Source organism: Treponema sp. C6A8, assembly GCF_000619925.1.
GTDB lineage: Bacteria > Spirochaetota > Spirochaetia > Treponematales > Treponemataceae > Treponema_D.
The window spans coordinates 170,265-215,500 of the sequence record NZ_JHVB01000005.1; the positions used below are offsets into that span (position 1 = coordinate 170,265).

The 45,236-nt window shown below is 42.4% G+C and carries 40 protein-coding genes (1 of these 40 only partly in view); 22 read left to right on the forward strand and 18 right to left on the reverse strand.

The features are described from left to right. Positions 1-697, reverse strand: partial view of a hypothetical protein gene (locus tag T530_RS0105745; RefSeq protein ID WP_156011550.1) — the 5' portion only. 407 nt of this gene lie to the left of the window's left edge; 697 of the gene's 1,104 nt are visible here — the first part of the coding sequence; its start codon is at positions 695-697; the stop codon falls past the left edge of the window. A 234-nt stretch (positions 698-931) separates the two neighbouring features. Here T530_RS0105745 and dnaX point away from each other — a divergent pair, with 234 nt between their 5' ends. From dnaX to mmsB, 7 genes are all read left to right on the forward strand, one after another. Further along, a complete protein-coding gene (gene dnaX, locus T530_RS13650) occupies positions 932-3,106 on the forward strand; it encodes a DNA polymerase III subunit gamma/tau (protein WP_038073821.1) in 2,175 nt (724 codons plus the stop codon). Positions 3,107-3,123: 17 nt separating this feature from the next. Continuing rightward, positions 3,124-3,435 carry a YbaB/EbfC family nucleoid-associated protein gene (locus T530_RS0105755; RefSeq protein WP_009102359.1) on the forward strand — a complete coding sequence of 104 codons (312 nt, stop codon included), beginning with the start codon at positions 3,124-3,126 and terminating at the stop codon, positions 3,433-3,435. A gap of 27 nt (positions 3,436-3,462) precedes the next feature. Further along, entirely contained in the window at positions 3,463-4,080 is a 618-nt protein-coding gene (gene recR / locus T530_RS0105760; protein WP_027728190.1) for a recombination mediator RecR, read from the forward strand. A gap of 66 nt (positions 4,081-4,146) precedes the next feature. Next, positions 4,147-4,704, forward strand: a complete 558-nt coding sequence (locus T530_RS0105765; protein WP_027728191.1) for an STAS domain-containing protein — start codon at positions 4,147-4,149, stop codon at positions 4,702-4,704. Between the two features lie 210 nt (positions 4,705-4,914). Next, entirely contained in the window at positions 4,915-5,997 is a 1,083-nt protein-coding gene (locus tag T530_RS0105770) for a sugar-binding protein (RefSeq protein ID WP_027728192.1), read from the forward strand. Positions 5,998-6,109: 112 nt separating this feature from the next. Further along, positions 6,110-7,654, forward strand: coding sequence for a multiple monosaccharide ABC transporter ATP-binding protein (mmsA, locus tag T530_RS0105775; RefSeq protein ID WP_027728193.1), 1,545 nt, complete (start codon positions 6,110-6,112; stop codon positions 7,652-7,654). Positions 7,655-7,675: 21 nt separating this feature from the next. Continuing rightward, positions 7,676-8,842 (forward strand): multiple monosaccharide ABC transporter permease, encoded by a 1,167-nt coding sequence (gene mmsB, locus T530_RS0105780; protein ID WP_027728194.1) that lies wholly within the window; start codon positions 7,676-7,678, stop codon positions 8,840-8,842. A 337-nt stretch (positions 8,843-9,179) separates the two neighbouring features. Here mmsB and thyX read toward each other — a convergent pair whose 3' ends face one another. From thyX to T530_RS0105805, 5 genes are all read right to left on the reverse strand, one after another. Further along, a complete protein-coding gene (gene thyX, locus T530_RS0105785) occupies positions 9,180-9,890 on the reverse strand; it encodes an FAD-dependent thymidylate synthase (RefSeq protein ID WP_027728195.1) in 711 nt (236 codons plus the stop codon). 98 nt (positions 9,891-9,988) lie between these two features. Continuing rightward, positions 9,989-10,651, reverse strand: a complete 663-nt coding sequence (locus tag T530_RS0105790) for a hypothetical protein (RefSeq protein ID WP_027728196.1) — start codon at positions 10,649-10,651, stop codon at positions 9,989-9,991. A gap of 122 nt (positions 10,652-10,773) precedes the next feature. Continuing rightward, a complete protein-coding gene (locus T530_RS0105795; RefSeq protein WP_027728197.1) occupies positions 10,774-11,748 on the reverse strand; it encodes an SAM-dependent methyltransferase in 975 nt (324 codons plus the stop codon). A 5-nt stretch (positions 11,749-11,753) separates the two neighbouring features. Further along, entirely contained in the window at positions 11,754-12,110 is a 357-nt protein-coding gene (locus tag T530_RS0105800) for a PilZ domain-containing protein (RefSeq protein WP_038073825.1), read from the reverse strand. Positions 12,111-12,141: 31 nt separating this feature from the next. After that, positions 12,142-16,137 carry a FlgD immunoglobulin-like domain containing protein gene (locus T530_RS0105805; RefSeq protein WP_027728199.1) on the reverse strand — a complete coding sequence of 1,332 codons (3,996 nt, stop codon included), beginning with the start codon at positions 16,135-16,137 and terminating at the stop codon, positions 12,142-12,144. Between the two features lie 413 nt (positions 16,138-16,550). Between T530_RS0105805 and T530_RS0105810 the strand changes: the two genes are divergently transcribed. From T530_RS0105810 to yhbY, 11 genes are all read left to right on the forward strand, one after another. After that, on the forward strand, positions 16,551-18,179 hold the full coding sequence (locus tag T530_RS0105810) for a family 43 glycosylhydrolase (protein ID WP_081773671.1): 1,629 nt from the start codon (positions 16,551-16,553) through the stop codon (positions 18,177-18,179). 136 nt (positions 18,180-18,315) lie between these two features. Further along, entirely contained in the window at positions 18,316-18,945 is a 630-nt protein-coding gene (locus tag T530_RS0105815) for an ATP-dependent Clp protease proteolytic subunit (RefSeq protein ID WP_038073829.1), read from the forward strand. Positions 18,946-18,947: 2 nt separating this feature from the next. Then, positions 18,948-19,844, forward strand: a complete 897-nt coding sequence (locus tag T530_RS0105820) for a GNAT family N-acetyltransferase (protein WP_027728202.1) — start codon at positions 18,948-18,950, stop codon at positions 19,842-19,844. Positions 19,845-19,887: 43 nt separating this feature from the next. Further along, complete coding sequence (locus T530_RS13655; protein ID WP_051537849.1) at positions 19,888-20,709, forward strand: DbpA RNA binding domain-containing protein; 822 nt, start codon at positions 19,888-19,890, stop codon at positions 20,707-20,709. A gap of 133 nt (positions 20,710-20,842) precedes the next feature. Next, entirely contained in the window at positions 20,843-21,523 is a 681-nt protein-coding gene (locus tag T530_RS13660; protein WP_051537850.1) for an MBL fold metallo-hydrolase, read from the forward strand. A gap of 93 nt (positions 21,524-21,616) precedes the next feature. Further along, entirely contained in the window at positions 21,617-22,573 is a 957-nt protein-coding gene (locus T530_RS0105835; protein ID WP_027728203.1) for an ABC transporter ATP-binding protein, read from the forward strand. A 15-nt stretch (positions 22,574-22,588) separates the two neighbouring features. After that, positions 22,589-23,311, forward strand: a complete 723-nt coding sequence (locus T530_RS0105840; RefSeq protein WP_027728204.1) for an ABC transporter permease — start codon at positions 22,589-22,591, stop codon at positions 23,309-23,311. Position 23,312: 1 nt separating this feature from the next. Continuing rightward, positions 23,313-25,421, forward strand: coding sequence for a GldG family protein (locus T530_RS0105845; protein ID WP_027728205.1), 2,109 nt, complete (start codon positions 23,313-23,315; stop codon positions 25,419-25,421). Between the two features lie 20 nt (positions 25,422-25,441). Continuing rightward, positions 25,442-26,368, forward strand: coding sequence for a DUF4340 domain-containing protein (locus T530_RS0105850; RefSeq protein WP_027728206.1), 927 nt, complete (start codon positions 25,442-25,444; stop codon positions 26,366-26,368). Further along, complete coding sequence (gene pth, locus T530_RS0105855; protein ID WP_027728207.1) at positions 26,365-27,021, forward strand: aminoacyl-tRNA hydrolase; 657 nt, start codon at positions 26,365-26,367, stop codon at positions 27,019-27,021. Before T530_RS0105850 ends, pth begins: the two co-directional genes overlap by 4 nt. 54 nt (positions 27,022-27,075) lie before the next feature. Beyond that, complete coding sequence (yhbY, locus tag T530_RS0105860) at positions 27,076-27,357, forward strand: ribosome assembly RNA-binding protein YhbY (RefSeq protein WP_027728208.1); 282 nt, start codon at positions 27,076-27,078, stop codon at positions 27,355-27,357. Positions 27,358-27,474: 117 nt separating this feature from the next. On the opposite strand, the gene pyrE is transcribed toward yhbY, so the two are convergent. Next, positions 27,475-28,161 (reverse strand): orotate phosphoribosyltransferase, encoded by a 687-nt coding sequence (gene pyrE / locus T530_RS0105865; protein ID WP_027728209.1) that lies wholly within the window; start codon positions 28,159-28,161, stop codon positions 27,475-27,477. Positions 28,162-28,254: 93 nt separating this feature from the next. Here pyrE and ptsP point away from each other — a divergent pair, with 93 nt between their 5' ends. Continuing rightward, positions 28,255-29,988, forward strand: coding sequence for a phosphoenolpyruvate--protein phosphotransferase (ptsP, locus tag T530_RS13665; RefSeq protein ID WP_038073831.1), 1,734 nt, complete (start codon positions 28,255-28,257; stop codon positions 29,986-29,988). A 91-nt stretch (positions 29,989-30,079) separates the two neighbouring features. Here the strand turns inward: ptsP and T530_RS0105875 are convergent, their stop codons facing one another. The 10 genes from T530_RS0105875 to T530_RS0105920 all read right to left on the reverse strand — a co-directional run bounded on the left by T530_RS0105875 (position 30,080) and on the right by T530_RS0105920 (position 40,498). Next, complete coding sequence (locus T530_RS0105875) at positions 30,080-30,664, reverse strand: AAA family ATPase (protein ID WP_027728210.1); 585 nt, start codon at positions 30,662-30,664, stop codon at positions 30,080-30,082. Positions 30,665-30,700: 36 nt separating this feature from the next. Beyond that, on the reverse strand, positions 30,701-31,435 hold the full coding sequence (locus T530_RS0105880; RefSeq protein ID WP_009103928.1) for an amino acid ABC transporter ATP-binding protein: 735 nt from the start codon (positions 31,433-31,435) through the stop codon (positions 30,701-30,703). Beyond that, a complete protein-coding gene (locus T530_RS0105885) occupies positions 31,422-32,096 on the reverse strand; it encodes an amino acid ABC transporter permease (RefSeq protein WP_009103930.1) in 675 nt (224 codons plus the stop codon). The genes T530_RS0105880 and T530_RS0105885 overlap by 14 nt, the downstream gene beginning before the upstream one ends. Positions 32,097-32,239: 143 nt before the next feature. Further along, complete coding sequence (locus T530_RS0105890) at positions 32,240-33,001, reverse strand: transporter substrate-binding domain-containing protein (protein ID WP_027728211.1); 762 nt, start codon at positions 32,999-33,001, stop codon at positions 32,240-32,242. Positions 33,002-33,120: 119 nt separating this feature from the next. Next, a complete protein-coding gene (locus T530_RS0105895; protein ID WP_252507352.1) occupies positions 33,121-33,678 on the reverse strand; it encodes a Smr/MutS family protein in 558 nt (185 codons plus the stop codon). Between the two features lie 29 nt (positions 33,679-33,707). Continuing rightward, positions 33,708-35,165 carry a hypothetical protein gene (locus T530_RS0105900; protein WP_027728213.1) on the reverse strand — a complete coding sequence of 486 codons (1,458 nt, stop codon included), beginning with the start codon at positions 35,163-35,165 and terminating at the stop codon, positions 33,708-33,710. Further along, positions 35,114-37,660, reverse strand: a complete 2,547-nt coding sequence (locus tag T530_RS14965) for a VWA domain-containing protein (RefSeq protein WP_081773674.1) — start codon at positions 37,658-37,660, stop codon at positions 35,114-35,116. The genes T530_RS0105900 and T530_RS14965 overlap by 52 nt, the downstream gene beginning before the upstream one ends. Next, positions 37,653-38,621 (reverse strand): hypothetical protein, encoded by a 969-nt coding sequence (locus T530_RS0105910; protein ID WP_027728214.1) that lies wholly within the window; start codon positions 38,619-38,621, stop codon positions 37,653-37,655. Before T530_RS0105910 ends, T530_RS14965 begins: the two co-directional genes overlap by 8 nt. Next, positions 38,618-39,496: a DUF58 domain-containing protein gene (locus T530_RS0105915; protein ID WP_027728215.1), complete on the reverse strand. Its 879-nt coding sequence runs from the start codon at positions 39,494-39,496 to the stop codon at positions 38,618-38,620. The genes T530_RS0105910 and T530_RS0105915 overlap by 4 nt, the downstream gene beginning before the upstream one ends. 6 nt (positions 39,497-39,502) lie before the next feature. Continuing rightward, complete coding sequence (locus T530_RS0105920; protein WP_027728216.1) at positions 39,503-40,498, reverse strand: MoxR family ATPase; 996 nt, start codon at positions 40,496-40,498, stop codon at positions 39,503-39,505. Positions 40,499-40,952: 454 nt separating this feature from the next. On the opposite strand from T530_RS0105920, the gene T530_RS0105925 reads away from it, so the two are divergent. The 3 genes from T530_RS0105925 (at position 40,953) to T530_RS0105935 (ending at position 44,376) form a co-directional block, all read left to right on the forward strand. After that, positions 40,953-41,609, forward strand: coding sequence for a M15 family metallopeptidase (locus tag T530_RS0105925; RefSeq protein WP_027728217.1), 657 nt, complete (start codon positions 40,953-40,955; stop codon positions 41,607-41,609). Between the two features lie 129 nt (positions 41,610-41,738). Continuing rightward, the gene (locus tag T530_RS0105930) at positions 41,739-43,025 is read left to right on the forward strand and encodes an aminotransferase class I/II-fold pyridoxal phosphate-dependent enzyme (RefSeq protein WP_038073834.1); all 1,287 of its coding nucleotides are present in this window, start codon (positions 41,739-41,741) and stop codon (positions 43,023-43,025) included. Between the two features lie 28 nt (positions 43,026-43,053). Next, positions 43,054-44,376, forward strand: coding sequence for an extracellular solute-binding protein (locus tag T530_RS0105935; protein WP_051537851.1), 1,323 nt, complete (start codon positions 43,054-43,056; stop codon positions 44,374-44,376). A gap of 7 nt (positions 44,377-44,383) precedes the next feature. Here the strand turns inward: T530_RS0105935 and ybaK are convergent, their stop codons facing one another. Then, the gene (gene ybaK / locus T530_RS0105940) at positions 44,384-44,866 is read right to left on the reverse strand and encodes a Cys-tRNA(Pro) deacylase (protein WP_027728220.1); all 483 of its coding nucleotides are present in this window, start codon (positions 44,864-44,866) and stop codon (positions 44,384-44,386) included. Positions 44,867-45,236: the final 370 nt, after the last annotated feature.

Sequence of the window (45,236 nt, forward strand, 5' to 3'; positions counted from 1 at the left end):
ATCTTCTGTCAAAGAAATTGTGGAGCCAGAGACTGTCGGCGGTGTTTATGTCCGAGCTGATAACTGTATAGCCAAGCTCTGCCAGCTGAAGGAAGTAAGGCACGTAATGGTAGGTTTCCGCTCTTTTATCCGGAAAGAATAGAATGACCGGCGATTGTGTTTGATTTTGCGAGTTAATGACTGCATAATCCCCCGGCGCCGAAGGCGATTTCTCCTCTTTTTTAAATGTATAAAGGGTAAGGTTAGTTTTCTGTAAGGCAGTTGCCTCAATAAATCCGCCTCTGAAATCTCCGTTGTATCGCTCGGTTGTTATTTTTATGTCCGGGGCATTTTTATTTACGTGGCGGTTTGTAAGCGGTGTCGAAGGGGCAAAATAAAGCAGAAAGGCAAGGCTTGCAATGCTTACCAGGGTTGTGGAAATTGCCCAGATGTACATACGGACGGTGTAGTGGTCAACGTAGAGGCGCTCGAAATATCGGTAGAGGGCGTGGAAGTTTGAAAGCAGAACCAGAAGGGCGAGCACGAACCCCAGGCCTGTAAAAATATCAAAGCCCCAGGAAACAATCTGAAAAATGGAAAGGATAAAGGCGACTGGTGAAAGCAGTACAATGGAATCTTTGCGCTGTTCTACAAAAAAAACGCGGCCGTTGGTTATAAGCAATAGTAAGAAGATTAGGAATTCACCGGAAGTTTTCATAAGTACATAATATAGTAAATGATTAAAAGCGACTACTAAAAATGCTTCCGGTCGCAGAGCCTGCTTCAAAACCGCGCAATAATGCGCTACACGTTGTTTGTGGTTTAGAAACTATTTGACTGGCCGCTTTCGCGACCGCCACAAACAAAGTGTTTTTGAATCACGCTCTGCTCCCTTGCGCATTTTTTAAATACTTCTCTTTGCACCTTTTAGAAATTACTCTATAATGAATTCATGTCTTACGAAGTAACAGCTACAAGAAGGAGGCCGCAGAGACTTGGCGATTTGGTTGGTCAGGAATTTGTTGCCGAAACTTTAAGAAACTCAATACTGTCCGGAAAGATTGCTCATGCATATCTTTTTTCCGGCCCGCGCGGATGTGGAAAAACTTCTACTGCGCGAATTCTTGCAAAGGCACTCAACTGTCAGAACGGACCAACTCCTGATCCTTGCTGCCAGTGTTCGGCTTGTCAGGAAATTACAAAAGGCTCAAGCCTTGATGTTATAGAAATCGATGGTGCGTCAAACACCAGTGTAGAAAATATCCGTCAGATTAAGGATGAAGTTCTCTTCCCTCCAAGCAACTGCCGTTATAAGATTTACATTATCGACGAAGTCCACATGCTTTCGACTTCGGCTTTTAACGCATTGCTTAAAACTATTGAAGAGCCGCCTCCATACGTAATTTTTATTTTTGCTACTACTGAACTTCAGAAGGTTCCTGCAACAATTAAGTCCCGCTGTCAGCAGTTCAATTTCCGCCTTGTTGCAATCGACAAGGTAAAGGAATGTCTTGCCCAGGCAGCTGCGGAACTCAATATTCAGGCTGATGACGAAGCTCTCTTCTGGATTGCACGAGAATCAACCGGTTCTATGCGCGACGCCTATACTCTCTTCGACCAGGTTGTTGCCTTCAGTGACGGTCACATTACTTACGAAAAAATCCGCGATAAGCTTGGTCTTGTCGGCATTGAACGCCTGAACACCGTTTTTGAAGCCTGTGCTAAAAATCAGACAGATGCCGTTATTAATCTTCTGGATGAGTTCTTGCAGGGCGGTATTTCTATCGAACAGCTTATTTCTAACTGTGCCGACTACCTGCGCTCGCTTCTTTTAATTAAGAGCGGCGTTACTAAAGAGTCGCTCTTGGGAAACTCTCCTGAACGTTACAGCCGCGACGTGCTTAATGCCTGGAACAATATTCAGGTTGAGCGCGCCCTCTGCATTTTCCTTCAGCTTTACCGCGACATCCGTTATTCACTTTCTCCTCGTTACGAACTTGAACTGGCCTTCAGCCGACTCTGCTGGATTGGCCAGTATGTTTCTAACGTGGAAGTTAAAAAGGCAGTTGATGCGGCACAGCAGCTTTTGCTGGGCTCTGGGGGAAATGCTCCAGTACAGCAGGAAAAGATGATGTTTGCACAGCCGCAAGTGCCTTCCCAGGCGCCGGTTGCGGCACAAACTCAGGCAGCTCCTGCCCAGGCTCAAACTCAAGCGGCTGTACAAAATCCCTTGAACGCGCAGGGCAGCCAGCCTGAAAGCAGCAGTGCCTCTTCAATTCCGCACGGACTTCCGCGTCTTTCCATGCTTGATAATGCCCCGGAGAATTACCCGGATGAGGGTGAGCCCGGCGGGGATGGGGCTCCAGAAGGAGAAGAAAACCCTTTTTCTAATGGCGGTTTCAGTTCATTGCCGCCTGAACAAACAATGGACAAGGCAGATGAACAGCCAAAAGAGCTTGATGAGCGCTTAAAAATTAACGTTTCTACTCAGACAATTCAGATTCAACCGGATCAGGTTATTACTGCGGCAGAGTCTGAGGGCAATTTTGGCTATTCTTTTAATCCTGATGACCCTAACGACGCTCAGAGCGCCGCAGAGGCAGAACTTGACGACGATAACTGGTCAAATATAGATGAGCCGCCGCCAGAACCTTTTTATGGCGACGAGTTTGATGAAGACGGCTCGGGATTTGCAGCCGGAAATCTTGCGCCTATGCCGCCAGCCGGGGCAGGGGAAGCTGCCGTTAAAGAAATTCTTACGTCTTCCGGCCCGGTTTCTCTTTCACAATTCCGCGAGAACGTGATTCAGAGCCTTTCGACCAAGGACGGTTTTGCTGCATCTACCTTGCAGAAGACCTCGGACTGGAAATCAGGAAACAGTCAGGGTAACGGCGACCGCAGCGTAATCATCATTCAGGCTGATTTGTACTCTGAATATGATATTTCCATTTTTAAGCAGAAAGAAGCCGTTATTAATGCGGAGTTGAGCTCAGTTGCAGGAAGCCCTGTTACGCTGCAGGTGGCGCTGAAAAAAATGCAGGCAGCCGCCGGTGATGTAAAAAAGGAAATTCCGCCTCAGGTAAAACTTTTAGCAGATATTTTTAAGGGAACATTAATAGGGCGCTAGCCGCTCAGGAGAAAACTATGAATCCATTTGATATTTTGAAAAACGCAGGCCAGATTAAGCAGCAGGGCGAAAAGCTTCAGCAGGAGCTGGCTCAGATTACAGCCGAAGGTTCATCTGGCGGAAGAATGGTAACCATTACCTTGAACGGAAAATTTGAAATGAAGGGCATTAAGCTTGACCCTATTTGTGTTGATAACCGCGATGTTGGTATGCTGGAAGATTTGATTGTTGCGGCTCACAAAAACGCAATGGATAATATTCAGGAACAGATAAAAGAAAGAACTTCTTCTCTGCTTGGCGGCCTTGATTTGGGCGCTTTGGGACTCTAGGGCGCTCTTTGGGGTGGGGACTTTTTAATGAGCACTTTTGACGACTTAACAAATAATTTTTCACGTCTTCCGGGAATCGGAAAAAAATCTGCCGTGCGCATTGTAAACTGGCTTTTAAAGCAGGATGGCGCCTATGTGCAGAAGTTTGCGCAGAATCTGGGGGTACTGCAGGAGAGGGTAAGGCCCTGCAAGGTTTGCGGAACCTGGACTGAATCTGATACCTGCCCGATTTGTTCGGATCCTTTGCGAGATTCTTCTATTATTTGTGTAGTCGAACAGCCTCAGGATGTTTCTACGATTGAAGCTTACGGCGAGTTTAAGGGACTCTATCACGTGCTGGGCGGTTTGATTAAACCGCTGGAAGGTGTGGGGCCTGCTCAGCTTGCGATTGCCCCTCTGCTGGACAGGATTCGCGGCGGGACTGTGCATGAAGTTATTGTGGCGACGAACCCGACGGTGGAAGGAGACACGACTGCCCTCTACCTGAACAAGCTGATTATGGAACTTGGCGTTTTGCCGGCTGATGGCGGACGCGATAAAATTAAGGTGACCCGTCTTGCAACCGGAATTCCTGTCGGCGGAGACCTGGAATATATAGACAAAAGAACCCTTTCTTTAAGTTTCCGGGGCCGCTCAGAATTTTAACAAAATGTTTGCTTTTACTTGCGTTTCTTATTATAATTTTAAGTACTATATTCGGAAGGATAATTTATGGATACAAATGACTCATTAGTCCCAGGCTTTGATACAGAAAAAGATGATTCGATTCAGTTTTCTCTGCAGAAGATTGACGCTGTAGATAATGGTTGTCTTATCTCACTTTATGGTTTTGTTGATACCTATAATTCAACTTTCTTTCAGAATCAGATTACAAAGATTATAACAGCAGGCTATATCAATTTGATTATTGACTGTTCTATGGTTACAACTATTGCTTCAACTGGTCTTGGTGTTTTGACAAATCTTTTGAAGATGGTTCGCGCTATGGGCGGAAATATCATTCTGGCAGAAGTTCAGGAAAATATTTACGACACCTTTGAACTTTTAGGTTTTGTTCAGTTCTTTAATATAAAAGCTACTGTTGATGAAGCTTTTGCATATTTGACAGGCCGTACAAAGAGTGAAACGGTAGTTTCATTCCCTAAGATTGTAACCTGTCCAAGCTGCGGAAAAAATCTTAAGGCACCGCACGCAGGACGCTTCCGCTGTCTTGAATGCCGTTCCGTTCTTGTTGTTACAGATACCGGTCTGGTTACAAAAGAAGATTAGAAATTACAGGGATTAAGGAATACGTAAAAAAGTTAACTTTTTTACGTATTTTTTTTAACTTTTTCAATTTCTAACAATTCTTTCAGGAAATCGGTTTCAGTTAAACAAAAAGAAAACGTAAGTAATTCCGAAAAATATGTATTTATTTCTTTGAATTGAAGGTTATAATTACCTTTAGAATATTTTCAATTGTTCGATTAGGAGGAAACAATGAAAAAAATGTTAAAAGTTGTTGCCGCTTTGGCTTTGGCTTCTACAGTGCTCTTCACATCATGCGGTGGAAGTAAAGGAAGTGGAAAAAAGACTGTTGGTGTTGCAATGCCTACTCAGTCATCTGAGCGCTGGATTAACGACGGTGCCAACATGAAAAAACAGCTCGAAGCTGCAGGTTATGCTGTTGAATTACAGTATGCAGAAGACGATGTTCAGATGCAGGTTTCTCAGCTTGAGAACTTGATTGCTAAACAGGTAAACTGCCTTGTTGTTGCAGCTATTGACTCAACAGCTTTGGTAAACGTACTTGCTACAGCTAAACAGAACAATATCCCTGTAATTGCTTATGACCGCTTGTTGATGGATACAGACGCAGTTTCATACTACGCTACATTCGATAACAAGGGTGTTGGTACAGCAATTGCTAAATACATCGAAACAGCTAAGTCTCTTAAGACTGCTAAAGATGAAGGCCGTTCATACACAATCGAATTCTTCATGGGATCTCCAGATGATAACAACGCTTTGTTCCTTTACAACGGTGTTATGGAAGTTCTTAAACAGTACCTTGATAACGGTGTTCTTAAATGTAAGACAGGCCGTACATCATTCGAAAAAACATGTATTCTCCGCTGGTCTCAGGAAACTGCTCAGCAGTGGTGTGAAAACTACCTTTCAGGTTTCTATGCTAACGAAAAACTCGACATTGCTTGTACAGCATTCGACGGATTCGCTTATGGTGTAAAAGCTGCTTGTGAAGGTGCTGGATACAAAGTTGGTGTTGACTGGCCTCTTATCACTGGTCAGGATGCTGAACTTATGGCTACAAAGAACATCATCGCTGGTTCACAGACATGTTCTATCTACAAAGACACACGTCTCTTGGCTTCAAAATGTGTAACAATGGTTGAAGCTGTGCTTAAGGGTTCACAGCCAGAAATCAACGACCGCACACAGTACAACAACGGTAAATTGGTTGTTCCATCTTACCTCTGTACTCCAGTTGCAGTTGATAAGTTCAACGTTGATGAAGTTATCGTTGGCGGTGGATATTATACAAAAGAGCAGCTTGGTCTCTAATTAAATACCAGGTCTGGGGCTTTCGGGCTCCAGGAATCGGATAAAAGCCAGCTTTAGAGCAAAAGCTTTAAACTGGCTTTTTTTTTGGATAATCTAAAAAAAAGGTAAAAAAATGGCATCAGAATACATTCTGGAAATGAACAACATTACAAAAGAGTTTCCTGGAGTAAAAGCACTTGATGACGTTAATCTTAAAGTAAAGCAGGGAGAAATCCATGCACTTTGTGGTGAAAACGGAGCCGGTAAATCTACTCTTATGAATCTCTTGTCTGGAAACTATCCATACGGTTCATATTCAGGCGACATTATTTACAAGGGTGAACTTTGTAAGTTTCATGATATTAAAGCCGGCGAAAAGAAAGGTATTGTAATTATTCACCAGGAATTGGCGCTCAGCCCGTATCTTTCGGTTGCTGAAAATATTTTTATGGGCAACGAACAGCTTAGTTGCCGTGGTGTAATCGACTGGGATAAAACCCGCGTAAATGCCAAAAAAATGCTGGAAAAAGTAGGACTTGGTGATGAAAATATCAACGTTCCTGTTGGTACTCTTGGTGTTGGAAAACAGCAGCTTATCGAAATTGCTAAGGCTCTTAGTAAGAACGTTGAGCTTCTGATTCTGGACGAACCTACAGCCTCTTTAAATGATGAAGAAAGTGCTCACTTGCTGGACATCCTGCGTGGGCTTAAACAGCAGGGAATCACAAGTATTATGATTTCCCATAAATTAAACGAAATTAATGCGATTGCCGATTCAATCACAATTATCCGTGATGGAAAGACAATTGAAACTCTTATTAAAGGCGAAGATGATATGTCGGAAGACCGTATCATCAAGGGAATGGTTGGTCGTGAAATGTCTAACCGTTATCCTCCTCGCGAAAATATTAAAAAAGGCGAAGTAATTCTTGAAGTTAAGAACTGGAACGTATTCCATCCTGAAGATGAAACACGCCAGATGATTACTAACGTAAACTTCAATGTTCGCGCCGGTGAAGTTGTAGGTTTTGCAGGACTTATGGGTGCCGGTCGTACAGAGCTTGCCATGAGTATTTTTGGTAAGAGTTATGGTCAGAAGATTTCCGGTGAAATCTACATGCACGGCAAAAAAGTTACTATTAATAACGTAAAGGATGCCGTAAATGCGGGAATTGCCTATACTTCGGAAGACCGCAAGAATTACGGTTTGAACCTGATTGCCGATGTTAAGACTAACATGACTATGGCGGCATTGCGAAACTACTACGCACGCAAAGGTGTTGTAGACAGTAATAAGGAAATCCTTGATTCAGAAGACTTCAGAAAGAAAATCAATGTAAAGACTCCGTCTGTAAACCAGGTTGTGGGAACTCTTTCTGGTGGTAACCAGCAGAAGGTTGTACTTGCAAAATGGATGATGACTTTGCCTGATGTTCTTATTCTTGATGAACCTACCCGCGGTATCGACGTTGGTGCTAAGTACGAAATCTACTGTGTAATCAACGAACTTGCCAGAGCAGGAAAAGCCGTAATCGTAATTTCATCAGAAATGCCTGAAGTAATTGGTACCTGTGACCGTGTTTATGTAATCAGCGAAGGTGAAATTGCCGGAGAATTGCAGAAAGACCAGCTTTCACAGGAAAACATTATGAAGTGCATTGTGAACCATAATTCTTAAAAAAAAGAGAGGAAAAATAAAATGAGTGATGTAAAACAGTTTAAACATTATGAAAACATCAACATAAAACAATACGGAATGGTTATTGCTCTTGTTGCAATCTTCCTTTTGTTCAACCTTTTCACTGGCGGAAAGAATGCTTCGCCAATGAACATTAACAACCTGGTAATGCAGAACGGTTACGTTGTTATCATGGCAACTGGTATGCTTCTTTGTGTACTTACCGGAAACGTTGACCTTGGTGTAGGTTCTATTGTAGCTCTTACTGGTGCTATTTCTGCTATCTGTGTTGTAGACTTGCACTTCCCGATTTTGCTTGCCTTCCTTACAGCTCTTTTGGTCGGTATTGCTTGTGGTGCTTTTGCAGGTTTCTTTATTGCTAAACTGGGTATTCCGCCTTTCGTTGTAACTCTTGCTACAATGCTTATGGGACGCGGTCTTACTTATACAATGCTTAAGGCTCAGACAAAAGGTCCAACTCCACAAGCATATAACTGGATTGGTGCCGGCTTCCTTCCTACAATCAAGATGGGAAAGATTGACCTTGTTACTATTGTGATTGCCGCTGTTGCTACAGTATTCATCATTCTTGGTGATATTAAGGCTAACCGCACAAAGCTTAAGTATAACTTCAACGTAAACCCACTCTGGCAGCGCGTTGTAAAGCTTATCGTAATCATCTTCATCTTGTGGTTCCTCTTCCTTAAACTCGCTCAGAACAATGGTGTACCTATCGTTCTTGTTTTGTGTGGAATTATCGTAGCAATCTACAACTTCATTACAAGCCGCACAGTTGCCGGTCGTCAGATTTACGCTCTTGGTGGTAACGAAAAGGCTGCCCGCCTTTCTGGTATCAACACACGCAGCGTATTCTTCTGGGTTTATACAAACATGGGATTCTTAGCCGCTGTAGCTGGTATCGTTCTTTCTGCCCGCAACGGTTCTGCAACTCCAAAAGCTGGTGATGGTTTTGAAATGGATGCCATCGCTTCATGTTACATTGGTGGTGCTGCAACTGCCGGTGGTATCGGTACAATCATTGGTGCCGTAGTCGGAGCTTTCGTAATGGGAGTTTTGAACAATGGTATGTCTTTGATTGGTTGGTCTACTGATATTCAGAAGATTGTTAAGGGTGCGGTATTGCTGGGTGCAGTAGTATTTGACCTGGTATCAAAGAAACGAAAATAATACGTGCGGTTAAAAATGAGGTTTTACAACTTCCGAATGCATGTAACCGCACTAACACCTTTTTGCTTAGCAAAAAGGTGAAATTGGATGAAGTGAGATAAAAAAATGCTCCCGGTCGCATAGCGTGGTGCAAAACCGCGCAATAATGCGCTACACGCTGATTGTGGTAAAGAAACTATAAAAATGGCCGCTCTCGCGGCCGTCACAATCAGAGTGTTTTTGCCCCGCGCTACACTCCCTCGCGCATTTTTTTCCTTCCAAATTATAGTATTTCTTACTAAGTTTCAGATTTCAGTTATTTCTGGCTTTCTAATTTCTTCCTAAGTTTCAGTTTCTATTAATTAGCTGCAGTTTCTTTTTTGTATTCTTCTATGATACTAGCCTTTAGTCCGTCCAGGCCTTTTGGCATGAGGCCGCAGCATTTTTCTTCGGTGCAGTAGCCGATGGTTTTGCAGGATGGGACAAAGTAGTTGTCGCAGATCCATTTCCATTCGTCTGAGTAAGTGGAAAGTTTACTTTTGATTTCGCCGGCAAGGGTGCGGATTTCTTTCAGGGCGCGGTTACAGAGGCGCATATTCATAAAGTGCATAAGGCCACGCAGGTTGATTTTCCATACGATTTTTGTGTGCATGCCTAGTGGCAGGATGTTGGCACAGTCTTCCTTTTTCATTCCGAGTTCAAGAAGTTTTCCGTAATTTTCAGAAATATCGCCCATGGTTTTTGCAATCTGTTCTTTCTGTTCTTCTGTGCTGCCTGGGTTGTAGTAGGCAAAATCTTCAAAATTGATGTAGCGGGTTGAATCCTGAAGGCGGGTAACGCCGATGATATGTGTGTAAAGTTCGCGGATACAGCGGGCAGAGTAGCCTTCGATAATCATTTCTACGGTCGGATATTCTGCAGTACGTAAATGTCCGCTCTGAATGCAGGATTTTCCGCGCTTGATATTTTTTTCAACGTCTGTGATGTCTGAATTCCAGCATACGCCGGCATTTTCCCCGATATGTGCAAGAGGGTCTTTTTCTGTGCGTTTTTCAATAATTGTAATCATGATTTTATTTTAGCGGAAAGAAATATAAAAAAATAGGGCTGACTGATAAGTTCACTATGTCAGAACTTATCAGTCAGCCCCTTTTCGGAAATGGGTTTTTAGATTTTCCAGCAGATTCCTACGGTTGGAATTACTTTTACACCACCGCGGGAAAGAGATTTAGTATCAGTTTTTATGTTATCCTTTTCTGTTTCGCGGAAAAGGAAAGTCGGGCAGTTATAACCAACTGTGGCAGACGCATAAAGAGAGAAAACTTTTACCGGAGTCCATGCAAAGTATGCGTTTACTGCAGGAAGGAAAGAGGCATAATAAACTGTGTCTGTATATTTTGCTTTGTTTGAATCGAAAAGTGAAGAATCGTAGGTAACTACAGTTAAATCATAACCAAGCATTCCGTAAAAGGCGAAGAAGAACATATCTGTGCGGATAGGTGCCCATCCTGCTCCCATAAGAAGGTTCTGGTTAAAACCAATCAAGTAGCCTAATTCTGAGCCTTCCGGTGTATCAACATTACTGTTCGAAAAGTTGTTGTCGATAAATGCGCGTACGGTGAAACCGTTTGACATTAAAACGCCTGTGTAAGTAAGGTCAATACCTGTCTGAACCGGCATTTTAATGCTGTCAAAGCCCTGTTTTTCAGCATGCATTTTTGTTGATGTTGGAAGACGCCAACCAAATCCGATGAAGTTTTTCCAGGCTTCTCCGGCAAATGCAGATGTACTTAAAAGAAGCGCAGCTGCGATACCTAATAATTTTTTCATAATTTTATTTCTCCTTTTTGATCTTTTCCTTATCTATTAGACACCTCTTACAGGGAAAAGTGTCACTTTAAAAATCAATTTTTAGAGAAATAATAATAAAATGTTATAATAAAGACAATATTTTACGCAGGAATATGAATCCAGGTGAGTTCGTGCTTGTTGTAATTTAAGTGAAGGATGCGGCTGTGCGGAATATCGGCAAATTTCTGAATGAGAGGCCAGTCGATTTCGCCCTGCATCTTGATTGTGCAGATCATTTTTAAGTTAGGGTTGTATTCAAGCCACATTGTGATCCACTGAAGGAGGCGTTCCGGGTAACAGATTACGTCGCTGAAAATCCAGTCAAATGGCCCGATTTCTTCCGGCTTAAAGGTAAAGGCATCGTGAGCCTGGAAGGTAATCAGCGGATTATTCATAAGGGAATCGGCAAGAGGCGCTCGGTCTACTGCAAATACGGCTGCTCCAAGGCCTGCTAGAACCCATGTCCAGCCACCAGGGCAGGCCCCGGCTTCAAAACAGCGGTCGCCGGCTTTTGGAAGTTCGCAGCCGGTAAAGAGCCTGGCCATTGTAAGGCTTTCCTGAATCTTCAGGTAGGCGCGGCTTGGCGGATTTTCATGATCTTCGATAAAGCGCAGGCTGCCGGCCGGTAAAAAGCTGGAAGTTTCTGCGCTTGCAATCATCGTGTGCTCATCAATCAGGGTATAAAGCCCGATTTGTGAAGAAGGAATTTCTACCGGGAAGTTTCTGTCTTTCAGATTTATGTAGGGAAGTTTTTCCTGAATCAGATTTGCGCGGCGGAAACAGGTAAACTGATAGGGAGCCCAGTTTCGCTGGATTTTTTTAAGTTCCCCTGCAGCCTCTCCAATTGAATCAAAAGTCAAAAGAAAAGGTTTAATCATTGTGCAGCGGGCCCAGTAAGGAAATCCTGATTTAAAATCATCGGCCTTCAGGTTTTCAAAATAAAACAAGTCGCCGTAGCGGGCTGTAGCTTTATCATTAAGAGAAAATCTTTTTTTAAGCTCAGAAAGCAACATTTCTACCTGTTCAGGGAAAGGAAGAAATGCTAGTCCTGAAAGTTCCTTGATTTTTGTACTCATGCGATTTACTTTATTTCCGGGAGCTGGTCTTCGGAAAGCTGTTCCAGATGATCGATAAATTCATTAAGACGGTTTGCATCAGGCGAGTAAAGAATTTTAAAACCGATATAGGTGCTTCCGTCCTGTTCGTTTGCCCACTGAGGCAGGCATTTTAATTTGAGCGGAATTGGATTTTTTGCATTTGAAGGAAGGATTTCAACTTCGTATTCGTTTTCAAGTTCAACTACAACAGGAAAAGAGTAATGCATTTTTAGACCGCCTGCACTGATATCATCTAAAATCCCGGGAAGGGCGCAGAGCTCGTGGCAAGTGATTTTTCCAATTTCCTTATAGCGAGTATCGCTTCGTTTCTCAAAATCCATATTATAACCACCCATTATACGGAAAGCATAATTATTTTACAACCATCACCTTTCGGGTTTCGTCTATGCCCGGCGCCTTGACGATTACAAAATACATTCCGCGTGCCACTGCGCTTCCTGCGTTGTTCTTTCCGTCCCAGTAGTAAAAATGTTCACCGGCCGAGGCGCTTCCATGAGTCAGATATTTTACGATGTTGCCGTCCAGTGTCATTATCATTACATCCAGATTTCCGCTTGACGGCATGTTTACTTTGAGAACTGTCTTTTCTCCGTTTGCGGCATTAATTACATTGTTCAAAATTGTTACACCACCGCGCTGCTCGGTGATTGATTTGAGAGTGATGTACCATGGACTAAGGCAGAGCAGATCAGAAGTGTTAGACAGATTAAAGGCAAAAAGTGGACAACTTTTGGCAGGGTCCAGAGTATAGCGTTGACTTGAATAGTCATAAAGTGGTGAGCGGAAGTGTTGTATATATGCTCCGTTTGCATCACAAAGAGCGTAAAGAAAAGAAAGCTGTGAAGGCTTCATTTTCAGAACATCGTCCTTGGGAATAGAGAATGAAAATCCGCCATTTGCAATTGTTTTACTTTCGGACAAAGACCAGAAATGCTGATTTAATTCTGGAGTATAAGATTCAAATTCTTTATCTGAAATTGCAGTAATACCAGGTAGCCAGCAGTTTGCTGATTTATCATAATTTGAATTAAATATGTTGAAAATTGAACTGGAATCTGGATTGTCTGTAATAAAAAGCTTCATACCCCCTGGAAAGTCTGAATCTTGGGGATTTTGTTTTCCGGTATTAATTTTTGAAACGATTTCAAATCCGTATCCGTAAGGAAGACTACCATAATTCTTCTGATTTTTTGAAAAATCATGAACGGCTATTGAATCGGAACTGTAAACATTTTTATATGAATCAATATCATTTCTTTCTGAGTCTGAAATATAGGCATAAGATGTTGTTACTGCACCCAGTGCAAAATCAGAAATTGTATGTGCTGTATCTAAAAGCATGAAAGTAGCTCCCTGGCTGGTGTGCTCAGCATTACTTTCCTGGATAAAGGTTACCTTCATTGTTCCTTGCCTTCCGCTTACATGATCGTAGGTTGTTTCAGGGTAAAGAAGGGTAACATTATCATCCTTTTTGGGAGAAATCAGTCTAACATAAAGATTTTCTATATCTTCCAAAGTTACGGCTCTTGTAAGCTGGAGGGTTATTGCAGACAGACCGGATGAAAAAGTTTGAATTTGTGCATTGACTCCTCTGTCTATCTGGATGCCGTCGGGAGCTACTTCCGGACTACCATCAGGATTTATGGATATAATTTCAAAACATCGGGGAAGTATACGGTTCATCGGTTGGTCTATATCCTCCTGAACTGGAGGCAGGGCATTCTTTATATAAGAAATTTTCGATGAATCTATTACAATTGGTTTTGAAAAGCAGATAGTGAGTTTATTGCTTCCGACAGAAGATAAAACTGAACTGAAGGCTGGCGGCATTCGGACGTGTTTTTCATTTTCAGGGATTCCATCTGAAACGCTAGTGTAGGCACTGGCCTCTGGTGAATAGGATTTGAGTCTTTTTCCCCATTTATCTGTGATAACATATCCGCAGTAAACATCACCAGAAGTGTTGGTAATGTATTGTGGAATTGTAAGGCTGGCTTTTACATCTCTTAAAAATCCCAGGTGGTTTGTGTAATTTCCGCTGCCTATTGATGTTCCGCTTGCATCTGTGTTCCAACTTGTGTTCTCGGTGTAAAGATAGAGTGATGTTTTTAATGCGGCAGGGGCTTCAGTTCCTGTTTTTGATGAATATTCTGCAGTAAATGCTGTTCCATCCGAAGCCTTGATTGCATGTAGATAAGTGATTTTTCTGATTTCACGGGGAAATTTAATATAAATTCTACAGTCAGAAACTGTATAGGCTTCTTCTATTTCTAATTCACTATCATCAAAATTTGTGCAGCTTGACAGAGTACAGTCTGTTGCCGGAATCTGAGCATGGCTGCCGTCTGAAGTGCCGTCTGCGCAGGTAACAGTAATGTTTGAGATTGTAGAATTTACTGCTTCTGCGCAGAAGTTTTCGGGGCTGTTGTTTTTAGGGATTACAAGGTTGTTGCCGGAGCTGCCTGTAAGTGTAGCTCCGTTTATGTAGAAGTTTCCCTTTCCGCTTGTTCCGGCTGTGAGGTTTTTTCCCGCAGCAATAGAAAGGGTGGATGAACTGCTTACCGGGTCTCCGCTATTGATATCAAGAGAAGTTTCGGTAAAGGATTGAACCCAGCCATATGGTCGTCTTGTAAAGTGCTGATATTTTAGGGATGAAGAATTATAATTTGGGCCCGAAATTATGATGTCCTTACGGGCGGTAAGATTTTCTTTTGCGATAATATTACCGTCCCGCAGAAGAAAAATTATGCTGTCAGCTTCAAAAGAATCAGAAAGGGTGATGTCTTTGCTTGCCGGGGAAGTGTAGCTGGAAGTCTGAGCCTGCAGCCAGCCTAAAGTAAGATTCTTACTGTTTTTAGAAAAGGTGCAGCCTGAGTTTAGAATGAGCATATTAAGACTCATGTCGAAGGGCAATGAAAAAGGAGTCCCTTCAGCGATGGAAAGTGTATTTATAGAAATGAAACCAGGAAAATCTGCTGTAAAAGTAGGCGCATCCTGACTGTCGTCAAATTTTTTTACTTCAACAATTCCTCCGCTTGAAGTAAATTTACTGGTTCCTGCCGTGATTAATTTATTTATTGAAAGTTTACCATCTGTATGTGTAACACTTGAGCCTGCTGAAATAGTCAGTTCTTTTACGCTTACATCTTCATCTATTACAGGCTGTTTATTTGTGTTTGTTTCTGAGATTTCAATGCTGTATTCCTGAAGATTTTTTGGATCAAAACCGGTTATGCCGGTATAAGACCAGTTATTTTTGTTTGTCCATTTTTTATCTCCTGCAGCACCAGTCCAGGTTGGAGTCTGATAGTGCCAGGAAATACGTCCCATTTCCATAAAACTTTTGTCAGGATCATCACCGCCGTCCGGGCTGTAGAAGATGATTGTGATTCCGTTTTTAGGAGTTGTTATTGCACCTGATGTACATTTTAAATTGTAATTTTCACCTCCTTTCAGAATGGAGGCATCTGGGTTGCTTGGTCTATAGCCTCCTTTGTATTTTTTTCCAGGAGCTGAAAAAGAACCCGTAGAATTATTAAATACCTGACTTCCAATTTGATATGTGTCACTTCCTGTAATAATTACTTTATAAGGAAAACGGACATCTTCTCCTCCTGTGAAACTTACTGTTGCCGGATCTGCCGGAAAGGTGTCTGGAATGGTACCAATGGTGCATGTATAAATCGGAGTTATGACTTCTTCTCCTTCAGCCTCGTATGGAAGTCTGTGGCTTGCAGGTATTTCATATAGAAGTTCTGTTATTCCGTTGTAGCCGTTATTTACGTTGGCACCGCCTGTCGGTAAATATAAATAGCCATCTCCTCTAAATGTAAGTTTGCCAGAGCCGTCTGCCCATAAGTTAGAGGTGATTTTTAGCTTTGAATTTTCTTCAATTTGGAACAAGTGATCGTTTCCGCTTGGAATATCAAAGGTACTGGTTTTTACTATTCCGTTTCCTGTTAAAGTAACATTTCCATTTTGAGAGGCAGCTGTTATATGAACAAGCAGCAAAGTTCCGCTACAGGTAAGATTATGGGAATTCAAGTTCAGTGTGATTTTGCTGCTTCCTGCGGTATTAAAATTAAGTCCGCTTACTGTTAAATCTGAATCTAAAGTGACTGTGATTTCTGAGCTTCCTGTAAAGGTTGCGGTATCAGCAGAATTTTGTCCGGGGTATCCTGTTGAAGGTGTCCAGTTTGCAGAAGTTTTCCAGTTTGTATAAGGGCCGCCACCGCCTGTCCAGGTGTAATCTGTTCCCCAGATACTCTGCAAATTCAAAAGCAGTCCTGTAAGAGCGGCTGTGCGGAGAAGGGTTTTAATTTTGGGGAAAGAGCGGAAATTTATCATATATATAGAATATTATCGTGCAGGAATGAAGATTTTTCAAATTTTTAGATAAATCATTGCCGGAATTTGCACCTTTAAGTCCATATTATAGATAGAGGATATTAAAGTTTACAATACATAATTTATTATGTATTGTAAAAACGGGAAGTGATAATGAAAAATGAATATGCTTTATTGCGGTTTTGGAATATGCGGATGATGGGATAAACGTTACTTTTCCTGATTTGCCGGGCTGTATTTCCTGTGCAGGAAAGGGAAATACTGAAGAACCAAGGTACGCGGTGTAAGCTGGGCGTTGCGGGGTGTCCCCGCTGGGTGGGGTAGGCGAAAAGCGTGCTTTGAGCCGTAGGGCGGGGCTCCGCCCTCCTTCCTAAAACCTAGAACCTAAAACCTATAACCTATATAATTACCTTATGAGTTACCGAATTATCAATCCAGTTTTGTCGGGGTTTTATCCTTCGCCTAGTGTTTGCGCGGCGGGCGGGAAGTTTTTTATGACTGCGGCTTCTTATACTTATTTTCCGGGGCTGCCGCTTTTTTCAAGTAAGAATGGGGTCTCATGGGAGCAGATTGGAAATATTATCAGTTCCGGGGCTCAGCTGGATATGAGCGGGCATGGAAGCGAAAAAAGGCTGATGACGCCGACTATCCGTTTTGACGCTTCTTATGGCGAAAAGGGGCGTTTTTACTGCGTGGCAAATCAGCCGGAAGGAATCGGAATTTTTCTTTCTTTTAGCGATGAACCTTCTGCCTGGTGGTCGAATCCGGTTCATATTGACGGAGCTCACGGCTATGATCCTTCGATTTTTTTTGATGATGACGGAAGCGTCTGGTATTGCGGCGTTCGCGAAGCTACGGAAGATAAATTTTATGACAGTCAGAGCGAAATTTTCCTTCAGCGAATTGATCTGGAAAGCGCCCGGCTTTTTGGTGAGCAGAAAATCATTTTGAAAAGTGATTCCCGCAGAATCGGCTGGATGGAAGCGCCTCACATTTTTAAGAATGACGGCATTTACTATCTTCTTTACAGTGAGGGCGGATTTACCCTGAATCACGGGGTTAGCATTGCCCGTTCTGCAAAAATTGATCAGGACTGGCAGATTAAGGATACCAACCCGATTTTTACTCACCGCAACATGGGTAAGCAGGCAAAAATCATTAATGTAGGGCACGGGGATATTTACAGCGACAAGGACGGACGCTGGTGGATTGCTGTGAGCGGCTGTCGTCCTTACGGCGATAAGGTTTCCCGCTTTATCAATATGGACAGGGAAACTTTTATTCTGCCGGTACGCTGGGAAGACGGCTGGCCTTTGATTGCGCCTGAAACCGGTAAAATTGAAAATGCCTATAGTCTGAGCGGCCTTGTGGTTAAGCGGGCTGATGATGATGCGGATGCGGTTATCACTCCTGTTATTGATGACTTTAATGAAGGAACGCCTAATCCTTACTGGCTTACAAACCGGGCCTTCTGCGAAAATCTGATTAAGTGGGATGAAGTTTCGGGAATGCTGAGGCTTTACGGGGGTGCGGCAATTCAGTCGGAAGAAAACCTTGCTATGGTTGTGCGCCGGCAGACTGCCTTCTGTTACGAGGCTTGCGCTCATCTTTCCTGCTATTTTGCAAATCAGGGAGATTGCGCGGGAATCATCTGTTATCAGAATGAAAAGTATAACCTGCGCCTTCAGTTTAAGTACCTGGGCATGGTGATTGCGATTCAGTTTATCCGCACTCTTGACGGTAATGACGAGGTTGTAAAGGAAGAAATTATTGGCGGCGGAAATAATAATTTTGAAGGCATTTTCCGAATTGTTGCTGAAAAGCAGCTTTTGAAATTTGAATATGGCGCTGATGAGCGCTGTATGAGTATTTTTGCGGCTGACGTTGATTCAAGCTTCCTTTCGCCTGATAAGTCGGGTGGTCGTTCGGGAGTAACGCTGGGTATGTTTGCAATTGCCGGCGGCGATTTCAACCAGAAGCAGTTCTACGCCGATTTTGACTGGTTTAAGTATGAGAATATAACCAGGGAGTTTGTGTCATAAATACACTTAAACTGACAGCTTTAAGTGACAGCCGGTGCGGAAGATTAATAACTGCAGGTGAAGTTACGATCGGCACATTGAAAATACGCGTTTTTTTCATTATATTAATAGAAAGCATATAAAAAATGAGGTTCACATGAAATCAATTTATGCATCTCCTTTATCAGCAATTTTAAATGATGAGGAAGAGGAAGAGAAAAAAAAGGCACCAGAGATGCCTGATCCACTTACTGAAAAATTCTTAAAAACACGTCAGATTATCCTTTCGGGCGAAATCAATAAAGATTTGGCAGATAAGATTGTCCGCCAGCTTCTTGTTCTTGAGGCAGACGACGCTAAAAAAACAATTTACATGTACATTGATTCTCCTGGTGGTGACGTTGATGCCGGCTTTGCAATTTTTGATATGATTCGCTTTATCAAGTGCCCGGTTGTTCTTGTTGGAATGGGACTTATTGCCAGCGCCGCTACTCTTGTACTTCTTGCTGTACCAAAAGAAAAACGCGTTGGTCTTCCAAACAGCCGCTACCTTATTCATCAGCCTATGAGCGGAATGAAGGGTGTTGCAACTGACATTGAAATCCACGCAAAGGAAATGGAAAAAACTAAGGCATTGCTTAACAAATTGATTGCTGATGAAACAGGAACTCCGCTTGAGCAGGTTACTCAGGATACAAACCGCGACTACTGGCTTGATTCTGAAGAGGCTGTAAAATACGGACTTATCAGCAAAATCGTTACAAAACGCACAGATTTGCCTAAATAATTATGACATTTACTTTAACCGACGGCCTTATAGATCAGATAATTTCCGCAATGGAAAATCAGGAAAAGTCTTTTCTTCTTGATGCTGATACTCTTTCCCTTGTGGAAAAAAGCGACTCGGTTAAAGCTGATGATAATCTTTTTTACGAACTGCCTGAATGGAATGCTGCAGACGGTTTTGAACTTAGAGAAGCCTTTGTAAACCAGCTGCATATAGTGGCTGTAAAGAAGGAACTAAAGGAAGTTCTTCATTCAGGAAGGGGGGTGTTTAAGAATTTTAGAAATGTTCTGAAAAATTATCCCGATGCTGATAAACGATGGCATATTTTTAAACACAACTTTATGTCAGCACGTATCAACGAATGGTATAATTCTTTGCGAGAGGTATGGGGACTTGAGAAATTAGATTATTTTTCGGAAACCGACGAAGATTTAGTTCACGATGATTTTTCATTTGTAGAGTATAAGTCGGGCGAAAATCAAAATGAGGTCCTGCAGCAAACCTGCGCTTTTTTGACAGATGACAGTTCGGAATTGCCGGACGATTTTAGAAAATCATACTACACTTTGCTTGAAGACAGATTCAAAACTTATGATTTAGTTAATCAGACTGGAGTTTTGTGCCGCTCTCAGGCAGATGAATTTGCGGGATGTATTACCGCATCTGTTATGGTTGGAAATCAGGAAAAAACGATGGTTTTGACAAGTTTTTTTGTTCCTGAAAACTTCCGTGGACTTGGAATTGGAACGGAGTTAGTAAACTTACTTCTCAGTCAGCTGAAAGCCCAGGGAAAAAAATGGATTTTACTGCCAAATATTTTTATTCCGGAATTTTTTGAACCGTTATTAATACGCAGAGGTTTCAAAAAAATGAGAAACGGATTTTTTGCAGAAATCTAATAATTATTATTTTTATTATATTAGGAATTAGGAGATTACCTTTATGGCTTACAGACACGATAATCGTGAATTTGAAATTAATGAAGAGCAGGTTGCAGATTTTCTTCAGAATGCAGTAGAAAAAGTTCGTACATCTGAAGATGTTGATGTTCTTGCAAGCCTTAGCAAACTTTTTAAGAAGAATGTTTCTCTTACAGTGCGCAAATATGTTATTGCGCTTATGCTTAAAGAATCTTTGAAACATTACCGCTTTTTTGGAAATAACCGCAGAAATGATAAATTCTCTCGTACAGACAGAAACGAAAGAAATGAACGCCGTGACAATCACTCACGCAATGAATATAAGGCTTCTTACCGTCAGGAAAAATCAGAAGAAGAAGTTGTTTCTGCAGAAGCTACAGAAGAACGCCCACGCCACCCACGCGTAGAAATCCCGGAAGCTGATGCAATTTCTATTTTCATCAGCATCGGTAAAAACCGCCGCGTTTATCCACGTGACCTTGTTGGTATTCTTATCGCAATCGCTGGTCTTGACCGCGAACGCATCGGTGACATCAAGGTTCTTGCTAACTACTCTTTTGTTCAGCTTTATAAGGATGATGCACAGCAGGCTATCGACAAATTGAACGGTTACGACTACCGCGGACGCAAGCTTGCTGTAAGCTATTCTCGCCAGAAGTCTGAAGGTGAAGAAGGCGAATCTTACGCTGAAGATGCCGGCGCAGAAACTGTTTCTGACAAAATTGATTCTGGTTACGAGGCACCTGCAAGCATGAGCGAACAGGATATGGCAGCAGAAGATGCAGCAGCTCTTCGCGCAGCTGAAAAGGCCGCTGATAACGAGCCTTTCGGTGCTAATGTGTAGGAGTTTGTGTCATTGTCGTGCTTCAACACGACAATCTTGCTGATATAGATTATCGGGTCAAGCCCGATAATGACAGGTTAAAATTATGACCTTCTGCCATTGCGCGGGGGTCATTTTTTTTGAGTTAGTGAAAATGGAAAAGTTTTATTGCTTACAGACCGGTGTGTTCGGTGTAAATACTTATATTGTTCCGCTTGAAGGTGAAAGTGCCGCCCTCCCGCGTCCCGCGCTTGTAGTGGACCCTGCGGCCTGCATGCTTACAGGCGACGCTTCCAAAATTACAAGTCTTCTTTCCCAGAAAAAGCTGACCTGCCAGGCAATCCTTCTTACCCATACCCATTTTGACCACATCATGGGAATCAGCGTGATGAAAAAGGCTTTCCCAGATGCAAAAGTCTACGTTCATAAGGCAGAGGCTGGCGAACTTGGCTGTGGTGCACGAGGGGAGGCTGGCGGCATAATAAACCGCAGCATTCTTTCTTCTTTTGAGATGGAAGCAGTGCTGGATGGCGTTGCAAATCAGCCGGAAGCAGACGTTTTGCTCAGCGGCGGCGAAGTTCTTTTTGATGACTGGAAGGTTATTCATACGCCGGGGCATTCGCCTGGTTCTGTATGTTACTACAATGAAAAATCGGGGCTTCTTCTTAGCGGCGATACTATGTTTTACCACAGCTGGGGAAGAACCGATATGCAGGGTGGAAACGAGGCCCAGATTTTTGAAAGTCTTTCGCTACTCAAAAAAACTGTAAAACCTGGAACTATAGTGTTACCAGGACATGACCATTTTGGTTTTAATATAGAAGAAAATAGGTAAAGCTAAAAAATTGCTGCATCGCAATTTTTTTTAACGCTTTGCTATTGAACACCGCGGGCTCTGACCGGCCCGCTTACACAGGAGGCAAAAAAAATGATAGATGTATCCCACGTTTCCCGAAACTTTGGGGATTTTCGTGCGGTAAGTGACGTTAGTTTTTCTATTCCTAAAGGTCAGATTGTTGGTCTTTTGGGTCCTAACGGAGCCGGAAAAACTACGACAATGCGAATGATTACGGGCTTTTTAGCCCCGTCTGCCGGCGAAATTTTTATTGATGGAAAAAACATTCAGGAGTCGCCGGTAGAAGCCAAGCAGAAAATCGGTTATATGCCGGAAAGTGCGCCTTTGTACGGCGACATGATTGTTGAAGATTATCTGCGCTATATTGCAGAAATTCAGGGCGAGAATCCTGAGGAAAAAGTGCCCCTTCTGTGCAAGGAATGCGGTCTTAAAGAAGTAATGAGCAAAAATATCAGCGAGCTCAGCCGCGGTAACCGCCAGCGAGTTGCCCTTGCTCATGCCCTTATGCACGATCCTGAAATCCTGATTCTTGATGAACCGACTTCCGGTCTGGACCCTAACCAGGTTGAAGATGTTAGAAACATTATCCGTGAAATCGGTAAGACAAGAACTGTAATTGTTTCTACTCATATTTTGAGCGAAGTTGAAACCTTGTGTTCCCGTGCAATCATCATCAGCGGCGGTAAGCTTGTTGCGGACAGCTCAATAGAAGAACTTAAGGAACGCTTTGGGCACTCTCTTTCTGTAAAAATTACTGCAAGCGGTGATTTTGAAGCTCTGTCTGAAAAACTTAAGGGCGTAGCCGGAGTTGCAAATGTTACTCTGCTGGGTTGCGAGAAAGTGACTGGCGCTGGTACGTCAGAGACTGCCTTAAACGACATCCTTATCAGCGTAGCTGGAAATGAGGAAATCCGTCCTGCAGTTGCCAAGGCCTGCGTAGAAAACGGCTTTAATCTTTATGAAATATCAGTTCAGAAAAACAGTCTTGAGGACGTATTCCACGCCCTTACAGAAAAGACTGAAAAATAACGGGGTGGCGCAAAAATGAAATCAAATAGAAAAAATCCTGCGCTGATAATTTTTTCGCGCGAATTCAAATCATATTTTACAAGCCCTGTGGCTTACATTGTTACAGGTCTTTTTTTAATCATCTCGGGAATAATGTTCTTCTCGACATTCTTTTTGAGTAAAAATGCAGAAATGCGTCAGTTCTTCGGACTGCTTCCAATCATGCTGAGCTTTTTTGTTCCGGCCCTTACAATGCGCCTTTTTGCAGAAGAAAAACGCAGCGGCTCACTGGAAACTTTGATGACTCTTCCTGTTACTGAAGTTGATGTTGTTACTGGAAAGTATTTTGCAAGTCTTGCGGGCACTTTGATTATGCTGGTGCCGACTCTCTTTTATGTAATCACCCTTGAGATTTTCAGTTCTCCGGATTACGGTCCTATTATCGGCGGTTACATCGGGGCAATCTTTTTGAGCGCAAGTTTTACTGCAATCGGGCTTTTTGCATCTTCAATCACAAAAAATCAGATTATAGCATTCTTTACAGCCTTTATTATCTGCATCGTGCTTACTCTGATTGATGTTTTCCTGGTTCTGCTTCCGGCTCCTCTTGTAAGCTTTTTGAGCTTCATTTCGGCAAGTTCTCATTTTACTTCAATTTCTCGGGGAATTATTGATACCCGCGATTTGCTTTATTTTATTTCGCTGACATCACTTTTCTTTGTAATTACTGTAAAAGTTCAGCAGCAGGAGAGTAAGTAAGATGAAAAAGTTCTTGAAATGGTTAAAAAGTCCTGCCAGTGACTTTGCGCTTTTTATTCTTCTATTAATTCTGGCAAACCTGGCTGCCCACAACGCATTTTTGCGTCTTGATTTGACAGCTCCAAAATCATATTCGCTTTCTAAGGCCAGCTGTTCACTCGTAAAAAATCTTGAAGAGCCTTTGAATGTCCGCGTTTTCTTTGCAGATAACCTTCCTGCTCCTTACAATGAAGTTGCCCAGTATGTAAAGGATATTCTTGTGGAATACAAGGGTGCTGCCAACTCAAAATTCAGCGTAAATTACATGGATATGTCTAAGCCTGAAAATGAAAAGATTGCCCGCGAGTACGGACTCCGTCAGATTCAGATTCAGGAAGTAAAAAATCACGAGGTAGGCTTTAAGCAGGCTTATATGGGAATTGTTGTTTCTTACGGAGACAACATTGAATTGATGGACGGAATTACTTCTGTAGACGGCTTTGAATATTCTTTGACTACAAAAATCTCAAAGATGATTAGCCTTTCTGATACTCTTGCGGCTCTTAATGGCGGTGAAAAAATTACTTTGACCCTGTATGCAAGCGATGCCCTTTCAAAATTCCGCGAGCAGGCAGAAGACCTTCTTCGTAACGGTGTTGCCGCTGCCAATAAACAGAATCTTGACAGCCTGACCTTCCGCCTTGTTAGTCCAGACTCAGCGGAAGTTGATGCTCTTAGTGAAAAATACGGTCTTCCTCGCCTGAACGTGCAGGGAAAAACTGGTGCTGTAGAAACTGCCCTTTTTGGAGCTGTTCTTGAATATGGCGAAAAGTTCATTCTTCTTCCTGTTCAGATTAGCCGCTCTTTATTTGGTTACGGAGTCGGCGGTCTTGATGATATAGAAGGCACAATTTCTCTTGCTCTGGAAAGCCTTCTTTCAAAAACTACAAAGATCGGATATATCACGGGACACGGAGAAGTTTCCCGAGAGGCTCAGGGAAATCCTTATGGTCAGCAGGATGTGATGAATGCCGCTAATTTTGAAGCAATGCTTTCTGATATGTATGAGCTTTCGGACATTGATTTGAGTAAGGACGAAATTCCTGTTGAGATGGGACTTGTGATTGTAAATGGCCCTAAATCAGACTTCAGCGAAAGTGAACTTTACAAGCTTGACCAGTTTATCATGAAGGGTGGAAACGTACTTTTCTTTGTTGACGGTGTTTTGCCAGGCCAGCAGGATTATTACGGAAACGTAAGCTTTGCTCCAAATGAGCTGAACATTGACCGTCTTTTGGAAAAATACGGTGTAAGCCGCGGAAAGAACCTTGTTCTTGATAAAAACTGCTACACTCAGATGGACCGTCAGAGCGGAAAACAGAATCTTTTGTGGGTTCCGGTTTTGCAGAAAAACTCATTGGCTAAAAAGAACCTGATCACAAAAAATCTTGGCTATGTAATCATGCTTTTGAACGGTTCTCTTGATGTTACAGCTGCTGAAGCAAATAAAAATCTTAAAACAACAGTTCTTGCAAAATCTTCTGAAAATTCCTGGACAATGGACAAGAACATCATGCTTAATCCAAATCTTTTGATGCCGCCTGCTGAAAAAGAAAAGATTAAGGCTCAGAACCTTGCTGTTCTGCTTGAAGGTAAATTCGACAGCGCCTTTGAAAGCGCGCCGGAACTTCCTGAAAGTGAAGAAGGAGCTGACGAAAATGCAGCTGCCGTTAATGCCGCTTCATCAGATTTTTCTAAAATCGAAAGTAACGCACATCTTAAATCTGGCGTTCAGAGCGGAAAAATCATCGTCTTCTCTTCTTCAAATATTACAACTGGCCAGGTTATAGAAGGAAATGTCAGCGGAAATCCAATCGCAATGTTCCTTATGAATGCGGTTGATTATCTGAGCGGTAACGAAGATTTCTGTACAATGCGTACAAAAGGTCTTTCAGTAAATGCTTTGAATGTAAAATCTCCGCTATTTGCAGATTTCATGAAGCTCTTTAATCAGTTTGGTCTTGTTGTCCTTGTAGCCCTTTGCGGTCTTGTAGTTATCAAAAAACGCAATGCCCGCCGCAGAAAGATTGATGAAAAATACAATCCTGATGATGAGCGTCGAATAAAGTAGATATTAAACAGGAGATGAATATGCAGAAAAGAAAATTAATTTTACTTTGCGCCTGTGGCTTTTTGCTTTTAGTTTGCATTTTGCAGGCAATTTTGCTCAATAGAAGTTCTGTAAAAACTTTTACACTTAAAGATGAGCCGGACAAAATTACAATTGAATCTGCCGGAAATACAGTTTTGCTTGCTAAGTCTGGCGATGTCTGGCTGGTAGGAGAATCAAAATATCCTGCAAATAGCGCGAATGTTGATTCTATTGTAGCGGCAGTAAAATCTGTTAAGGTCCTTGACCGCGTGGGAAGTGCTTCCAGCGAAGCTTCAAAAATCCGCTATGATTTGACTGACGGCAAGAAAATCACAGTTACAGCTTTTTCCGGTGAGAAGGAAATCCGTAAAATCACTGTGGGAAAGGCTTCTTCAACAGGTTCTCAGGGCTACATCACAATTGATGGAAGCAACGATGTTTACCTTGCTTCTGGAAACTTGAACGGAACTTTTGGAAAGTCGGTTGCAGATTTGCGCAGTAACACTGTATGGACTTTGGAAAAGAATATGATTGGTGCAGTTTCTATTAAAAAGGCAGACGGCACTGAATTCAAAGTTTCACGAGAAGGTCAGGCAGAAAATATGACCTGGAAAATTGACGGACACGGAATTGTTACCGGCGAGGTTGACGGACAGAAGGCTGAAAGCTGGTTCGGCGAGTTTGCTTCTTTGTCTGCAAGCAGCTGGGATGATGATTCAGCAAGTCCTGCAGGAAAATATCTTTTGACTTGTGAAGTTGAGATTGGCGGAAAAACTGTCGCTCTTGATTTGTTCCAGACAAAAGAAGAAAGTGATGATCAGCCTGCAGAATACTGCGCTTCTTCTACAGAAACTCCATACACCTTTGAGCTTGCTTCTTATTCGGCAAGAAAATTCTTAAAGAATCCGGAAGAGCTTTTAAAATGATTAAATTAGTAGCATTTTTAGGAAATTACGGAAAAGAATACGAAAAGACCCGTCACAACGTAAGCTGGTTTTTTGAAGACTCGCTTCCTTTTGCGGGTCGCCTTAGCTGGCAGAGCAAGTTTAAGGGTGAAATTGCATCTTTTACCCCGGATGAGCTCAGCCAGTGGGCCTGCGATTACAAAATCTGTTCTAAAAAAGACGGATCGCCTGTACTTGTGCCGGAAGAGGCTCCGGCTCATATTTACTTCTTAAAGCCCATGACCTATATGAATCTTAGCGGCGAAAGCATTATTGAAGTTGCAAACTTTTATAAGATTAAGCCGGAAGAAATTATGGTTGTTCATGACGAGCTGGAACTGACTCCTGGTTTTGTTAGCTTTAAGTGGAGCGGCGGACTTGGCGGTCACAACGGTCTTCGTTCAACAAAAGCAGTTTTGAATACACCGGACTTCTTCCGTCTTCGTTTTGGAATCGGTCGACCGACTCTGCCTAATCAGGGAGTTGCCGACTATGTTCTTAGCCGCTTTACTGCTGAAGAAGAGCCTTTGATGCAGAATGTTTTTAGTCAGACAAATCTGCTTTTAGTGAAGGCCCTTCTTTCAAAAGAGCCTAAGGATTTAGCGCAGGCCTGGGGAAAGAAGAATCTGCTTTAAATAATTCAATCATTCCGTCTTGTGAGCAAGTCTGAAGTTTAGTAGAATAAAGGAATGATTGAATTAACAAGTAAACAGAGAAAAGAATTAGAAAAGGCTGCTCATGATTTGCAGCCTGTAGTTATTGTTGGTGGAGCAGGAGTAACTGAAGGCGTTATAAAAATGGTCGACAGCTCACTTTCTGCCCACGAACTGATTAAGATTAAGTTTAACGAATACAAAGACGAAAAGGTTGAGCTTACAAACAAGCTTTGCGAAGAAACAGATGCTACACTTGTGCGTCTTATCGGAAATGTAGCAATTTTATTCAGAGAGAAAGAAGACGAAGAAGAATAACAAGCTTGCACTGTAAAAAAAGCGGGACGCAGACGGAAATTAAGGGGGGACCCGTGAGGGGGTGATACCTTGATTTCCGTCGTCGCTGGAACCCGCTTTTTTTACGGATTTAGGTTATTATTTTGCACCGTACTGTTCGTAGTAGGCGTCAATTTCTTTTTTAATTTCTTCCGTTATAACTTTTTTATCGCCGTTTGTGTAAAGAGCGTCGATTACGTCATCCATGCTTACGATGGCGCGAGCCGGGAATCCGTATTTTTCTGAAATTGTTTCGAGGGCGGATTTTGTGGTGTCCGGCGCTTTTTCACGGCGGTCAAGACTTACGATTTCACCAACAATTTTAATTCCGCCGGCAGTAGTTTCCTGAGCCTTGATTTTCGGATAAGTTTCTTCGATTGATTTTCCCGAAGTTGTAACATCCTCGATTATTACAACGCGGTCGCCGTCCTTGATTTTGTAGCCAAGAAGGGCACCCTTGTCAGCACCGTGGTCTTTTTCTTCCTTGCGGTCAGAGCAGTATTTGATTTCCTTTCCGTAAAGCTTTGAATAAGCGATTGTGCAGGCAGTTGCAAGAGGGATTCCCTTGTAAGCCGGGCCAAAAAGCACGTCAAAATCGTCTCCGAAATTGTCGTGAATTGCCTTTGCGTAGAACTCACCAAGACGGGCAAGCTGGCTTCCTGTAACGTAAGCGCCTGCGTTCATAAAAAATGGTGACTGTCGTCCGCTTTTGAGCGTAAACGACCCGAACTTCAAAACCTGACATTCAAGCATAAAATCAATAAATTCTTTTTTGTACTGTTCCATGCCTTGATTTTAGCATTTTTAATTACAGTAATCAAAGGCCGTCAAAATAAATCATTTTAAAACAAATGCAAACTGTGCTATAATCTAAAGAATATGGAAGTATTTTTAGGTGTGCCTGCTGCCGACGGAACCGGAATCGGAACCGCCTTTGTTATACCGGATGCCGTAAAACGCGCAATCCCTCAGCATAGAATTAAAATTGATCAGACTAACCGCGGCTGGGAACGTTTTGAACTAGCCTGCCAGAGCGTAATTCAGGATATTACCGAACAGCTCGAACTTCTTTCTAAAACAGATGCAAAAGATAAAATTCAGCGTGAAGTATATGAAACTTATATCCTCATGCTCGAAGATCCTGTTTTCTTAAAGGAACTCAAGGATTTTTATCAGCGTGAACTTTTCAATATTGAATATTCAGTTAATTTCAAGGCTGAAGAATATGCCTCACGCCTGCGTCAGTCGGGTAACGACTACCTTTCTGAACGCGCCCAGGACATTACCGACATTTTTGGCCGTGTCCTTGATGAAATGCTTGATATTCATCCTTTTGATATTAATAGCGTACCAGACGGCAGTGTAATCATTGCAACTTCGCTCAGTTCTGCAGATACAATCATTCTTTCAAAGCGAAAAATTTCGGGTCTTGTTTTGAGCGAGGGTGGTGTTTCAAGCCATGTGGTAATTCTTGCCCGAAACTATGGCATTCCTACAATCCTTGGAATAAACGGGCTTGTAAAAAAAGTCCACAATGGTGAAACCGTAATCGTTGACGGTAAATCAGCAGAACTTCTTGTAAGCCCTGATAAATCTACAATTCAGGAATACAAGCTTAAAATCCGCGAGGAATTTAACCGCAAGCAGGCTCTTAAGGCCTTTTTGGATAAGCCTGCTGTTACTAAAGACGGTATAAAATTTGAACTTCTGGCAAATATCGGAACTATTGAAGAAGCCCGTATCGCAAAGGATGAGGGCGCTGATGGAATCGGTCTTTTCAGAACTGAGTTCCTTTTTATGTCGGAAAACGGCGCTTCCTTGAATGCCGCTGCCCGCTCTTTCAGTGAGCAGACCCAGTTTGAAGCTTACAAGGCTGTTCTTGAAATTATGGGTAATAAGCCTGTTACAATCCGAACTCTTGATGCCGGTGGAGATAAATTAATCAATTCGGTTGATATTCCGATTCTTGATGAAAAAAATCCTCTTATGGGACTCCGTGCCGTTCGCCTCAGCCTTGCAAATCCGCAGGTATTTAAGACTCAGCTCCGCGCCCTTTACCGTGCCAGCGTTTACGGAAACTTAAAAATTATGTTCCCGCTCATTTCCAGCGTAAGCCAGGTTCGCGAGTGCCTTAAAATCACTAAGGAAGTTCAGAGCGAGCTTGCCGCTGAAAATATTCCTTTTAAAAAAGATATTCCGGTTGGAATCATGGTTGAAACTGCGGGTGCTGCCCTTGTAAGCGACTGCCTTGGAAAGCTCTGCGACTTCTTCAGTCTTGGTACAAACGACCTTACCCAGTATACTCTTGCCGTTGACCGAGAAAATCCTCACGTAGCCGACCTTTACAACGAGTTTAACCTTGCTGTTCTCCGTCTTATCCAGATGACGCTGAACTCTGCCCAGGACGCAAATATCCCTGTTTCTGTCTGTGGTGAAATGGCCGGTCGTGCCGACAGCGTTATGGTTCTTGGCGGTATGGGAATCCGTACTTTGAGTATGAGTCCAAAGCTGATTTCCAGCACAAAAGAGCTTTTATCGCGCTTTTCGATTAAGGAACTGGAAGCAATCAGTGCCAAGCATTTGAATGAGCTTAGTCTGATAGTTGAAAAATAGCGGGCGTTGCGGGGCGGCGCCTGAGCCTCGCAGAAGGGGTAGGGCGCGACGAAGTGCGGCCGAAGGGGAAGGCTTTCCCCTCCTTCTTTTCTTATTTCGCCAGTTCGCAGATTACATCCACGCACTTGTCAATTCCAATTACCGATGAATACAAACATACATCGTAATACTTTGCTACGCCGAATTCTGTGTTTGTAAAGTATGAACAGTATTTCTGGCGGGCCTTGTCGATTTTCTGAAGGTGAGCAAGGATTTTGTCTTCCGGCATATCCTTCATCTTGTCTGCCTTAAGGTATTTTACGCGCCAGTTAGGATTTGCGCTGATAAATACATGAAGAGTGTTGTCAAATTCTGCAAGGATGGAATTTGCATTGCGGCCTACAATCACGCAGTTTCCCTTTTCGGCAAATTTGCGGATTACGTTTTTCTGGGCGTTGTAGAGTTTTTCATCGAGCGGAGAAGAGTAAAGGTTGAAAAGGCTCTGACCGAATCCAAAACCGTGACTCAGTTTTTCGTCCAGCTTGATGGCTTCGTCAGGAGTCATGTTTGCTTCTGCAGCAGTTTTGAAAATCAAATCCTTGTCGTAGTATTCAAAACCAAGACGCTCGGCAACACGCTTTCCGATAGTTCCGCCTGCCGAACCAAATTCTCTGCTGATAGTAATAATTTTTTTCATAAAACGCCCCCTTATGCCGCCATGTCAGGCCGCAGACTACAATACTTTCTCCAAAAAGCTCTTTGTTCTTTCCTGCTTAGGATGCTTAAGAACCTCGTCCGGAGTGCCTTCTTCTATAATATAGCCGCCGTCCATAAAAATCACGCGTGAAGCAACCTCGCGGGCAAAACCCATTTCGTGGGTAACAACAACCATTGTCATACCGCCCTTTGCAAGCTCCTGCATAACGGCAAGAACTTCACCAACCATTTCCGGGTCAAGGGCAGAAGTAGGTTCATCAAAAAGCATAATAGAAGGATTCATTGCAAGGGCACGGGCAATTGCAACACGCTGCTTCTGTCCGCCCGAAAGCTGTTGTGGGTAAGTATCAGCCTTTTCTTCAAGACCAACGCGGGCAAGCAGCTTAAGACCTGTTTCGCGTGCTTCTTCCTTTGTCATCTTTTTAAGTTCAACCGGAGCCAGCATGATGTTCTGCAAAACTGTCATGTTAGGGAAGAGGTTAAAGTGCTGGAAAACCATTCCGATATTTTCGCGGGCCTTGTTGATGTTGATTTTTTTATCGCTGATGTTTTCGCCGTTTACGATTACAGTTCCGGCTGTAATTTCTTCAAGACGGTTGAGGCAGCGGAGGAAAGTTGATTTTCCGCTTCCTGAAGGTCCGATAACAACGACTACTTCACCTTCGTTAATATCAATATTTATGTCTTTTAATACCTGAAGCTGTCCAAAGCTTTTTTTGAGGTTTTCTACATGAATCTTACTGCTGGTCATTTATCTTAATCTTCCTTTCAATGTTTTTTGCGACTTTACTGAGTGTAACAATTACAATCATATACATAATTCCCACGATAGCCCAAGTCTGAAGGCTCTTGAAGGTGTTGCCCGAAATAGTTTTACCCATATTTGTAAGCTCTGGGTAGCCGATTACAGACAGAATCGAAGTATCCTTCAAAGTGATAATGAACTGGTTAATAATTGAAGGAATCATAACGCGGAATGCCTGAGGCAGAATTACCTTACGCATACTGACGCCATAACTCAAACCAAGTGAACGGCTTGCTTCCATCTGTCCCTTATCAATACTCTGAATACCAGCGCGGAAAATCTCAGCCATATAGGCACCGCAGTTCATGGCAAGGGCAATAGTACCAGCCTGCAAAGCCGGCAAACGGAAATTATTTACGCCCAAAAGACGGAAAGCCTGTGGAACACCAAAATAAATAAAATAAGCAAGAACAATCAGCGGAACACCACGAATTGCATCAACATAAATAGTTCCGATTGCGTTCAAAGTTTTATTGCGGCTTACGTTGCAGAGAGCAAAAATAAGACCGATTATCATGGCAAAAACAAGCGCCAGCAGGGTCAAAATAAGGGTATATCCCAAAGACCTAAGGAGCATTGACCAGTAGACCTGAAAAATCTGTAACATCTAGGTGATGCCTCCAAAAAACAATTTTCAATTTTAAGATTATACTATATATGAAGATAAAAAAAAAGAAGGGACATCTACAAAAAAAGGACAAGCGATTTTGCTTGTCCTTTTTTTATAAAAGGCTATGAAGTCTTTTTAGCTTACTTTAAGTATTTATCCAAAATTGCCTGATACTTACCGTTAGCTTTGATGTTTGCCAAACCTTTGTTGAACTTGTCCAAAAGTTCCTGGTTAGCTGGGTTCATGATTGCAAATCCGTAAGGAGCACCTTCGCTTTCCATTCCTGCTGGAATTTTGAGAGGAAGTTTTGCAGTCTTGATGTTGTCAGCCATGATTGGTGTATCTTCGCAGCATGCAGCTGAGTTTCCAAGAATTACATCCTGATACATTGTTGGAGAATCTTCAAAAACTGTTACCTTGAAGCCGTATTTGTCTTTAAGGCTGTTAGCAAAGTCCATACCAGCTGTTCCGTTCTTTACGGCAACTGTTTTTCCTTTCAAATCTTCATATTTTGTGATTTTGCTGTCTTTTGCAACAACAAAAGTCTGTGTAGCATTGTAATATCCGTCAGAGAAAATCCATCCTGAATCAATGCGGCTCTGTTTAATTGTAGCGCCAGCGATAAGTCCGTCAGCCTGTCCAACCTGAACTGCAGCAACACCTGCATCCCAACCGAGTGACTGCAAGTCATAATCAAAACCCTGATCTTCTGCAATAGCAGCAAGCAGGTCAACGTCGATACCTACAAACTTGTTCTTTTCGTTTGTGTACTCAAAAGGACGGAATACTGTATCAGTTGCGATAATCCATACCTTTCCTTTAGCCTTAGATTTTTTTGCAGCAAAAGCAGATGATGTAAGCAAAACAGATGCGGCAGCCAGTGCCAGAACAATTTTTTTCATTTTTTTTATTAATCTCCTCTAAAAATGATTTAAAAAAATAGCGAAAAGCAGAATTCCTTTTATAAAGCCTCCTTGCCTTTCGCTATTATTAGTTTATTGAAAAATTTAGTGTGGGTCAATTACTTAAGTATTACCCAAGTTGCGCCCGTGCCGCCTTCATATTTTGTTTTAGGATGGCCTGAAGTTCCGCATCTTTTATCACGTTCAATGAACTTTCTTACCAGTTCGCCAAGAACAGGATCTGTTCCGTGGGTATGAATTCCCTTTCCGTGAACAATCAGAACCTTTTTTAATCCGCGCGCCTTGCAGTCCCCGATAAAATTATTAAGCCTTTCGTAAGCTTCGTCCTGATGAAGCCCATGTAAATCTATGCGGGCCTCTGGAGTCATATTAATCAAATAGTTCCTGTCTGTTTCGCGGTTTTTAATTTCCGTTTCTTCTGCAATTTTATCCTTGTCGATAGTGCCGTAACGTCGCAGCCACATTTCCATCGGGTTTATCTGCTTTTCGTTGTCGCGTCTCATCTGGGCTTCAAAATCCCTTTCAGCTGCGCGGGCCTTTTCTTCCGGAGTAGGAGCATTAGCCTTTTTGTGAGACACCTGATTTTTTCCGTTTTCCTTCTGCTTTTTTATCTGATTTGATTGATAATTATCCCACTGATTTAAAATATCGCCCATGTCCATAAAATCACCTTTAATCGTCCTGTTTAGTTTATGTAAATTACGTCAGTTTTTTTGCACCAGCCGCCGCTTTCACCCATCTGAATATAAATCCAGCTGCCGGCTTCTTCAATAACCTGAACCCTAAGTCCTGCTCCGATCTTAGATTCAACCTTTGCATTTTCTTCTGGAATGGAAGTGATTTTAGCACCCTTGGAAATTGCAAAAATCTTGCTTTTCTGAATCGAACCGAAGATGAAAAATACCAGGGCAAAAACTATCAGTCCGGAAGTCAAAATCGAAAGCAGGGCTTTATGCTTTACTATAAAAATTACAAAAAGAATTACGCAAAGTACAAGTCCAAAAACAGAAAAATAATAGGAACCGATGAAAAATTCGTTAATCGAAGTTGTAATTCCGTGTTCTGCTTCAAACTCAGCACGTTCCTTTACGTTTTTCTTCCAGTTGAATAAATCATTTCTTTCTTTTTTCCTGAGGGCGGCTAAAAGTTCGCAGTTATCCTCTGAAACGTGGTTTTCAAAATGGTTTTTGGAATCTTCATCGCCATCATTTTCAGCAAGGCTGTTCTGAAGATTGTCGTAAAATTCAAAGCTTTTGTCGTAACGGCTCTTTTTTTCTGTATTTACGGCTGCTTCACTTTCCTTGTTTTTAAAATCCACGAAAAAGTCCGGCAGCTGGATTGAGTTTCTGCTTCCGTTATAGGCGGTTGCTGTAAGACGGATTTTCGGGAAGCGCTGCTGGCCTTCTGCAAGGGAAGTCCATTCAAAATCAGCAACCGGAATAAGTTCATCGGAAATGTGTTTTTCCCGGTATTTGATTTCAAGAATTTCGTAATTCTTTGTGCAGGTAAAGATTGAGTCTGTCGGAAGCTCCCAGTCAAACTGAACTAAAAGAACCGCATACTGAAGGCAGACTGTAAAAGGAATTTTTTCTCCAACTTTAGCATTCAAAAAGGGCTTTTCTGCGTCAAAAGGCTGGTCAGAGTGAAAATAAGTATCATCCGGGAAAACAAGAACGATTCTCGGCATAAGGAATTCCGGATTGTCTGTAACTGTAATCGGATCAAAGGAAATTGTGCGGCGGCGGTTACTGATTAAAAGCGAAACCGGCTGCATCTGATAGTCGCCTTTTTTTTCGAAAGTAAACCAGAACTCAAGCTTTGTGCCCGGAGTATCTCCGTAATCCTGAGTTTTTCTCATGGTGCGCATTGTTACGCCCGGCAGAGTTTTTGAACTTTGCAGTTGAATTGAATTTGCGTTTGTGTTTGGAATTAAAACTTCAAATTTTATGTCGCTTTTTGTGTAAAATTTCTGATTTTCTGACGGCGCAATTCTTAAGGCGTCGCACTGAGTCTGGGTAATCACAGTCTGGCAGAATGCTTCCGCCCCAAATCCTGATAAGAGGGCAAAAATGGCGGCGCTTTTAAGAGCGGCTAGTAATCTTCCGAAAGATTTTGCTGCTGATTTGATTCGCTGTTTTTCCATTGTTTTTTATCATTCTCCTTAATGTGCTGGAAAACTGTATTTTCCAAATCCTGATTATGTTCTTTTTCTTCGTGGGTCGGAAGAATTTCGCTTTCGTTCTGGCGGCTCTGGGCTTCTGTCATCTGAATTGAAAGCTCCAGATTGATTTTTGCCTCCAGTCTTGTATTGTCAATTTCCAGTGCCTTTCTGAAATATTCTGATGCTGAATCAAAATTTCCCTGATTGTGGGCAATAATTCCCGCATTGTAGTAGGCGTTGTAGCGTACAATCTGCGGCGCATCGGAAGAAATCTGCGAATAGCGTTCCAAGGCGGCATTTTCTTCTCCGCTCATTGAATAGGCAGTTGCCAGGTCGTAAAGGGAATAATTCAAGGTCTGATTTTTTTCTTCATCATCAGATTTTTCTACGACAGAAAGATACATTGCCACAGCCTTACGGTAATTTTTTTTGTGCCATTCGTAAGTTCCCAAAAGGACTTTTGTAGAATCTGTTGTTCCAAAGAGTTTTCGCTCTTGCCTGCTTTCTTTTTCCACAGCCTCAGCATTTGAATTCTGATTTGAACAGCCTGTAATTCCAAGAGCTGCAATCATTGCAAAAATCATAAGGACTGAACCGGCCTTTTTCTGCCCGAAGTATTTCAAATCAAATTCTGCCGCAAAGAAGCTTGCTGAAAGCAGGATAAAGGCAAGAATAAGGAAGAACTTGTAGCGGGGAACCGGACGGGCTTCATAAGAAACAATCTGTGTATTTTCTCCGTTTTTTGAAATCTGAGAAAGCAGTTTTGAAGCAGTTCCAACATCCGAGGCCTTTGCAAAAATTACAGGAGTCTTATTCTTAAAGGATTTTGATTTTTCGTGAATTGATTCCAGTATTTTTTCAATTTTATCTGTGCGCAGGGCGGAGTAAACAATAGTTTTTCCGTCGCCCGCCAGAATCTGAGACTCATCTTCTCCGCCAAAACCGATAATGCTTACAGGAATTCCGTATTTTGTACATTCTGAAATTGCATTCTGCAAGGTTCCGTCAGTTTCTTCACCATCAGTAAAAATCCAGATGCGGCCGGCAGAAGAAAAATTCTGAGGGAAGGACTCTTTTGCGGCAAGGACACCTTTTCCAAGGCTTGAACCAGGTGCTGTCATAAGTCCCGGATTCATAACCTCTAAAAGCGAATCCACCATGGCAAAATCTTCTGTAAGCGGAATAGCGGTAATTCCTTCACCCTTTGCAAGCACAACCGAAACGCTGGTTCCGTCCATTCGGCTCAAAAGTTTTTTTGCATACACGCGGCTTGCTTCAAGTCTGGATTTTCTGTCAGCTTCGTCGTGAGCCAGCATACTGTTGGAAATATCAAAAACCATGCTTACAGCTGTACTGTTTTTCTGCACCGGCGCAAGGTAAGTTCCCCATGAAATTCCTGTGTGGGCAATGCAGAGCATGACAAAGGCAAGAATCTGGAAAACTGAACGCAAAATAAGCGAGGGCTTTAATCTGAAAGGAATGTATTCCTGAAGAATTACGCGTTTTATGAAGGCTGCGGCTGCAAATAAAATCATTGCAATAAAAATCAGCTTCTGATAATAACTTGTGCTTGTTGTTTTATAGGTAAAGCTTTGCGAAACTGCCTCGTTTTTTACAACAGAAGAAAGACTGCGGCCAAGTTCATCAACTGTCTGAACTTCAAAATAGCGGCCCTGTCCAAGCTCTGCAATTTTCTTCAGCTGATTTGAATCAAAGTCACTTTCAAGGTAGCCCGAATAAAGTTTTCCGGTCGCATAATCAGTGTATTCAATGGAAATGCGGCCTTTTGTACCAATTCCTACTATATAAAGGGTAATATTATTGTCTGCAGCAAGCTTAGCCGCTGTCTGAGGATGGATTTCTCCCGCGTTGTTTTCACCGTCGGTAAGGAGGATGATGCATTTTTTAGGCGCCTTTGAAGATGCAAGGTGGCATACTGCGGTACTGAGTCCGTCTCCAATGGCAGATCCGTTTCCCATCATTCCAACCTGGATTTCGCCAAGCTTTTTTGTAAAGGCGGAACTGACGGCGGTAGGGGGCACTAAAACGCTGGCGTTACTTCCCAGCGCAACAATTCCGTAGCGGAAGCCTTCGTAGTTCTGAACAAGACTTGTGATGGTGTTTCTTGCCGCATCAATTCGTGTGCTTCCGTCTATATCTTTTGCCGCCATGGAAGGACTGGTATCAACAACAAAGATGATGTCATTTCCAAGGCTTGTGTAAACTTTTTCCTGAGTTGAAATTACAGGATCTGCAAAGGCGATTACGCTCAAAATAAAGCCGGCACCAATCATCAGCTTTATAAGTGCCGACACAAATTTTCTAAGGCTGCCGTGCCATTCAAAATATTTTCCTTCCCAGTCGCCAAGAACCGCATAAATTACAGTCTGGTTGAGGATTTTGAATTTTCGCAGGATATAAAAAAGAGGAATTAAAAGAACAAGTAAAAGTCCCGCAGGATTCTGAAAACTAAACATTCTTTTCTCCTCCTGCTTTTTCACTTTCTTCAAAATCTGCAATGCATTCTTTTGCTGACTCTACCAGCTCTGCTCTTTCACCTTCGTTAAAGGCAGCTTCAGCAGAATAGCGGATAAAATCACTTCTTGTAAAAAGCGATGTAATCTGAATGCAGGCATTTTCCTTGCGCTCGCTCATCAGGCTTGGAAAATCATCTGTTCCGCCAAAAGCTTCATTGAATGCCTTCATAAAACTGCTGGTAACAATTTTAGAAAAAGGAAGGTCAAAGCGCACTTCAAGATAAGTACGCAAAATCTGCTGGAAGCTCTGGGCAAAAGTTTTGTCATCTATAGGAGTCTGCTTTTTGCCTGTAATAAGAAGACGGCTCAAAGCTTTTTCCGTATTGCGGCGGTTCTTTTTATATTTTCGTAAAAGCTTTCTGTTTCTAAGATAAAAGGCAATTTCTTCATGCTTGATAATTGAACGGACAATCAAAAATAAAGCAAAAACAAAAATTATCAGGGCGCCGTAAAGCTTGTAGGTTGTTCCCGGCAGCAAAAGAGGCGCAGCACCCGGCCTAAGGGATGTAATGGAATCCTGCTGGGTAAGGGAAACGATATTTACCGGCTGAAAATTAATCAGATAATGCTCGTCAAAATCAGAAGAAGAAAGCTCAGGCTCAGTAAAGTTGGAAGTTAAATCATAGCCCGGAAAAACAATATCCCCGATTTTCCAGGGAACAAAATTAATTGAAAGCTGATAGTGGTCAACGCCAATCGAAGAAAGAGTAATGCTCTTGATATCGTAATTCTGCATGTCCAGAGGCGAAATAAAGCCCGAAGTACTCAGCTGGACGCTGCCATTTTCAACAAAGTTTTTGAGGGTAAAAGAGTTTGAGTTAAAGGAACAGCGCAGTTCCGCCGTATCTCCGATATAAACTTTTTTTGGCAGAAGAATCTGCTGAATCTCAAGGTTAATCATATTGCCTTCCGTCCAAAAATCTGCATTAAAATCTGCAGCGGGTCGTCATCCGACTTCATTACAATATCAGTAACACCGTGCTTGATGCAGGTGTTGTGCCAGTGGGTAAGGTTTTGAGTGTAAAAGTCCTTCCATTCTTTTTTGAATTTCTGGGAATTAGAAGGAAGCCTCATTTTTAAGCCGCTTTCTACATCAATAAAGGGAATGGTTCCTACTGAAGGAAGTTCAGTGTCAAAATTATCTTCCAGGCGGATTGCGATTACGTCATTTTTCTGGGCAAGAGAAATGAGTGATTTTTCGTAGTCGCCGCTGCGGAAGTCCGACAGAACAAAAACAAGGGAACGCTTGCGCAAAAGTTTTCCGGTACCTGTCAGGGCGTTTGAAAGTACAGAACCATTAACAGTATGCTCTGGCAGGCGGTCAAGGTGAGTTAAAATCAGCATGGTCTGTTCGCGGCCCTGCATAGGCTTTGTAGAAAAGTGGATTTTTCCGTCAAAAAGAACTGCGCCAACCGGACAGTTGTTCATTTCTGCGGCCAGGGTTATCAAGGCTGCAGTTTCAGCGGCCCTGGAATATTTGCTGGCGGCGCTCATGTTTTTAAGCTGCATTGAGGCTGAGGAATCCAGCACGACAAAAATCTGAAGCTCGCGCTCCTCTTCAAAAACCTTAACGTATGGGTGACCCATTCGCGCCGTAACGTTCCAGTCAATAGAACGAATATCGTCCCCGCGAATATAATCACGAACACCACTGAATTCAATTCCCTGTCCGCGGTATAAAGAACGGAAATTTCCGCTCTTCATGCCCTCTGCAAGGTCAGCGGCCGCAATTCTGAGGTAACTTGCTTTTTTTACAAGAGAATCAACAGATTCCATAAGGCTTTACGGGAGCGGAATAAAGTCCAGAATGCGGGAAATAATTTCGTCGCTTGTAACATTGTCCGCAGCAGCTTCGTAAGAAAGAACCAGACGATGGCGAAGAACATTGCAGGCAACAGCCTTTACATCTTCCGGCAGCACAAAATCACGGCCTTCAAAAAGGGCGCGGACCTTAGCACACTGAAGCATAGCAATTCCCGCACGAGGAGAAGCTCCAAAATGAATGTAGCGTGTAATGTCATTCGATTTTGCAACCGAAGCCGCAAAAGAACGTGACTGCTTTTTAGAATTATCAGCGCGGGTTACATTCAAAATGGAAACAATATATTCAACAATCTTGTCGTCGCAGTTTACGGAATCATAAAGCTTGCGGAGTTCTTCAATATCACCGGCCTTAAGCACAGTGCTAACGGCAACAGTGGCAGCTTTTCCGCAGGTTTTTACGATATTTACTTCATTTTCAGCCGACGGATAGCTTACATTCAGTTTCATAATAAAACGGTCAAGCTCAGCTTCCGGCAGATTATATGTTCCTTCCTGCTCAACCGGGTTCTGAGTTGCAAGAACAAAGAATGGTTCAGGAAGTTTGTAAGTTTCTTCACCAATAGTAACCTGTTTTTCTTCCATAGCTTCAAGCATGGCAGACTGAACCTTAGCAGGCGCACGGTTAACTTCATCAGCAAGAATAACGTTTGCAAAAATAGGACCTTTTCGCACGCTAAAACTGCCCTTGTTCTGCTCGTAAATCAAAGTACCGGTAACATCGGCAGGAAGCAGATCGGGAGTAAACTGAATGCGTTTAAAATCGAGCCCCAAAATTTCAGTCAAAGTCTTAATGGCAAGAGTTTTTGCAAGACCAGGTACGCCTTCAACAAGTACATGTCCGCCCGCAATAAATGCCATAAACATATCAGTTATAAGCTGTTCCTGGCCAACAAGGCGCTTAGCTGCCTCAGCCCGAACATTTTCAACAATAGTCTTAGCTTCGTTTCTATCCATAGGAAAGAAGTATAACAAAGAATTTAAAAATATAGAAGATTTTTTTAGGCGAGTCTTAACACCCAGTCGCGTTCCGCACTTCGCCTGTTCGGCTCATCCTTTCAGGACTGCCCTGTCGGGCAGGTGCTCCATGCTCCCGCCGGGCTTTGCTTATCAATTGCAGGTGTATTTTAAGAAATTAATAAAAGCTGGCGCGAGGCAGCGGGTTTATGGTGCAAAAACACTTTGTTTGCGGAGGTCGCGGGAGCGACCGGTAAAATAGTTTCTTTGCCGCAAACAACGTGTAGCGCATTATTGCGCGGTTTTGTACCATGAACCCGCAGCCGGGAGCCATATTTAAACGAAAGTCTTCATAATGCAGTTAGCACTCGGCCTCGCGCCAACTTTAGTTAAATCTCTTTCCATTGCTTTTGACCTTGATGCCACTTTATAAAAGCTGTGTTATAATAACCTCATGAGCACAAGACCTGATAAACTTGAAATGGACGCTTCAGACTTTGTAGTCCTTGGCGATTTTATTCCTCAGATAGTACAGGAAATCCGCTATTATTCTTCCTTCAATTTTATAGGAGACCGCATTGACGGCTACGAAGAACCAATCGCCCTTCTTACAAAAGAAGCGGCCCGTGCCTTAAAATCTGTCAGCAACGAAATGATGGTTCAGGGCTATCGCCTCAAGGTTTTTGACGGTTACCGCCCGGTTTCTGCAGTAAAGCACTTTATGCTCTGGGCAATAGAAGATCAGGATATCCGCATGAAGCCTTATTTTTATCCCGATATTGCCAAACAGGAACTTTTTGACCGGGGCTATATTGCAAAACGCTCAAGCCACAGCCGGGGAAGCACAGTAGATTTAACCCTTCTTGATATGAAAAGCGGAAAAGAAGTTGATATGGGAGGCCCCTTTGATCTTTTCAGCGAACTTTCCCATCCGGATTATAAAGGAATTACAGACCAGCAGTTTGAAAACCGCATGATGCTGCAAAGGACAATGCTTAGAAACGGTTTTACAGCCCTTGACTGTGAGTGGTGGCATTTTACCCTTGCAGACGAACCTTACCCCGACACTTACTTTGAGTTCCCAGTTTCTTCTGAATATTTAAAGCAGTAAAAATTTTTGCTTCTCCCATCACATTTCATTTATTCTCTCAAATTGTATATTTATGCAAATTTCTTGACACTGCACCCTCAAATCTGAATAATTATGTAGCAAAAGTTACTTTTAGAGGAACGGTAAATTATGAATCCATTGGCTTTGGAATTAAATGAAACCTTAAAGGGTAGTGTGGTTGAGGCTCTTTTTTCAGACATGGGAAAACGCCTTTATTTTCCGAACGGAATTATTTCGCAGGGCGGAGAAGCTGCAAAAGACGCTTACTTTGCTAACGGAACAATCGGTATGGCAGTTGCCGGCGGAACTCCTATCGAACTGGATTCATACAAAAAGAATATGCCGTCGCTTAATTCACGCGAAACAGTAGCTTATGCAAAGACAGCCGGTTCACCAGATATCCGCGCTTTGTGGAAAGAAAAAATCATCGAAAAAAATCCAAACCTCAAGGGAAAGAATTTTTCACTTCCTGTACTTGTACCAGGACTTACAGCAGTTCTTTCTTATGTAGCAGACCTTTTTATTGATGCTGACAAGCCTCTTCTTGCTGCAGATCCTTGCTGGGATAACTATGAACTTATCACTTGTGCCCGCCGCGGCGCTGACTTCCATCAGTTCAAGTGTTTTGAAAATGGAAAGTTTAATCTTGCAGGTCTTGAAGCTGCAATGAAGGCTGATGCAGATAAATACGGTTCAGTTCGCGTGCTTTTGAACTTCCCTCAGAATCCTTCTGGCTACAGTCCTACAAAGGATGAAGCTAAGGCAATTGTAGCAATTGTCCGCAGGCTTGCAGAAGCTGGTAAGAAGGTTCTTGTACTTTCAGACGACGCTTACTTCGGCCTTAACTACGAAGATGATATTGAACCTCAGTCACTTTTTGCTTATATGGCTGACCTTCACGAAAACGTACTTGCAATCAAAGCTGACGGTCCTACAAAAGAGGATTTTGCCTGGGGTTTCCGCACAGGCTTTATTACTTTCGGTTCAAAAGCTCTTACAGATGAACAGTACACAGCTCTTACAACTAAGTTCATGGGAGCTATCCGTTCTTCAGTTTCATGTTCTGCTACTCCTTCTCAGAGTCTTGTTCTTAAGGCTTTGCAGGATCCTGCTCATGAAGCTCAGAAAAAAGAACTCCGCAAGATGCTTCAGGCCCGCTATGATGCTGTACGCAAGTTTGTAAATACACACAAATCTTCAAAGCTTACAGCTCTTCCTTTCAACTCCGGTTACTTTATGAGCTTCCATGTGGAAGGCGGCATTGCTGAAGATCTTCGCAAAAAACTTCTCAAAGATAAGGGAATCGGTGTAATTCAGATTGACCCTTATACTCTTCGCGTTGCATTCTCAAGTATCGACGAAGAAAAGATTGAAGAAGTTTACTCTCAGATATATGATGTTGCTGAGGAGATGTAACATCAAAACTTTGAGACATTTATTAAATTTGAAAAAAATTAGTTTTTTAGTTCCTGTGCACAGCCTTATTCGTCTTTGCCTTGCATCGAGCCTTGTACTTCTTGGTCTTACTTCGTGTCAGGAACAGAAAACTAATCTTACATATCAGCATTTTGCGCAGCGCGAACGCCGCATCGTCATCTGGACAAACTGCAGTGAGTTCGCGCAGTATGCAGAACTTTTCAATAAAAACAATACAGAAAACCGCGCCATCATTGTTTACAAGGAAAATCCGGCTCTTTCACTTCCCGTCCCTAAGGATGAACTTCCGCCGGATATTATTGTAGGTTCGTGGCTGCGTTCCGACAAAACAAAAAAGAATTTCTGTTCCCTTGATTATCTTTTTACCCATAATCAGATAAGTTCAGAAATGTTTTATAAGAATCTTCTGGATTCGGGAAAAATCCGCCATTCTCAGTATCTTCTTCCTGTAAGCTTTAATCTTCCGGCTGTCATTTTTGATAAGTCTAATGAGGCTTTTGTTTCAGAAAACTACATGCTTACCCTTGAAGAGCTCCGCGAGATGGGTTCAAAATACAATCAGAAAAAGGCAAATGAAACTTTTCAGAGAATAGGTTTTGCTCCGCTCAACAACAGTTCTTTCTTGTCGCTGACAGCAAAACTTTTTTATTCAGATTTTACGGAAGTTAAAAATAATATTGTCTGGAATGCAGAAAATCTTGAAAAAACAGTTTCCTTCTTAAAGAGCTGGGTTCAGACTGAAAATCAGTCTGCTCAGATTGAATCGGATTTCTCTTTTAAGTATCTTTTTATGCCTTATTACCGTCAGGTTTCTTCCGGCAGAACTCTTTTTGCCTATACCAGCAGTGATTCTTTGTTTAAGACAATGCATGAGCAGGATTTGAATCTTGATTACCGCTGGATTGTTCAGGACGGAAAGATTTTTATGGATGATTCCTTTGTAATGATGGGAATTTATAAGAAATCTGAAAACAGAACTGGCGCATCAGAGTTTATTTCCTGGTTTTTCCAGAATGAAGTTCAGCGGGAAATTCTTGAAAGAAAAGAGGCTTCCCGTCTTGAAACAGATATGTTCGGAATTGCAGGCGGTTTTTCTGCCGTGCGTGGTGTAACAGAACATATTCTTCCTATTTTCTATACACAGCTTTTGTCTAACCTGCCACCTGCCCAGATGATTCAGGTTCCGCAGAAACTTCCTCCGCGCTGGGAAAGCTATAAGACTCAGGTTGTAGAGCCATATATCCGCGCAGATATTACATCAGCAACACCGCAGGCTAAACCGATTTCAGAATTTGAAAAGGAATGGCGAAAGAAGGTCTTTGCTGAGTAAGGGTGTCTTATAATTTCAGGTCACAAAGCTGGGCCTTGCAGGCTTTGATTAAGTCTGCCGGGGCAAGGGTAATCTGAAGACCTCGCTGCCCCGCGCTTACGCAGACTTTTTCCTGGTTCATAATGCTTTTATCTATAAAAGTTCTGAACTGCTTTTTCATTCCGATTGGAGTACAGCCTCCGCGAACATAGCCTGTAAGTCCCAGAAGTTCATCCGTTTTTACTGGATTGATTTCCTTGCAGCCTGCTGCCTGTCGCGCTTTTTTCAAATTGATTTCAGATACGGCAGACTGGCAGAATACGCAGATTTCCTTACTTTCAGTTCTCATTACAATAGTTTTGAAAACCATTTCGGGGCTTACGCCAAGTTTTGCAGCCATGCGTTCGGCAGCTCCTTTTTCAAGGCTGTGGTCTGCATTGTCTTCATATTCTTTTGCCTCGTAAGGGATTTTAAGTCCTTCGAGTATTCTCATTGCGTTTGTCTTTTTCATGCTTTGTATTCTATTAATTTTGAAAATACGTGTAAATCTTGAAGAAAATAGCTGTGAAAAATGAGTTTAAAAATAACATAATTTTCTTGTAAATTTTCAAAAAACTGTAAGTGGTAGTGTTGACACTTTTTTATAAAGAATATATATTAATTTTCACCGTCGCACAGCACCGCTGAGCGACACTTCTAAAAAGGTTTTTGACAGAACAGGGAAGGAAATAACTAACTGTATAGTTCAAGTTTTATATGTTTTGTATCATTAAAAACATACCCGCGAATCTCAGTTCTTGAGGTTCGATTGTAAATCAATTCAGCAGATAAGAAAAAGCTTGATTGAACTTTAATTCATTGGTAATCAATACCCTTCGGGG

What these genes read in the sequence shown, in the direction of transcription:
- T530_RS0105800 (WP_038073825.1), bottom strand. Translation starts at nt 12,110, where the DNA reads ATGGATTTTGAGAAACGAAGCGATACTCGCTATAAGGAAATTGGAAAA.
- ptsP (WP_038073831.1), top strand. Translation starts at nt 28,255, where the DNA reads ATGGAAGTATTTTTAGGTGTGCCTGCTGCCGACGGAACCGGAATCGGA.
- T530_RS0105920 (WP_027728216.1), bottom strand. Translation starts at nt 40,498, where the DNA reads ATGGATAGAAACGAAGCTAAGACTATTGTTGAAAATGTTCGGGCTGAG.
- T530_RS0105910 (WP_027728214.1), bottom strand. Translation starts at nt 38,621, where the DNA reads ATGATTAACCTTGAGATTCAGCAGATTCTTCTGCCAAAAAAAGTTTAT.
- recR (WP_027728190.1), top strand. Translation starts at nt 3,463, where the DNA reads ATGAGCACTTTTGACGACTTAACAAATAATTTTTCACGTCTTCCGGGA.
- T530_RS0105765 (WP_027728191.1), top strand. Translation starts at nt 4,147, where the DNA reads ATGGATACAAATGACTCATTAGTCCCAGGCTTTGATACAGAAAAAGAT.
- T530_RS0105805 (WP_027728199.1), bottom strand. Translation starts at nt 16,137, where the DNA reads ATGATAAATTTCCGCTCTTTCCCCAAAATTAAAACCCTTCTCCGCACA.
- T530_RS0105925 (WP_027728217.1), top strand. Translation starts at nt 40,953, where the DNA reads ATGAGCACAAGACCTGATAAACTTGAAATGGACGCTTCAGACTTTGTA.
- pth (WP_027728207.1), top strand. Translation starts at nt 26,365, where the DNA reads ATGATTAAATTAGTAGCATTTTTAGGAAATTACGGAAAAGAATACGAA.
- T530_RS0105895 (WP_252507352.1), bottom strand. Translation starts at nt 33,678, where the DNA reads ATGGGCGATATTTTAAATCAGTGGGATAATTATCAATCAAATCAGATA.
- T530_RS0105835 (WP_027728203.1), top strand. Translation starts at nt 21,617, where the DNA reads ATGATAGATGTATCCCACGTTTCCCGAAACTTTGGGGATTTTCGTGCG.
- T530_RS13655 (WP_051537849.1), top strand. Translation starts at nt 19,888, where the DNA reads ATGGCTTACAGACACGATAATCGTGAATTTGAAATTAATGAAGAGCAG.
- pyrE (WP_027728209.1), bottom strand. Translation starts at nt 28,161, where the DNA reads ATGGAACAGTACAAAAAAGAATTTATTGATTTTATGCTTGAATGTCAG.
- T530_RS0105930 (WP_038073834.1), top strand. Translation starts at nt 41,739, where the DNA reads ATGAATCCATTGGCTTTGGAATTAAATGAAACCTTAAAGGGTAGTGTG.
- ybaK (WP_027728220.1), bottom strand. Translation starts at nt 44,866, where the DNA reads ATGAAAAAGACAAACGCAATGAGAATACTCGAAGGACTTAAAATCCCT.
- yhbY (WP_027728208.1), top strand. Translation starts at nt 27,076, where the DNA reads ATGATTGAATTAACAAGTAAACAGAGAAAAGAATTAGAAAAGGCTGCT.
- T530_RS0105885 (WP_009103930.1), bottom strand. Translation starts at nt 32,096, where the DNA reads ATGTTACAGATTTTTCAGGTCTACTGGTCAATGCTCCTTAGGTCTTTG.
- T530_RS0105795 (WP_027728197.1), bottom strand. Translation starts at nt 11,748, where the DNA reads ATGAGTACAAAAATCAAGGAACTTTCAGGACTAGCATTTCTTCCTTTC.
- T530_RS0105770 (WP_027728192.1), top strand. Translation starts at nt 4,915, where the DNA reads ATGAAAAAAATGTTAAAAGTTGTTGCCGCTTTGGCTTTGGCTTCTACA.
- T530_RS0105915 (WP_027728215.1), bottom strand. Translation starts at nt 39,496, where the DNA reads ATGGAATCTGTTGATTCTCTTGTAAAAAAAGCAAGTTACCTCAGAATT.
- T530_RS14965 (WP_081773674.1), bottom strand. Translation starts at nt 37,660, where the DNA reads ATGTTTAGTTTTCAGAATCCTGCGGGACTTTTACTTGTTCTTTTAATT.
- T530_RS0105845 (WP_027728205.1), top strand. Translation starts at nt 23,313, where the DNA reads ATGAAAAAGTTCTTGAAATGGTTAAAAAGTCCTGCCAGTGACTTTGCG.
- T530_RS0105755 (WP_009102359.1), top strand. Translation starts at nt 3,124, where the DNA reads ATGAATCCATTTGATATTTTGAAAAACGCAGGCCAGATTAAGCAGCAG.
- dnaX (WP_038073821.1), top strand. Translation starts at nt 932, where the DNA reads ATGTCTTACGAAGTAACAGCTACAAGAAGGAGGCCGCAGAGACTTGGC.
- T530_RS0105790 (WP_027728196.1), bottom strand. Translation starts at nt 10,651, where the DNA reads ATGAAAAAATTATTAGGTATCGCAGCTGCGCTTCTTTTAAGTACATCT.
- T530_RS0105880 (WP_009103928.1), bottom strand. Translation starts at nt 31,435, where the DNA reads ATGACCAGCAGTAAGATTCATGTAGAAAACCTCAAAAAAAGCTTTGGA.
- T530_RS0105890 (WP_027728211.1), bottom strand. Translation starts at nt 33,001, where the DNA reads ATGAAAAAAATTGTTCTGGCACTGGCTGCCGCATCTGTTTTGCTTACA.
- T530_RS0105875 (WP_027728210.1), bottom strand. Translation starts at nt 30,664, where the DNA reads ATGAAAAAAATTATTACTATCAGCAGAGAATTTGGTTCGGCAGGCGGA.
- T530_RS0105815 (WP_038073829.1), top strand. Translation starts at nt 18,316, where the DNA reads ATGAAATCAATTTATGCATCTCCTTTATCAGCAATTTTAAATGATGAG.
- T530_RS0105820 (WP_027728202.1), top strand. Translation starts at nt 18,948, where the DNA reads ATGACATTTACTTTAACCGACGGCCTTATAGATCAGATAATTTCCGCA.
- T530_RS0105840 (WP_027728204.1), top strand. Translation starts at nt 22,589, where the DNA reads ATGAAATCAAATAGAAAAAATCCTGCGCTGATAATTTTTTCGCGCGAA.
- mmsA (WP_027728193.1), top strand. Translation starts at nt 6,110, where the DNA reads ATGGCATCAGAATACATTCTGGAAATGAACAACATTACAAAAGAGTTT.
- T530_RS0105850 (WP_027728206.1), top strand. Translation starts at nt 25,442, where the DNA reads ATGCAGAAAAGAAAATTAATTTTACTTTGCGCCTGTGGCTTTTTGCTT.
- thyX (WP_027728195.1), bottom strand. Translation starts at nt 9,890, where the DNA reads ATGATTACAATTATTGAAAAACGCACAGAAAAAGACCCTCTTGCACAT.
- T530_RS0105810 (WP_081773671.1), top strand. Translation starts at nt 16,551, where the DNA reads ATGAGTTACCGAATTATCAATCCAGTTTTGTCGGGGTTTTATCCTTCG.
- T530_RS0105900 (WP_027728213.1), bottom strand. Translation starts at nt 35,165, where the DNA reads ATGGAAAAACAGCGAATCAAATCAGCAGCAAAATCTTTCGGAAGATTA.
- mmsB (WP_027728194.1), top strand. Translation starts at nt 7,676, where the DNA reads ATGAGTGATGTAAAACAGTTTAAACATTATGAAAACATCAACATAAAA.
- T530_RS13660 (WP_051537850.1), top strand. Translation starts at nt 20,843, where the DNA reads ATGGAAAAGTTTTATTGCTTACAGACCGGTGTGTTCGGTGTAAATACT.